48 protein-coding genes (2 of these 48 cut by a window edge) are annotated in these 55,977 nt (G+C 71.8%); 17 read left to right on the plus strand and 31 right to left on the minus strand.

Annotation, left to right across the window (positions count from 1 at the left end):
- The 3 genes in view from zwf to pgl are tightly spaced (each overlapping or abutting the next) and all read left to right on the plus strand, a layout consistent with a single transcriptional unit that may run on beyond the window.
- On the plus strand, positions 1–389 hold the 3' portion of the coding sequence (gene zwf, locus ACZ4VI_RS20045) for a glucose-6-phosphate dehydrogenase (protein ID WP_385150739.1). The gene continues 1,144 nt to the left of window position 1, outside the view; only the last 389 of its 1,533 coding nucleotides appear in the window; its start codon lies off the left edge, out of view; the stop codon is at positions 387–389.
- Positions 386–1,435 (plus strand): glucose-6-phosphate dehydrogenase assembly protein OpcA, encoded by a 1,050-nt coding sequence (gene opcA, locus ACZ4VI_RS20050; protein ID WP_468000855.1) that lies wholly within the window; start codon positions 386–388, stop codon positions 1,433–1,435. Before zwf ends, opcA begins: the two co-directional genes overlap by 4 nt.
- The gene (gene pgl / locus ACZ4VI_RS20055; protein ID WP_468000856.1) at positions 1,432–2,214 is read left to right on the plus strand and encodes a 6-phosphogluconolactonase; all 783 of its coding nucleotides are present in this window, start codon (positions 1,432–1,434) and stop codon (positions 2,212–2,214) included. The genes opcA and pgl overlap by 4 nt, the downstream gene beginning before the upstream one ends.
- 55 nt (positions 2,215–2,269) lie before the next feature.
- Here pgl and ACZ4VI_RS20060 read toward each other — a convergent pair whose 3' ends face one another.
- The 15 genes from ACZ4VI_RS20060 to ACZ4VI_RS20130 form a co-directional block, all read right to left on the minus strand.
- On the minus strand, positions 2,270–3,796 hold the full coding sequence (locus ACZ4VI_RS20060; RefSeq protein WP_468000858.1) for a PH domain-containing protein: 1,527 nt from the start codon (positions 3,794–3,796) through the stop codon (positions 2,270–2,272).
- The gene (locus ACZ4VI_RS20065; RefSeq protein WP_468000860.1) at positions 3,793–4,305 is read right to left on the minus strand and encodes a PH domain-containing protein; all 513 of its coding nucleotides are present in this window, start codon (positions 4,303–4,305) and stop codon (positions 3,793–3,795) included. The genes ACZ4VI_RS20060 and ACZ4VI_RS20065 overlap by 4 nt, the downstream gene beginning before the upstream one ends.
- Before the next feature lie 5 nt (positions 4,306–4,310).
- Complete coding sequence (gene pgi, locus ACZ4VI_RS20070) at positions 4,311–5,972, minus strand: glucose-6-phosphate isomerase (protein ID WP_468000862.1); 1,662 nt, start codon at positions 5,970–5,972, stop codon at positions 4,311–4,313.
- A gap of 143 nt (positions 5,973–6,115) precedes the next feature.
- Positions 6,116–6,451 carry an RNA polymerase-binding protein RbpA gene (locus ACZ4VI_RS20075; protein WP_003976875.1) on the minus strand — a complete coding sequence of 112 codons (336 nt, stop codon included), beginning with the start codon at positions 6,449–6,451 and terminating at the stop codon, positions 6,116–6,118.
- Positions 6,452–6,528: 77 nt separating this feature from the next.
- Positions 6,529–6,759 carry a preprotein translocase subunit SecG gene (gene secG, locus ACZ4VI_RS20080; protein WP_137990086.1) on the minus strand — a complete coding sequence of 77 codons (231 nt, stop codon included), beginning with the start codon at positions 6,757–6,759 and terminating at the stop codon, positions 6,529–6,531.
- 112 nt (positions 6,760–6,871) lie between these two features.
- On the minus strand, positions 6,872–7,648 hold the full coding sequence (tpiA, locus tag ACZ4VI_RS20085) for a triose-phosphate isomerase (RefSeq protein ID WP_468000864.1): 777 nt from the start codon (positions 7,646–7,648) through the stop codon (positions 6,872–6,874).
- A gap of 5 nt (positions 7,649–7,653) precedes the next feature.
- On the minus strand, positions 7,654–8,865 hold the full coding sequence (locus tag ACZ4VI_RS20090; protein ID WP_468000866.1) for a phosphoglycerate kinase: 1,212 nt from the start codon (positions 8,863–8,865) through the stop codon (positions 7,654–7,656).
- Between the two features lie 109 nt (positions 8,866–8,974).
- Positions 8,975–9,985 (minus strand): type I glyceraldehyde-3-phosphate dehydrogenase, encoded by a 1,011-nt coding sequence (gene gap, locus ACZ4VI_RS20095; protein ID WP_468000868.1) that lies wholly within the window; start codon positions 9,983–9,985, stop codon positions 8,975–8,977.
- A 226-nt stretch (positions 9,986–10,211) separates the two neighbouring features.
- Positions 10,212–13,163 (minus strand): M14 family metallopeptidase, encoded by a 2,952-nt coding sequence (locus ACZ4VI_RS20100; protein WP_468000870.1) that lies wholly within the window; start codon positions 13,161–13,163, stop codon positions 10,212–10,214.
- Positions 13,164–13,312: 149 nt separating this feature from the next.
- Positions 13,313–14,302: a DNA-binding protein WhiA gene (whiA, locus tag ACZ4VI_RS20105; protein WP_030205188.1), complete on the minus strand. Its 990-nt coding sequence runs from the start codon at positions 14,300–14,302 to the stop codon at positions 13,313–13,315.
- A complete protein-coding gene (locus tag ACZ4VI_RS20110; protein ID WP_468000872.1) occupies positions 14,293–15,324 on the minus strand; it encodes a gluconeogenesis factor YvcK family protein in 1,032 nt (343 codons plus the stop codon). The genes whiA and ACZ4VI_RS20110 overlap by 10 nt, the downstream gene beginning before the upstream one ends.
- Positions 15,321–16,295, minus strand: coding sequence for an RNase adapter RapZ (gene rapZ, locus ACZ4VI_RS20115; protein ID WP_468000874.1), 975 nt, complete (start codon positions 16,293–16,295; stop codon positions 15,321–15,323). Before rapZ ends, ACZ4VI_RS20110 begins: the two co-directional genes overlap by 4 nt.
- Complete coding sequence (uvrC, locus tag ACZ4VI_RS20120; RefSeq protein ID WP_468000876.1) at positions 16,292–18,328, minus strand: excinuclease ABC subunit UvrC; 2,037 nt, start codon at positions 18,326–18,328, stop codon at positions 16,292–16,294. The genes rapZ and uvrC overlap by 4 nt, the downstream gene beginning before the upstream one ends.
- Positions 18,329–18,521: 193 nt before the next feature.
- Positions 18,522–19,292: a hypothetical protein gene (locus tag ACZ4VI_RS20125; protein WP_468000878.1), complete on the minus strand. Its 771-nt coding sequence runs from the start codon at positions 19,290–19,292 to the stop codon at positions 18,522–18,524.
- Positions 19,293–19,297: 5 nt separating this feature from the next.
- Positions 19,298–19,879, minus strand: a complete 582-nt coding sequence (locus ACZ4VI_RS20130) for a papain-like cysteine protease family protein (RefSeq protein ID WP_468000879.1) — start codon at positions 19,877–19,879, stop codon at positions 19,298–19,300.
- A gap of 244 nt (positions 19,880–20,123) precedes the next feature.
- Between ACZ4VI_RS20130 and ACZ4VI_RS20135 the strand changes: the two genes are divergently transcribed.
- Positions 20,124–21,053, plus strand: coding sequence for a hypothetical protein (locus ACZ4VI_RS20135; protein ID WP_468000881.1), 930 nt, complete (start codon positions 20,124–20,126; stop codon positions 21,051–21,053).
- A gap of 111 nt (positions 21,054–21,164) precedes the next feature.
- On the opposite strand, the gene ACZ4VI_RS20140 is transcribed toward ACZ4VI_RS20135, so the two are convergent.
- Complete coding sequence (locus ACZ4VI_RS20140) at positions 21,165–21,590, minus strand: Rieske (2Fe-2S) protein (RefSeq protein WP_468000882.1); 426 nt, start codon at positions 21,588–21,590, stop codon at positions 21,165–21,167.
- Positions 21,591–21,706: 116 nt separating this feature from the next.
- Between ACZ4VI_RS20140 and ACZ4VI_RS20145 the strand changes: the two genes are divergently transcribed.
- Positions 21,707–22,597, plus strand: a complete 891-nt coding sequence (locus tag ACZ4VI_RS20145; protein WP_468000883.1) for a carbohydrate kinase family protein — start codon at positions 21,707–21,709, stop codon at positions 22,595–22,597.
- Positions 22,598–22,967: 370 nt separating this feature from the next.
- Here ACZ4VI_RS20145 and uvrA read toward each other — a convergent pair whose 3' ends face one another.
- Positions 22,968–25,931 (minus strand): excinuclease ABC subunit UvrA, encoded by a 2,964-nt coding sequence (uvrA, locus tag ACZ4VI_RS20150; RefSeq protein ID WP_468000885.1) that lies wholly within the window; start codon positions 25,929–25,931, stop codon positions 22,968–22,970.
- Between the two features lie 198 nt (positions 25,932–26,129).
- Between uvrA and ACZ4VI_RS20155 the strand changes: the two genes are divergently transcribed.
- From ACZ4VI_RS20155 to ACZ4VI_RS20165, 3 genes are all read left to right on the plus strand, one after another.
- Complete coding sequence (locus ACZ4VI_RS20155; protein ID WP_468000886.1) at positions 26,130–26,855, plus strand: maleylpyruvate isomerase family mycothiol-dependent enzyme; 726 nt, start codon at positions 26,130–26,132, stop codon at positions 26,853–26,855.
- Positions 26,856–26,905: 50 nt separating this feature from the next.
- On the plus strand, positions 26,906–27,562 hold the full coding sequence (locus tag ACZ4VI_RS20160) for an MBL fold metallo-hydrolase (protein WP_468000888.1): 657 nt from the start codon (positions 26,906–26,908) through the stop codon (positions 27,560–27,562).
- A gap of 143 nt (positions 27,563–27,705) precedes the next feature.
- On the plus strand, positions 27,706–28,983 hold the full coding sequence (locus tag ACZ4VI_RS20165; RefSeq protein WP_468001152.1) for an MFS transporter: 1,278 nt from the start codon (positions 27,706–27,708) through the stop codon (positions 28,981–28,983).
- 74 nt (positions 28,984–29,057) lie between these two features.
- Here the strand turns inward: ACZ4VI_RS20165 and ACZ4VI_RS20170 are convergent, their stop codons facing one another.
- From ACZ4VI_RS20170 to ACZ4VI_RS20190, 5 genes are all read right to left on the minus strand, one after another.
- Positions 29,058–30,077: a TerC family protein gene (locus ACZ4VI_RS20170; RefSeq protein ID WP_468000890.1), complete on the minus strand. Its 1,020-nt coding sequence runs from the start codon at positions 30,075–30,077 to the stop codon at positions 29,058–29,060.
- A 232-nt stretch (positions 30,078–30,309) separates the two neighbouring features.
- Complete coding sequence (locus ACZ4VI_RS20175) at positions 30,310–32,250, minus strand: TerD family protein (protein WP_468000891.1); 1,941 nt, start codon at positions 32,248–32,250, stop codon at positions 30,310–30,312.
- A gap of 91 nt (positions 32,251–32,341) precedes the next feature.
- On the minus strand, positions 32,342–32,920 hold the full coding sequence (locus tag ACZ4VI_RS20180) for a TerD family protein (RefSeq protein WP_468000893.1): 579 nt from the start codon (positions 32,918–32,920) through the stop codon (positions 32,342–32,344).
- Positions 32,921–33,082: 162 nt separating this feature from the next.
- A complete protein-coding gene (gene uvrB / locus ACZ4VI_RS20185; RefSeq protein ID WP_468000895.1) occupies positions 33,083–35,233 on the minus strand; it encodes an excinuclease ABC subunit UvrB in 2,151 nt (716 codons plus the stop codon).
- A 76-nt stretch (positions 35,234–35,309) separates the two neighbouring features.
- Positions 35,310–36,215: an MHYT domain-containing protein gene (locus ACZ4VI_RS20190; protein ID WP_468000897.1), complete on the minus strand. Its 906-nt coding sequence runs from the start codon at positions 36,213–36,215 to the stop codon at positions 35,310–35,312.
- Between the two features lie 193 nt (positions 36,216–36,408).
- Between ACZ4VI_RS20190 and ACZ4VI_RS20195 the strand changes: the two genes are divergently transcribed.
- Both ACZ4VI_RS20195 and ACZ4VI_RS20200 read left to right on the plus strand, forming a co-directional pair.
- A complete protein-coding gene (locus ACZ4VI_RS20195; RefSeq protein ID WP_468000899.1) occupies positions 36,409–36,942 on the plus strand; it encodes a methylated-DNA--[protein]-cysteine S-methyltransferase in 534 nt (177 codons plus the stop codon).
- A 30-nt stretch (positions 36,943–36,972) separates the two neighbouring features.
- A complete protein-coding gene (locus ACZ4VI_RS20200; RefSeq protein WP_468000901.1) occupies positions 36,973–38,268 on the plus strand; it encodes an MFS transporter in 1,296 nt (431 codons plus the stop codon).
- A 100-nt stretch (positions 38,269–38,368) separates the two neighbouring features.
- Here ACZ4VI_RS20200 and ACZ4VI_RS20205 read toward each other — a convergent pair whose 3' ends face one another.
- The 4 genes from ACZ4VI_RS20205 to ACZ4VI_RS20220 form a co-directional block, all read right to left on the minus strand.
- The gene (locus ACZ4VI_RS20205) at positions 38,369–39,334 is read right to left on the minus strand and encodes a TolB family protein (protein ID WP_468000903.1); all 966 of its coding nucleotides are present in this window, start codon (positions 39,332–39,334) and stop codon (positions 38,369–38,371) included.
- A complete protein-coding gene (locus tag ACZ4VI_RS20210; RefSeq protein WP_468000905.1) occupies positions 39,331–40,605 on the minus strand; it encodes an MFS transporter in 1,275 nt (424 codons plus the stop codon). The genes ACZ4VI_RS20205 and ACZ4VI_RS20210 overlap by 4 nt, the downstream gene beginning before the upstream one ends.
- A complete protein-coding gene (locus tag ACZ4VI_RS20215) occupies positions 40,605–41,936 on the minus strand; it encodes a discoidin domain-containing protein (RefSeq protein ID WP_468000907.1) in 1,332 nt (443 codons plus the stop codon). Before ACZ4VI_RS20215 ends, ACZ4VI_RS20210 begins: the two co-directional genes overlap by 1 nt.
- A gap of 212 nt (positions 41,937–42,148) precedes the next feature.
- A complete protein-coding gene (locus tag ACZ4VI_RS20220) occupies positions 42,149–42,505 on the minus strand; it encodes a cupin domain-containing protein (protein WP_468000909.1) in 357 nt (118 codons plus the stop codon).
- A 382-nt stretch (positions 42,506–42,887) separates the two neighbouring features.
- Here ACZ4VI_RS20220 and ACZ4VI_RS20225 point away from each other — a divergent pair, with 382 nt between their 5' ends.
- The 4 genes from ACZ4VI_RS20225 (at position 42,888) to ACZ4VI_RS20240 (ending at position 46,803) form a co-directional block, all read left to right on the plus strand.
- Positions 42,888–43,754 (plus strand): hypothetical protein, encoded by an 867-nt coding sequence (locus ACZ4VI_RS20225; protein WP_468000911.1) that lies wholly within the window; start codon positions 42,888–42,890, stop codon positions 43,752–43,754.
- Positions 43,755–43,881: 127 nt separating this feature from the next.
- A complete protein-coding gene (locus tag ACZ4VI_RS20230; protein ID WP_468000912.1) occupies positions 43,882–44,952 on the plus strand; it encodes a hypothetical protein in 1,071 nt (356 codons plus the stop codon).
- A gap of 49 nt (positions 44,953–45,001) precedes the next feature.
- The gene (locus ACZ4VI_RS20235) at positions 45,002–45,916 is read left to right on the plus strand and encodes a pseudouridine-5'-phosphate glycosidase (RefSeq protein WP_468000914.1); all 915 of its coding nucleotides are present in this window, start codon (positions 45,002–45,004) and stop codon (positions 45,914–45,916) included.
- On the plus strand, positions 45,913–46,803 hold the full coding sequence (locus ACZ4VI_RS20240) for a carbohydrate kinase family protein (RefSeq protein WP_468000916.1): 891 nt from the start codon (positions 45,913–45,915) through the stop codon (positions 46,801–46,803). The genes ACZ4VI_RS20235 and ACZ4VI_RS20240 overlap by 4 nt, the downstream gene beginning before the upstream one ends.
- A gap of 80 nt (positions 46,804–46,883) precedes the next feature.
- Here the strand turns inward: ACZ4VI_RS20240 and ACZ4VI_RS20245 are convergent, their stop codons facing one another.
- A complete protein-coding gene (locus ACZ4VI_RS20245; protein WP_468000917.1) occupies positions 46,884–47,519 on the minus strand; it encodes a nucleoside/nucleotide kinase family protein in 636 nt (211 codons plus the stop codon).
- Positions 47,520–47,610: 91 nt separating this feature from the next.
- Positions 47,611–48,225 (minus strand): winged helix-turn-helix transcriptional regulator, encoded by a 615-nt coding sequence (locus ACZ4VI_RS20250; protein ID WP_468000918.1) that lies wholly within the window; start codon positions 48,223–48,225, stop codon positions 47,611–47,613.
- Positions 48,226–48,309: 84 nt separating this feature from the next.
- Here ACZ4VI_RS20250 and ACZ4VI_RS20255 point away from each other — a divergent pair, with 84 nt between their 5' ends.
- Positions 48,310–49,521, plus strand: a complete 1,212-nt coding sequence (locus ACZ4VI_RS20255; RefSeq protein ID WP_468000920.1) for a pyridoxal phosphate-dependent aminotransferase — start codon at positions 48,310–48,312, stop codon at positions 49,519–49,521.
- Positions 49,522–49,887: 366 nt separating this feature from the next.
- Here ACZ4VI_RS20255 and ACZ4VI_RS20260 read toward each other — a convergent pair whose 3' ends face one another.
- A complete protein-coding gene (locus tag ACZ4VI_RS20260) occupies positions 49,888–50,622 on the minus strand; it encodes a DUF7873 family protein (RefSeq protein ID WP_468000922.1) in 735 nt (244 codons plus the stop codon).
- 97 nt (positions 50,623–50,719) lie between these two features.
- Here ACZ4VI_RS20260 and ACZ4VI_RS20265 point away from each other — a divergent pair, with 97 nt between their 5' ends.
- On the plus strand, positions 50,720–51,379 hold the full coding sequence (locus ACZ4VI_RS20265) for a DUF2293 domain-containing protein (protein ID WP_468000924.1): 660 nt from the start codon (positions 50,720–50,722) through the stop codon (positions 51,377–51,379).
- Positions 51,380–51,406: 27 nt separating this feature from the next.
- Here ACZ4VI_RS20265 and ACZ4VI_RS20270 read toward each other — a convergent pair whose 3' ends face one another.
- Positions 51,407–52,273, minus strand: coding sequence for a chaplin (locus tag ACZ4VI_RS20270; protein ID WP_468000925.1), 867 nt, complete (start codon positions 52,271–52,273; stop codon positions 51,407–51,409).
- Positions 52,274–52,510: 237 nt separating this feature from the next.
- Here ACZ4VI_RS20270 and ACZ4VI_RS20275 point away from each other — a divergent pair, with 237 nt between their 5' ends.
- On the plus strand, positions 52,511–54,220 hold the full coding sequence (locus ACZ4VI_RS20275) for a translation initiation factor 2 (RefSeq protein WP_468000927.1): 1,710 nt from the start codon (positions 52,511–52,513) through the stop codon (positions 54,218–54,220).
- An 11-nt stretch (positions 54,221–54,231) separates the two neighbouring features.
- Here the strand turns inward: ACZ4VI_RS20275 and ACZ4VI_RS20280 are convergent, their stop codons facing one another.
- A protein-coding gene (locus ACZ4VI_RS20280) for a hypothetical protein (RefSeq protein WP_468000929.1) crosses the window boundary here: on the minus strand, positions 54,232–55,977 show its 3' portion. It continues 312 nt past the right edge of the window; only the last 1,746 of its 2,058 coding nucleotides appear in the window; the start codon falls outside the window, past its right edge; it ends in the stop codon at positions 54,232–54,234.

Here is a 55,977-nt window from a genome sequence, read left to right on the forward strand (position 1 = left end):
CCTTCGACAAGACGGCGACGGAGGAGCTGGGCCAGAACGCCCTGGTCATCCGCGTCCAGCCGGACGAGGGCGTGACCATGCGGTTCGGCTCCAAGGTGCCGGGCACCTCGATGGAGGTCCGGGACGTGTCGATGGACTTCGCCTACGGCGAGTCCTTCACGGAGTCCAGCCCCGAGGCGTACGAGCGGCTCATCCTCGATGTGCTGCTCGGCGACTCGAACCTCTTCCCGCGCGTCGAGGAGGTCGAGCTCTCCTGGAAGATCCTCGACCCGATCGAGCAGTACTGGGACAAGCACGGCAAGCCGGCGCAGTACCAGTCCGGGACCTGGGGTCCGGTCGAGGCGGACGAGATGCTCGCACGAGACGGACGGAGCTGGCGCCGGCCATGAAGACCGACCTGACGGACACCACGTCCAGCAAGATCAACAAGGCGCTGGTGCTCGGGCGGCGTGCCATCGGCACGCCCGCCGTCGGCATGGTGCTCACCCTCGTCATCGTCACCGACGAGGAGAACGCCTACGACGCGCTCAAGGCGGCCAACGACGCGTCCCGCGAACACCCTTCGCGGACGCTGGTGGTCATCAAGCGCGCCTCGCGTTCGCCGCGCGACCGCGCGAAGGCGCGGCTCGACGCCGAGGTCCGCCTCGGCGCCGACGCCAGCACAGGCGAAACGGTTGTCCTCCGGCTGTACGGCGAGGTCGCCGACCACGCCCAGTCGGTGGTCCTTCCGCTGCTCCTGCCGGACGCGCCCACCGTCGTCTGGTGGCCGGTCAACGCCCCGGCCGACCCGGCGAACGACCCGCTGGGCGCGCTCGCCCAGCGCCGGGTGACCGACACGTACGCCTCCGAGCAGCCGATCCACGAGCTGACCGGGCGCGCGGACACCTACACCCCGGGCGACACGGATCTGGCCTGGACCCGGATCACCCCGTGGCGTTCGATGCTGGCCGCCGCGCTCGACCAGGTCGTGTGCGAGGTCACCTCCGCCGAGGTGGAGGGCGAGGAGTTCAACCCGAGCGTCGAGCTGCTCGCCATGTGGCTGGCGGACCGGCTGAAGGTGCCGGTACGCCGGTCCACCTCACCGGGCCCCGGGCTCACCTCCGTACGGATGGAGTCCACCTGCGGGCCGATCGTGCTCGACCGGCCGGACGGCTCGCTGGCGACGCTCTCCATCCAGGGGCAGCCGGACCGTGGCGTGGCGCTCAAGCGCCGCGAGACGGCCGAGCTGATCGCGGAGGAGCTGCGGCGGCTCGACCCGGACGACACGTACGCCTCGGCGCTGCGGTTCGGGCTCGACCGGCTGGACGAGGCGGCGGCGGTGACCGCCCCCGAACCCGCCGAGGAGGCGCCGGCCGCCGAGGAGGCGCCGGCCGCCGAGGTCAAGGCTCCGCCCGCCGCGAAGAAGGCACCGGCCAGGAAGGCGGCGGCCAAGTGAGCACCCCGCAGCTCGTCGTCCACCGCGACAAGGAGCTGATGGCCCAGGCCGCGGCGGCCCGGCTGATCACCCGGATCGTGGACGCCCAGGCCACCCGCGGCTCGGCGTCCGTGGTACTCACGGGCGGCCGCAACGGCAACGGGGTGCTCGCGGCGCTCGGTTCGGCCCCCGCGCGGGACGCGATCGACTGGTCGCGGCTCGATCTGTGGTGGGGCGACGAGCGGTTCCTGCCCGAGGGCGATCCGGAGCGCAATGTCACCCAGGCCCGTGCGGCGCTGCTCGACAGCGTTCCGCTGGACCCGGCGCGGGTGCACGCGATGCCGGCCTCGGACGGGCCGTACGGCAATGACGTCGAGGCCGCCGCCGAGGCGTACGCGGCCGAACTGGCCGCGGCCGCCGGTCCCGAGGACCTTGGATCGGTGCCGGGCTTCGACGTGCTGATGCTGGGTGTCGGGCCCGACACGCATGTGGCCTCGCTCTTCCCGGAGCTTCCGGCGGTGCGCGAGACCGAGCGCACGGTGGTGGGCGTGCACGGCGCGCCGAAGCCGCCGCCGACCCGGATCTCGCTGACGCTGCCGGCGATCCGCGCCGCGCGTGAGGTCTGGCTGCTCGCGGCCGGCGAGGACAAGGCGAAGGCCGCGGCCATCGCGCTGTCCGGGGCGGGCGAGATCCAGGCCCCGGCGGCGGGCGCCTACGGCCGCTCGCGCACGCTCTGGCTGCTCGACGCGGCGGCCGCCTCGGAGCTGCCGCGCGCGCTGTATCCACCGGCTTCGCCCTGACGTCCTTCGGTCCGGCGTCCGGCTTCGGCCTGACGGAAGCTCAGGGAGGCCCGGTTCACCGCGCGGTGGGCCGGGCCTCCGGCATTTCCCGTACGTGTTCCAGGAAGGGGCCGAGAAGGTCGGGCACCGCCTCGGCGGCGAAGGTGAGGCCCTCGCCCTGCCCGGCGTCGTAGATGTCGTACGCGCCCGTGCCCGCCGCGGTCGTCGCGGTGAGCGTGAGCAGGCCCGCGCGGCGCTGGAAGTACGACTGCTTGACGGTCCATCCGATGACACCGCCGCGCTGGAGGGCGACCGTGGTCCGGCGGATCGTGCCGGACCGGGCCACCAGATAGTCGCCGCTGACGCCGTGCCCGAGGTTGCGGTAGGCGTCGCGGGCGAACACCACGGCGAGCGTGCCGAGAACGAGGGCGCAGCCGACGGCGACGTAGACCAGGTCGGGGGTGAGCAGCGCCCCGAGGACGCCGAGGACCACGACCGGCCCGAACGCGCTCCACAGGGCCCAGCGCAGCCGCCGGGTGCGGGCGGCGCGTGGATGGACGATGAGCGGCGCGCTCGTCGGGGGCTCGGACTCGCGCAGCACCTGTGCGGCGACCCGGTCGGCGACCGCGCGGGGCGCCGCGGGCAGCAGGGTCTTGTTCTCGGCGTGCCTGTCCTCCTCGTCCTCGGCGAGTCCGGTGGCGACGGCGTCGACGCGGGCGGCCCGGCACATCCGTACGCCCAGCGGCTCGACCAGTTCGACGCCGCGCAGGCGTCGTTCCTCGATGGAGATCGAGCGGGCGGTGAACAGTCCGCGGCGGACCCGCAGGGTGCCGCCGGGCTCGCGCTCCAGGCGGTAGTTCCACCACATCTCGACCCAGAGGCCGAGGGCGCCGACGGTGCCGGCGAGGACGGCAAGGGCGACGAGGACGAGGATCATCGAGAGGACCGAGGTGTCCTGGAAGCGGTCCCCTATCCACTCGACGACCTCGTCCTGGGCGCCGAACCACTCGCTGACCTGCATCACGGCACCGGCCGCCGCGCCGCCGAACAGCACGGCGACGAAGGAGACCGGGGCGTAGCGGATCCAGCGCGGGTCGAGCGCGGCGAGGGCGCCGTCGTGGCGGGTGTCCTCGGTGCCGGTGAGCGTCCGCGCGAGCAGCTCGCGGCGGAGCCGCTCGCCCTCGGCCCGGGTGACCGGGTCGAGTTCGAGCGTGGACTCGCCGCCGCCGTTGTGCTCGCCGGTGCCGATGCGGACCTTGACCAGGCCGAGGACACGCAGCAGCGGGTTGGCGGTCAGGTCGACGCTGCGGATGCGTTCGCGGGCCAGCGAGCGGCGTTTGACCAGCAATAGTCCGGTGTGGAGTTCGGCTCGTTCGGCGCCGATGCGGTAGCGGGTGCGCCGCCAGCGGACGTAGTCGGCCGCCGACCCGCCGCCGATGAGGAGCACCGCCCCGGCGGCGATCCAGCCGATGGCCCGCGCGGCGGACATGCCGTTGGTCAGGCCGAAGAACGTGGGCAGGGCGGCACCGCCGGCGACGCCCGCGAGAACGGCGGCGGTGACCAGGACCGTACGGGGGTCGAGGCGGCGCCACTCCTCGCTCATGTGGCGTCTCCGGGGGTGGCCTGCGTGATGCGGGTGAGCTTCTCGGCGAGATCCGCGGCGAGTTCGTGGTCGAGGCCCTCGATGCGGATCGCGCCCTTGGAGGAGGCGGTGGTCACGGTGACCGTGGCGAGCCGGAAGAGCTGCTCCAGCGGTCCCCTGACCGTGTCGACGGTCTGGATCCGGGACATGGGCGCGATCCGCCACTCCTGCCAGAAGGCCCCCGTGCGGACGTAGACGGCGTCCTCGGTGACCTCCCAGCGGTGGACCCGGAACCACCAGGAGGGGAAGAACGCGGTGCAGGCGAGGCCGAGGGCCGCCAGGAGCGCGGCGGGCAGCCACAGCCAGAACCGGGCCGGCTCGATGAGCGCCCCGAGGACGGCGAGGACCGCCACGGGCATGGCGGTGGTCAGCAGCCACTGGGTGCGCCACCAGCCGACGGCCCGCTGGCTCAGCGTGTTGTTCGGCGGCCTCAGCCGCACCTCGCCCGGCACCACGTTCTCCCCCCTCATCGTCTCTACCGTCCGCGCAGCGTCCGGTAGGTGTCGACCAGCCCGGCCGTGGAGCCGTCGAGCTCCTCGCCGCCGCTGCCCTCGGTGAGCACGGGCTCGATCCGCTTGGCGAGGACCTTGCCGAGCTCGACGCCCCACTGGTCGAAGGAGTCGATGTTCCAGATCGCGCCCTGGACGAACACCTTGTGCTCGTAGAGCGCGATGAGCTGGCCGAGGACGGAGGGGGTGAGTTCCTTGGCCAGGATCGTGGTGGTGGGGTGGTTGCCCTGGAAGGTCTTGTGCGGGACGAGCTCCTCGGCGACGCCCTCGGCCCGTACCTCGTCGGCGGTCTTGCCGAAGGCCAGCGCCTGGGTCTGGGCGAAGAAGTTGGCCATCAGCAGGTCGTGCTGGGCGAAGAGGCCGGGGAGCAGGTCGGCGACGGGCTCGGCGAAGCCGATGAAGTCGGCCGGGATGACCTTGGTGCCCTGGTGGATCAACTGGAAGTACGCGTGCTGCCCGTTGGTGCCGGGCGTGCCCCAGACGACGGGTCCGGTCTGCCAGTCGACGGGCCGGCCGTCGCGGTCGACGGACTTGCCGTTGGACTCCATGTCGAGCTGCTGGAGGTAGGCGGTGAACTTGGACAGGTAGTGCGAGTACGGCAGGACGGCGTGCGACTGGGCGTCGAAGAACCCGCCGTACCAGACGCCGAGGAGGCCGAGGAGCAGGGGCGCGTTCTCCTCAGCGGGGGCGGTGCGGAAGTGCTCGTCGACGAGGCGGAAGCCGTCGAGCATCTCGCGGAACTGCTCCGGGCCGATGGCGATCATCAGGGAGAGGCCGATGGCGGAGTCGTAGGAGTAGCGTCCGCCGACCCAGTCCCAGAACTCGAACATGTTGGCCGTGTCGATGCCGAATTCCTTCACCTTCTCGGCGTTGGTCGACAGGGCCACGAAGTGCTTGGCCACCGCCTCCTGGCCGGCCCCGAGGCCGGTGAGGAGCCAGTGGCGGGCGGAGGTGGCGTTGGTGACCGTCTCGATGGTGGTGAAGGTCTTCGAGGCGACGATGAAGAGCGTCTCGGCCGGGTCGAGGTCGCGGACGGCCTCGTGGAGGTCGGCGCCGTCGACGTTGGAGACGAAGCGGAACGTCAGGTCCCGCTGGGTGGAGGAGCGCAGGGCCTCGTAGGCCATGGCGGGGCCGAGGTCGGAGCCGCCGATGCCGATGTTCACGATGTTCCTGACCGGCTTGCCGGTGTGGCCGGTCCATTCGCCCGCGCGGACCTTGTCCGCGAAGGCGGCCATCGTGTCGAGGACGGCGTGCACGGCCGGGACGACGTTCTCGCCGTCGACCTCGATGACGGCGTCGCGCGGGGCGCGCAGCGCGGTGTGCAGGACCGCGCGGTCCTCGGTGGTGTTGATCTTCTCCCCGCGGAACATGGCATCGCGCAGCTCGGCCACGCCGGTCGCGGCGGCCAGCTCGCGCAGCAGCGCCAGCGTCTCGTCGGTCACGAGGTTCTTGGAGTAGTCCAGGTACAGGTCGCCGACGCGCAGCGTGTACGCGGTACCGCGCCCCGCATCGGCGGCGAACAGCTCGCGCAGGTGCGTCTCGCCCAGCTGCTCACGGTGCTTCCCGAGGGCGGCCCACTCGGGCAGCTGGTTGAGCCTCGTACGGGCTTCGGTCTTCATCTCGGACATCGCCTACTTCTTCTCTTCCTGCCTGCTTGCCCCGCTGCCCCTCCAACCTAATTGATCTGCGGTCCGGACCGCGCAACGCGAACGGGCCCTGCCCGCGAATCACTTCGCGGGCAGGGCCCGTTCGTCACACTGTCACACCACGCTCAGATCTCGCCGCGCAGCTTGGCGAGCGCCTCCGCGAGGATCGCCTCGCCGTCCGCGTCGCTGCGCCGCTCCCGTACGTACGCGAGGTGCGTCTTGTACGGCTCGGTGCGCGGCGGGTCCGGCGGGTTGTCCCGGTCCTGACCGGCCGGGAAGCCGCAGCGCGGGCAGTCCCACGTCTCCGGAACCTGTGCGTCACTGGCGAAGCTCGGCTGCGTCTCGTGCCCGTTCGAGCACCAGAAGGAGATGCGGAGGCGCGGCGCCGACTCGCCCCGCTCGGCCTCCCCCATCGGCCCCGCTCCGACCCGGCTTCCCCGGATCGCGTTGCCACTTGCCACGGTCGTAACTCCCTGCGTGATGGTGCTCGAAGATGCCCCAGTCTACGTAAGGCCCAACGCGCGTCCAGTGATTGGAGTTACACGTCCAACTTCATCAGAAGAGCAAGTACGACAATGCACGCGAACCAGAGCAGACCGACCACGACGGTGATGCGGTCCAGGTTGCGCTCGGCGACCGAGGAGCCACCGACGGACGACTGCATGCCACCGCCGAACATGTCGGAGAGGCCGCCGCCCTTCCCCTTGTGCATCAGCACGAGCAGCATCAGCAGCGCGCTGAAGACGATCAGGGCGATCGAGAACCCCATAACCACGGCTGGACCAACTTCCTCGGACTTATACGGACGGGGGCCGGGCATCTCCTGCCCGACCCCCGCAAGGGTACGACGGATCGTCGCTACCGCCTACTCACCGATCAGGTCACTGGTCACGGAAGCGGACGATCTTGACGAACTCCTCGGCGTCCAGCGCCGCGCCGCCCACCAGGGCACCGTCCACGTCGGGCTGCGCCATGATCGCGGCCACGTTGCTTGCCTTGACCGAGCCGCCGTACTGGATGCGGACCTTGTCGGCCAGCTCCTGCGAGTACAGCTCCGCGAGACGCCCGCGGATCGCCCCGCAGACCTCCTGCGCGTCCTCGGGGGTGGCGACCTCGCCGGTGCCGATGGCCCACACCGGCTCGTAGGCGATCACGATGGACTCGGCCTGCTCGGCCGGGATGCTCTTCAGAGCGCCGTCGAGCTGCGCGAGGGTGTAGTCGACCTGGTCGCCCGCCCTGCGGACGTCCAGGCCCTCACCGACGCAGAGGATCGGGGTCAGGCCGTGCTTGTAGGCGGCCTTCACCTTCTCGTTGCAGAGCGTGTCGGTCTCCTCGTGGTACTGCCGGCGCTCGGAGTGGCCCACGGCGACGTAGGTGCACTTCAGCTTGGCCAGCATGGCGCCCGAGATCTCACCGGTGTAGGCACCGGAGTCGTGCGCCGAGATGTCCTGGGCGCCGTACTTGATCTTGAGCTTGTCGCCGTCGACCAGGGTCTGGACGGACCGCAGGTCGGTGAAGGGCGGCAGGACCGCGACCTCGACGGCGTCGTAGTCCTTGTCGTTCAGCGCGAAGGCGAGCTTCTGGACGTGCGCGATGGCCTCGAGGTGGTTGAGGTTCATCTTCCAGTTGCCCGCCATCAGCGGGGTGCGCGTGCTCATTAAGGTCAGTCCTCCAGTGCGGCGAGGCCGGGGAGCGTCTTGCCCTCGAGGTATTCGAGGGAGGCACCGCCGCCGGTCGAGATGTGGCCGAAGGCATTCTCGTCGAAGCCGAGCGTGCGCACGGCCGCGGCCGAGTCGCCACCGCCGACGACGGTGAAGGCGCTGCTGTCGAGGAGGGCCTGCGCGATGGCGCTGGTGCCGCCGGCGTAGTCGGGGTGCTCGAAGACGCCCACCGGGCCGTTCCAGAACACGGTCTGGGCGTCGGCGATCTTCGAGGCGTACAGCTCACGGGTCTTCGGGCCGATGTCGAGGCCCTCCTTGTCGGAGGGGATCGCGTCGGCGTCGACCGTGATGAACTCGGCCGGCGTCTTGCCCTTGAGGTCGGGGAAGTCGGCCGAGGCGCGGATGTCGACGGGGAGCACGAGCTCGACACCGGTCTCCTCGGCGCGCTTCATGTACTCGGTCACCGTCGGGATCTGGTCCTCCTGGAGGAGGGAGATGCCGACCTCGTAGCCCTTGGCCTTGAGGAAGGTGTAGGCCATGCCGCCGCCGATGAGGAGGCGGTCGGCCTTGCCGAGCAGCTCGTCGATGACGGCGAGCTTGTCGGAGACCTTGGCGCCGCCGAGCACGACCACGTAGGGGCGCTGGACGTCGGTGGTCAGCTTCTTCAGGACGCTGACCTCCTTGGCGATGAGGTAGCCGGCGGCGTGCGGCAGCCGGGCCGGGAGGTCGAAGACCGAGGCGTGCTTGCGGTGCACGGCGCCGAAGCCGTCGCCGACGTACAGGTCGGCGAGCTCGGCGAGCCGGTCGGCGAAGGCGCCGCGCTCGGCGTCGTCCTTGGCGGTCTCGCCGGCGTTGAAGCGCAGGTTCTCGATGACGGCGACCTGGCCGTCGGCGAGGCCCGCGACGGTCGTCCGGGCGGACTCGCCGACCGTGTCGGTCGCGAACGCCACGTCGGTGCCGAGGAGTTCACCCAGGCGCGCGGCGGCCGGCGCGAGGGAGAACGCCGCGTCCGGGGCACCCTTGGGGCGGCCCAGGTGCGAGGCGACCACGACCCGGGCGCCGGCCAGGGCGAGCGCCTTGACGGTGGGGAGGACGGCGCGGATCCGGCCGTCGTCGGTGATGGTGGTGCCGTCCAGCGGCACGTTGAGATCGGCGCGGACGAATACCCGCTTGCCGGCGACGCCTTCGGCGAGAAGCTCGTCGATGGTCTTCATCTTCTACTGACTCCTTGGTACGCGGTGAAGCACACGAGACAGGGCTCGCACAGCGCATCATCGCGCTGTCCGAGCCCTGTGCTCACATCGAGGTGCCTGTCCGAAAGGCTCAGAGCTGGTTGCCGACGAAGACCGTGAGGTCGACGAGGCGGTTCGAGTAGCCCCACTCGTTGTCGTACCAGCCGAGGATCTTCACCGACTTGCCCTCCTGGACCATGGTCAGGGAGGAGTCGAAGGTGCAGGACGCCGCGTCGCCGACGATGTCCGAGGAGACGATCGGGTCCTCGGTGTAGTAGAGGACGCCCTTCAGGTCGCCGTCGTCGGCGGCCTTCTTGAACGCGGCGTTGACCTCGTCCTTGGTGACCTCGCGCTGGAGCTCCACGACCAGGTCGGTGGCCGAACCGGTCGGGACCGGGACGCGCATGGCGATGCCGTCCAGCTTGCCCTTGAGCTGCGGGAGGACCAGGGCGGTGGCCTTGGCGGCACCGGTCGTGGTCGGGATGATGTTCTCCGCGGCGGCGCGGGCGCGGCGCAGGTCGGAGTGCGGGAAGTCCAGGATGCGCTGGTCGTTGGTGTACGCGTGGACCGTCGTCATCAGACCCTTGACGATGCCGAAGTTCTCGTCGAGGACCTTCGCCATCGGCGCCACGCAGTTGGTGGTGCAGGAGGCGTTGGAGATGACGTGGTGGTTCGCGGGCTCGTACTTGTCCTGGTTGACACCCATGACGATCGTGATGTCCTCGTCCTTGGCCGGAGCCGAGATGAGGACCTTCTTCGCGCCACCGGCGATGTGCTTCTCGGCGTCGGCCTTCTTCGTGAAGATGCCGGTCGACTCGATGACGATGTCGACGCCCAGCTCGCCCCAGGGGATGTCGGCCGGGTTGCGCTCGGAGAGCACCTTGATGGTGTGACCGTCGACGGTGATGGTGTCAGCCGTGTGGGTGACCTCGGCCTTGAGGCGTCCCAGGATCGTGTCGTACTTCAGCAGGTGTGCGGTGGTCGCGGTGTCACCCAGGTCGTTGACAGCCACGATCTCGATGTCGGCACCCTGCTCAAGGAGCGCGCGGAAGTAGTTGCGACCGATGCGGCCAAAGCCGTTGATGCCTACGCGGATCGTCACGAACCGATCTCCTCGTGAGAGTACGCCGGGTTTCGACGCCGGCGAGATTCTTTTTTAGGGATGTCCCCGACCGCTTACGACCCTACCTCTCTCATCGGCTGAGAGTGACATCGTGTGCGGTCATAAGTCCTGGGAATGCACTGCGGCCCGTTATTACCAACGGGTTCGGGCCACGGTGCCACTTTCGTCCCGATCACTGACTGTGATCAAAGGTGCGGGTGGCCGCTCAGCCGTGCACCGCGCCGAGCGCCTTCCGGATCAGTGCGGCGCGCTCACCTGCGTGACGGACGTGTTCCAGGCCGAAGCCGAGCAGCACGGTGTCACGGGTGGTGACGGCGGCCTGCGAGTGGAACAGGCCGGCGGAGCGGGTCCAGTCGCTGCCGTTCCCGGGGCTGCCGGCCGGCGGCCCTGGTACGGACCACGCGCCGAGCGCGGTCTCGAAGCCCTCGCTCTGGCCCGGAGTTCCGCCGACGACGAGCGCGGTGTCGTCGACGAAGGCGCCCATCTCGCCGCTCCCGGGGTCCGAGATGTACGAGATCGACAGCTCGACCTGCTTGCCCGCGTAGGCGCTCAGGTCGACGGAGGCCTGCCGCCAGCCGTTGGAGGGACCGGTGAAGGCGTTCCAGGAGCCGGTGGTGCCGGTGGTGGTGCAGCCGTCCTCGCCGACGGTCAAGTAACGGGCGAGGAAGGGGTGGCCCCGGACGTAGTAGCCCTCGCCGCAGTCGGCCGGGGCGGCGGTGGAGGTGCCGCCGTTGGCGTCGGGCAGCGTGGTCCAGTCGTCCTGGCCGGCCGTGTGGGCCTCGACGACGAGGTTGTCGTAGCCGGGCTCGGTGTCGTAACTGACCTGGAACCGCAGGCTGGGCCTGGCGGCCGCGTCGACGCCGGTGAGGTCGACGGTGCGGCTGAGTCGCGTCCAGGTGTTGTCGGCGTGGCGGACGGCGCCGAAGTACGCACCCTCGTAGGGCTCGAAGGGGGTGCGGACGTCCGGGTAGTCACCGGCGGACCTGCTGCTGCCGAACTGGGGGAACTGTCGCGGCTTCAGGGTGTCCGAGGTGACGGTGTACGCGCCGGCGTTGTCCAGCGGGTTGTCGGGGGTGGAACCGAGGGTGCCGGTGGCGCCGCCGAAGAGGCCCGATCCGGCGAACGCGGGCGGGCCGTTCAGCCCGGCCCGGTGGTAGGCGCCGAGGAAGTACTGGGCGAAGTCGTTGGACGTCGCCCGGCCGATGTCGACGAGGCCGCCGGACTTCTCACCGGCGTTGATGAGCTTGCCGCCCTCGTTCAGGTAGTCCCGCACGGCCAGCATGACCGGCCCGGAGGGCTGCTCGGCGCCGGTGTACCAGACGACCGTACGGAAGTGGCTCAGCACGCCGAGCGCGTCCGGGACCCCCTGCGTGGCGACGTCCCAGACGGCGGCCCTGCGGCCGCTGTCGGCGAGCGCCTTTACATAGGCGGCGGTGTGCTGCGCGGCGGCGGGGCCGCCCTCCTCGGCGAGGACGAGCACGTCTCCGCGTGGCCGTTCGGCCACGGTGTACGTGAACGGGGTGGACGAGGTCCGCTTGCCCTCACGGGTGCGGGCGGTGAACCAGACCTCGACGGTGTCGCCCGGTCCGGCGTCCTCGATCTCGGCGCGGTACTGGTCGAAGTAGAGGTTGTCCTCGCCGCCGTAGGTCTCGCCGCCCTGCCAGGCCTCGAGCCGTTCGGTGTGCGTACGGCCGCCGTTGACGCGGTACTTGAGCTCCTTGGAGCGCAGGGACTTGCGGGCGGTCACGGACACCTCCTGGTCGCCGCCGCGGGCGTAGGAGGTGGTGAAGGTGTGCGGGGTGAAGTCGGGGGCGTCGAGGCCGGGGACGGAGACGGGCCGGTCCGGGTGGGCGGCGGTCTCGGCCACGGCGAGCGCGAACGGGACGTTCTTGGCGAACTCCGCCTGAATCAGCTTCTCGTCGTCCGGGAAGGTGAAGACGGAGGCGCAGTCGGAGGGCTGCCAGGCGTCGTTCGGGTCGACGCGGGAGGCGGTGGCGCAGGTCGACATCTCCGGGGTGAACATCTGCATCCCGTTGACGTTGGCCGCGTGTCCGTCGGCCTCGCCGTTGGTGGTGTAGAGCTCGGAGGAGACCTGGGGCCGGTAGCCGGGCACGGCGGACTTCTGCGGGGTGCCGGCCAGCGACTTCAGCGCCACGTCGTCGGGGGTGTCGGTGGCGACCTGCCAGCCGACGCCGTAGAGCAGCAGCTGGGCGGCGGAGTGGTAGTTGATGCCGTACCGGAAGCCGATGCGCTTCTGGAAGGCGTCGAGCGCCCTGGTCTCGGGCTCGGACATCGGGCCGGTGCCGCGGTAGGTCTCGTCGGCCGGGTCGGGGGACGAACCCTCGTTGTCGTAGCCCCACTTGTAGGCGAAGTTACGGTTGAGGTCGACACCGTCGCCGGGCGCGATGCGGCCGTCGCCGTTGTTGTCGCGGAGGTTCTTGCGCCACTGGCGGTTGGCGGGGTCGGCGTGGGTGAAGTCGTAGCCGTCCGGGTTTGCGGAGAGCACGAACCAGAGCTCGGTGGAGTCTACGATCTTCGTGATCCGCTGGTCGGTGCCGTAGCCGTCGAGGTAGTGGTGCATCAGCCGCCGGGTCATCTCGGGGGTGATCCACTCACGGGCGTGCTGGTTGGACAGGTACAGCGTGGCGGGCCGGGTGCCGTCCTTGGCCTGCTTGGCGCCCTTGCTGATCTTGAGGGCGAGGATGTCCTGGCCCTTGAGGGTCTTGCCGATGGAGACGACCTTGGTGAGGTCCGGGTGGGCCTGTGCGGTGGCCAGGATCTCCCGCTTGAGGCCGTTCTCGCCGCCGTACGGCCGGAAGACGCCGTCCCCGGCGCCGGCGACTCGCTTCTCGGCCTGGCTGGACAAGGTGTGCTCGCTGAGTTCGACGCCCTTGCCGCGCAGCTGCCCGGCCTGCTTGCCGGTGAGGTAGAGCTCCAGGGTGGCGGAGCCCTTCTCGGGCACCTGCTCCGTCAGCTCATGGCCGTCGGTGCCGGCTTCGAGGAGCAGCGGCACCTGTTCCTTGCTGACCGTGGCCCGCCATACGGAGAGGGCGTCGCCGCCCTCCGTTCCGTCCGGTTCGGCTCCGGCGACGGGCGCCGCCAGTCCGGCGATCAGCAGTGAAGCCGCCGCGAGGATCGCTCCCGCTCTGCGTCTCATAAGCCCCCCTTGCTGTTGTCTGCCACGAAAGTGAACAGACGCCAGGCTTCTGACGGCGCATGATCATGTCAAGGGTGCCTCGCAGGCCGAACGGGTGCTGCCGGTGCCTCAGAAAGGCACCGGCAGCGGTGAGTTGAGAGATCGGACGGTCAGCCGACGAGGCTGTCGTCCAGCTCCTCCGTCAGATTGGACTCGGTCCCGGGGATGCCCAGGTCCTGCGCCCGCTTGTCGGCCATGGCAAGGAGGCGGCGGATCCGGCCCGCGACCGCGTCCTTGGTCAGCGGCGGATCGGCGAGCGCGCCCAGCTCCTCCAGGGAGGCCTGCTTGTGCTCCATGCGCAGCCGGCCCGCGGCGGCGAGGTGCTCGGGCACCTCCTCGCCGAGGATCTCCAGGGCGCGCTGGACACGGGCCCCGGCGGCGACCGCCGCGCGCGCCGAGCGGCGCAGATTGGCGTCGTCGAAGTTGGCCAGCCGGTTCGCGGTGGCCCGGACCTCGCGGCGCATCCGCCGCTCCTCCCAGGCGAGCACCGACTCGTGCGCGCCGAGCCGGGTCAGCAGGGCGCCGATCGCGTCCCCGTCCCGGACGACCACCCGGTCCACGCCCCGTACCTCACGGGCCTTCGCCGCGATGCTCAGCCGCCGGGCCGCACCCACCAGGGCGAGCGCGGCCTCCGGGCCGGGGCAGGTCACCTCCAGGGAGGAGGAGCGCCCGGGCTCGGTGAGCGAGCCGTGCGCCAGGAACGCGCCGCGCCAGGCCGCCTCGGCATCGCAGGTGGCTCCCGAGACGACCTGCGGGGGCAGCCCGCGGATCGGGCGGCCCCGGCCGTCGACCAGACCGGTCTGGCGGGCCAGCTGGTCGCCGCCCGCCACCACCCGTACGACGAAGCGGGAGCCGCGCCGCAGGCCACCGGGGGCCATCACGATCAGCTCCGAGCTGTGCCCGAAGATCTCCAGAATGTCCCGCTTGAGCCGGCGCGCCGCCATCGCGGTGTCCAGCTCCGCCTCGATCACGATCCGCCCGCTCACCAGGTGCAGGCCGCCGGCGAACCGCAGGATCGACGAGACCTCTGCCTTCCTGCAGCAGGTCCGGGTGACGGGGAGCCGGGAGATCTCGTCCTTCACCGCTGCCGTCATCGCCATGGGCCGATCCTTCCATGCATCCGAAAAATACGGTCGTACGCGGCGGCCAACAGCTCCGGATCATGCTTCGGAGCGCCGTCGGCCCTGGCCACCGGTGCCAGCTCGAGCGCGGCGCCGAGCCGCTTGGCGGCGTCGACGAGGGGCTCCCGGGCGGACACGTCGGGCACGGCGGCCTCGTCGGCCAGCACCACGTCCAGGGCGAGTTTAGGGGCGTGTCGTCCCAAAACCTCCAAATGACGCTGCGGAGAGAACCCCTCGGTTTCTCCCGGCTGCGGTGCGAGGTTGAGGGAGAGCACCTTGCGAGCCTTGGTCTCGGTGAGCGCGTCGAGCAGCTCGGGCACCAGCAGGTGCGGGATCACCGAGGAGAACCAGGAGCCCGGGCCGAGCACCACCCAGTCCGCGTCCCGGACCGCGGCGACGGCCTCGGGCACGGCGGGCGGGTCGTTCGGGACCAGGTGCACCGACTGCACCTCGCCGGGCGTGAGCGCCACCGTGGCCTGGCCACGGACGGTGTCCACGTCGTTCGGGCGCTCCGCATCGTGCCCCCTGACCAGGGCCTGGAGCTCCAGCGGCACGGCGGACATCGGCAGCACCCGACCGTGCGCGCCGAGCAGCTTGCCGACCAGGTCCAGGGCCAGGACATGGTCGCCCAGCTGCTCCCAGAGCGCGACGATCAGCAGATTGCCGACCGCGTGCTCGTGCAGATCGCCCTGGGACTGGAAGCGGTGCTGGATGACCCGGGCCCAGGTCTGCCCCCAGTCGTCGTCCCCGCACAGCGCGGCGAGCGCCTTGCGCAGGTCGCCCGGCGGCAGTACGCCCAGCTCCTCCCGGAGCCGGCCGCTGGAGCCGCCGTCGTCGGCGACGGTGACCACGGCGGTCAGGTCGCCCGTGATCCGGCGCAGGGCGGCGAGGGAGGCCGACAGGCCCATGCCCCCGCCCAGCGCGACGACCTTGGGCTGGGCGCCGCGCCTGCGGAGCGTACGTACCGAGAGGGTGGACGTACGCCGACGGTACGGCTTCACTCGCGCCCCATGTCCCGGTGGACGACGACGGTCTCGACCCCTTCCGCGGCGAGGCGTGCGGCGAGCTTCTCGGACGTGGCGACGGAGCGGTGCTTGCCGCCCGTGCAGCCGACGGCGATGGTCACGTACCGCTTGCCCTCGCGGCGGTAGCCCGCGGCGATCAGCTGGAGCAGCTCGGTGTAGCGGTCGAGGAACTCCTTGGCACCCGGCTGGTTGAAGACATAGGCCGAGACCTCCTCGTTGAGGCCGGTGAAGGGCCGCAGCTCGGGGACCCAGTGCGGGTTGGGCAGGAAGCGCATGTCGACGACGAGGTCGGCGTCGACGGGCAGCCCGTACTTGAATCCGAAGGACATGACGGTGGCCCGCAGCTCCGGCTCCTCGTCGCCGGCGAACTGGGCGTCCATCTTGGCGCGCAGCTCGTGGACGTTGAGGCTGGAGGTGTCGATCACCAGGTCGGCGTCGCCGCGCAGCTCGCGCAGGAGGTCGCGCTCGGCGGCGATGCCGTCGGTGATGCGGCCGTCGCCCTGGAGCGGGTGCGGCCTGCGGACCGACTCGAACCGCCTGACCAGGGCCTCGTCGGAGGACTCAAGGAAGACGATCCGCCGGGTGACCTGCTGGGCGTCGAGGGCGGCGAGGGACTCCCGCAGGGCGTCGAAGAACTGCCGGCCGCGGACGTCGACGACGACGGCGATCCGGGCCACGTTGCCCTGGGAACGGGCGCCGAGCTCCACCATGGTGGGGATCAGCGCGGGCGGCAGATTGTCGACGACGAACCAGCCGAGGTCCTCCAGGCACTTCGCCGCGGTGGACCGGCCGGCGCCGGACATGCCGGAGATGATCACCAGCTCGGGGATGGCCGCCGCGTCGGCGGCCTCGCCGGCCTCCTTCGTGCCCGTACTCACGTGTCCTGCTCCGTCTTCTCGGTGCTCTTCGTGCTCTTCGTGCGCTTCGTGCTTTTCGTGCTCGGTCATTCCGTGGTGCCCCCGTCGTCTTCCATGATCTCTCCTGTGGCCGTGTTCACGGCGGGTGCGGCCGGGGCCGCCTGGGCGAGAGCCACGGCAACGGCTTCGGCCGTCTTCCTGCCCATGCCGGGCACCTCGCAGATCTGCTCGATTGTCGCCTGCCGGAGCCGCTTCACCGAGCCGAAATGCTTGATCAACGCCTGTTTGCGGGTATCCCCGAGGCCGGGGACCGCGTCGAGGGGGCTGCTCCTGACCCGCTTGTTCCGCTTCGAGCGCTGGTAGCGGATGGCGAAGTCGTGAGCCGTGTCACGCACGCGCTGAAGGAGGTACAGGCCCTCGCTGGAGCGGGGCAGCACGACGGGATCGGCGTCGCCGGGCAGCCAGACCTCCTCCAGCCGCTTGGCGAGGCCGCAGACGGCGATGTCGTCGATACCCAGCTCGTCGAGGGCCCGCCGGGCGGCGGCCACCTGCGGCTGCCCGCCGTCGACGACGACGAGCTGGGGCGGGTACGCGAACCGCTTGGGGCGCCCGTCGTCCACGGGGACCTCGCCGGAGGCGGGGCCCGAACCGTCCGGCAGGGCGTCCACCGGGTCGCCTGCGGCGTCCACGGCCACGCCCTCCTGCCCCCACTCCCCCGTCTTCTCCTTCTCGACCAGATAGCGCTTGAAGCGGCGGCTGATCACCTCGTGCATCGAGCGGACGTCGTCCTGCCCCTCGAAGCCCTTGATCTGGAAGCGGCGGTACTCGCTCTTCCGTGGCAGCCCGTCCTCGAAGACGACCATGGACGCCACGACGTCCTGCCCCTGGAGGTGCGAGATGTCGAAGCACTCGATCCGCAGCGGGGCGGAGTCCAGGTCCAGGGCCTCGGCGATCTCCTCCAGGGCCCGGGAGCGGGTGGTCAGATCGCTGGCGCGCTTGGTCTTGTGCAGCACGAGCGCCTGCTGGGCGTTGCGCGCGACCGTCTCCATCAGGTCCTTCTTGTCGCCGCGCTGCGGGACGCGGAGGGAGACCTGGGAGCCCCGGCGGCCGCTCAGCCACTGGGTGACGGCGTCGGCGTCCTCGGGCACGGCCGGGACGAGGACCTCCTTGGGGACCGCGTCGCCGCTCTCCTCGCCGTAGAGCTGCTGGAGCGCGTGCTCGACGAGACCGGCCGTGGAGACGGCCTCGACCTTGTCCGTGACCCAGCCGCGCTGGCCGCGCACCCGCCCGCCGCGGACGTGGAAGATCTGGACGGCGGCCTCCAGCTCGTCCTCGGCGAGCGCGATGAGGTCGGCGTCGGTGGCGTCGGCGAGGACGACGGCGTTCTTCTCCATGGCGCGCCGCAGCGCCCCTATGTCGTCGCGGAGCCTGGCCGCCTTCTCGTACTCCAGCTCCTCGGCCGCCGCCGTCATCTGCTGCTCCAGGCGGCGGATGTACGTGCCGGTGCGGCCGGCCATGAAGTCGCAGAACTCCTCGGCCAGTTCGCGGTGCTCGTCGGGGGTGACGCGGCCCACGCAGGGGGCGGAGCACTTGCCGATGTAGCCGAGGAGGCAGGGCCGTCCGGCGGAGGCGGCGTTACGGAACACCCCGGCGGAGCAGGTCCGTACGGGGAAGACGCGGAGCATCAGGTCGACGGTCTCGCGGATGGCCCACGCGTGGGCGTACGGCCCGAAGTAGCGCACGCCCTTCTTCTTGTGGCCGCGCATGACCTGGACGCGCGGGAACTCCTCGTTCAGGGTCACCGCGAGGTAGGGGTAGCTCTTGTCGTCCCGGTACTTGACGTTGAACCGGGGGTCGAACTCCTTGATCCAGGAGTACTCCAGCTGGAGCGCCTCGACCTCGGTCGAGACGACGGTCCACTCGACGGAGGCAGCGGTGGTGACCATCGTGGCCGTGCGCGGGTGCAGGCTCGCGAGCGGCTGGAAGTAGTTCGCCAGCCGCTGGCGCAGGGACTTCGCCTTCCCGACGTAGATCACCCGGCGGTGCTCGTCGCGGAATTTGTAGACCCCCGGCGAGTCGGGGATCTGCCCCGGCTCGGGGCGGTAGCTGGAGGGGTCGGCCATGCTCCCCACCCTACTGGCGGGGGCCGACACTCCGACCGCGTGCGCTCGTTGGCCGGCCATGACGACGGCCGCGTCCAGAGGCCGGGCCGAGCGGGCCACGGGTTCCCGGCTCGCTGCTCGGTGAGGGCGCCCGGGCCGGTACCGGGGGGGGGTGGGCCCGGGTACCGGCTTTCGGGGGGCGCGCCGGCCGCCGTCAGGCGGTGGGCTGACCGGGCGTAGCGCGGCGGCGGTGCCAGGCCCGGGTGCCGATGAGGGTCAGGGCCAGTGCCGCGCCCGCGCCCGCGGCCGCCATGGCGGAGGGGGCGTCGTGGCTCGCGACGGGGGTGTCGTAGCCGCCCGCCGTGCCCTTCCGGGCGTAGGCCGAGCCGGGCAGCTTGTCCCCGTAGGCCCGGACGACCCGGTCCCGGTACGCGGTCAGGCTCGTCCCGTTCCTCCCCACCGCCCGTACCGCGTCCTCGTCCAGCGGCAGCACCTTCGCGCCCTTCTGGACGTACCACGCGTCGATCTGCGGCTCGCGGAACACGATCCCGCCCGGCAGGGCCTTCGCGCCCTCCCCCGCGTACCGGATCTCGTCGTCGCCGGTGGCGATGTTCACCACCTCCCAGCCACCGTCCGCCCGCCGCGCGGTCCACAGCGAGGCCGTCCGCCCGTCCGAGGCGACCGCCTTGCTCGCGTGGAACTCGACGCGGGCCACGGGCGCGCCCGCCTTCCCCGCCACGAAGTCCGGGGACAGGATCCGTACCGGCACCGAGGCCCCCTCGATGCGGGGCCGCGCCGCCGAGCTCGCGACGGCGCCGTCGCGGGCGAAGAACCGGGAGAGCGTGTCCAGGGTCTCGGGGGCCGACGCCGCGGTCTCCGGCGTGGGCGCGGCGGCTGCGGCCGTGGCCGGCGCCGCGCCGACCGTGCCGAGCACGACGAGCGCGGCGGCGGTCAGGAACCCGGCGCTGATGGCACGTACGTTCATCGCCGTCACGCCCCTATCCGGTAGAGCGAGTGCGTCCAGGAGAAGGAGCCGTTGTCCACGTACCAGGCGTGCGAGGCCCAGTTGTAGCGGTCGCTGGAGGGCCAGGGGTCGCCCCAGTACACCCAGCCGTTCGCGTCGTCGTACCCGTAGATCACGTGCATGTGCCCGCCGCCGCTCGACCACTGGATCCGCGTCTCGACCGGCCGGTCGGCGTTGATCTCGGTCTGCACGGTCGAGTAGCGCAGCCAGCCCGTCACGTACGAGCCGGGGTTGACGCCCGCCCAGCGCAGGCCGGTCTGCACATTGCCGAGCGTGGCCTGGTTGTTGGGGCAGTCGTAGCCCTGCTGCCGGTTGAAGGCGGCGTTGCAGAACTGGTTCTGGCTGTAGTTCCGGCCGAACCAGGTGGCGATGGTGTTGCCACCGGCCGCCCAGCACCAGTTGGTCTTCTGCTGCGCCTGCATGGTGATGTTCAGCCGCTTGGACCCGAGGGCGTCTTCGGTCGTCGGCGCGGCGGTCGCCGACGACATGGGGAGCAGGAAGAGGGCGGCAGCGGCGAGTGCCGCCAGGGACAGCTTTCTACTGCGCATCGCGTTCCTCCCGAGGTGGGGGGTGGGGGGTGGGGATGTGGGGAGTCGGAGGAGCGCGTCCGGACGCTGCTCTGGAGCATCGAACGTTGTCCGGAACGGGTCAACACGCTTCAATGCGGGGTGACGGCGGGCTGTGAACGGTGTGACCCGGCTGTGAACACGCACCTTCCCGTCACCTGCGGGCCCGCCCCCGGCGGCACGACGGTCCGCCCCCTTCGTCGTGAACGTTCACTGAGGAGTCCCCGTGGGGCACACCGAGGCCGATCTGGCGCAGTTGCTGCACACCGGACCGTTCCATCTGGCGCTGCGCACGGCCTTCGCGGTGCGCGGTCTTCCGCTCCAGCGGGTGCAGCACCATCTCGCCCACCGAGGGGTCAAGGTCGGGGTGACGAGCCTCAGTTACTGGCAGCAGGGCGCCCGCCGCCCGCAGCGGCCGGAGTCGATGAAGGCCGTCCGCGCCCTGGAGGAGGTCCTCCAGCTGCCGGGGAACTCGCTGATCCGGCTGCTGGCGGAGGACACGGCGACGCGCGGTGACGTGGAGCGGCCGGCGGCCCGCTCGTACCGTTCGCTCGTGGAGGCCTCGGGCGCGGTGGAGGCGCTGCTCGCCGAGATGGAGTCGCCGGTGGACGGCGGGCTGCACACGGTCGGCCATCACGAGCGGGTACGGATCGGGGCGGGGCGGGAGCTGGTGGGGCGCGACTCGCAGCATGTGGTGCGGGCGCACCGGGACGGGATCGACCGCTATCTGGCCATCCACCACGGCGATCCGGGCTGCGATCCCTCACGGGTGGTGGTGCGGGCGACGGAGAACTGTCGGACGGGGCGGGTGCGGTGGCACGCGGAGACGGGCGTGCTCGTCGCGGAGCTGCTGTTCGACGCGCGGCTGCGGGCGGGGGACACGTACCTCTTCGGCTACGGCTTCGAGGACGGGACGGGCGGTCCGAGCGGGGAGTACGTCCGGGGGTTCAGCTTCGCCGGCGGGCAGTACGTGCTCCAGGTGCGGTTCGACGAAGCGGCGCTGCCGGTACGGTGCCGGCGCTTTGCCCAGGCCTCGGCGGGCGCGCCGCGCGGCGGCCGCTCGGATCTGACGCTGAGCGGGCGGCACCGCGCGGTGCATCTGGTGGAGCAGGGGGTACGGCCCGGGATCCTGGGGATCGACTGGGACTGGGCGTAGGCGCGGATACGCTGCGGGGCCCTGCGCCTCCAGGGCCTACGACCACGGGCGCTGGGTCCTACGCATCGGGGGCCCCTCGGGGGCCCCTCGGGGGTCCCACGCCTTCGGGCGCTACGCCTCCGGGCCCGCGACGAGCTTTCCGCCCTCGATCCGCACCGGGACCTCGGGGAGCGGGACGGTCGCGGGGCCCTGGAGGGCCTTGCCGGTGGTCACGTCGAAGCGGCTGCCGTGGCATGGGCAGTTGCCCTCGTTGTTCTCGATCTTGTCCAGGACACAGCCCGCGTGGGTGCACTGGGCGCTGAACGCCTTGTACTGGCCCTTGGCCGGGCAGCTCACCAGGACCCGCTGCTCGCGGTAGAGCTTGGCCCCGCCGACGGGCACGTCCTCGGGGGCGCCGAGGGTGACCGGGGCGGTCGGGGTCGGGACCTGGGCATGCCCGAGCTTGGACTCCGTGGAGCAGGCGGCGACACCCAGCCCGGCGGCACCGGCGAGGGCGGCGCCTTTCAGTACGGTGCGGCGGGTGGACTGGCCGGACATGAGCGCTCCACGGTGGGATCGGGGCAAGAGGTGACCGAACCGACGATACCGGCGGGTCCGTACGGGCCTGCGCGGGGGCTGTCGTGGCCGGTGGGGCATGGGTTACGTTCGCCGACGTGATCGTCGTCGCTGGTGAGTCCCTGATCGATCTGGTCCCGGACGGGGGCGCCGGACCGCTGCCCGCGCTGGTTCCGCGCAAGGGCGGAGGCCCGTACAACACGGCCGTGGCCCTGGGCCGGCTGGGCGCCGGGGTCTCCTTCTGCTCGCGGGTCTCGACCGACGCGTTCGGCGAGGCGCTGATGGGAGGGCTGCGGGAGGCGGGGGTGGCGACGGGGCTCGTCCAGCGCGGCCCGGAGCCGACGACCCTTGCGGTCGCCTCGGTGGGCGCCGACGGCTCGGCGGAGTACGGCTTCTACGTCGAGGGCACGGCCGACCGGCTCTTCGCGCTGCCGGAACGGCTGCCCGAGGAGGTGCGGGCGGTGGCGTTCGGCACGTGTTCGCTGGCGCTCGAGCCGGGCGCGAGCGCGTACGAGGCGCTTTTGCGGCGGGAGGCGGAGCGCGGCGCACTGACGCTCCTCGACCCCAACATCCGCCCGGGACTGATCCCGGACGCGGCGGCCTACCGCGAGCGCTTCGCGTCCTGGCTGCCGTACGTCTCGCTCCTGAAGCTCTCGGCGGAGGACGCGGCCTGGCTGGGCGGCGCGCCGGCGCAGTGGCTGGAGAGGGGGCCGTCGGCGGTCGTCCTGACCCGCGGCGGGGCGGGCCTGACGGTCCACACCCGGTCCTTCGAGGTGTCGGTACCGCCCGTACGTGTCGAGGTCGCGGACACGATAGGCGCGGGCGACACGGTGAACGCGGCGCTGCTGCACGGCCTGGGCGACCGCGCGCCGCACTCCCTGGACGCCGCCGCCTGGTCCGCCCTTCTGTCCTACGCGGCCCGAGCGGCGGCCCTCACCTGCACCCGCCCGGGCGCGGAACCCCCGTACGCGAGCGAGCTGAAGGTCTGACCGAAGCCGAAACTCGCCCCAGGGCCGAACCCCGTACCCCCACGGCGCAGCCGACGGCACCGGGGCTCGGGGCCAGGAGCCCCACACCATGTACGGGCCACGCCCCTGACGGCCCCCAGGCCACCGGCCGGACCATGGCGCAGCCCGTGGCACGGGCTCGGGGCCGGGGCCGGAGCCCCGGTGCCGCGTACGAGCCGTCGGCCGTGGCGCGACCTACGGCACGTGGCTGCGGGCGGAGCCCCGGCCTGCGGGGTGCCGGGGCGGAGCCCCGGGCCTACGGGTACTGGGGGGAGCCTCGGCCCTACGGGGTACTGGCGCGGAGCCCCCGCTTCGGGGCTGGGGCCGCGACAGCCGCCCCAGCCCCCCGCCGTCACGCCTTGCGGGCCCGCGCCGCCGTCTTCTGGGCGGGGGCGGCCTTCTTCACGGCGGCCTTCTTGGCCGGGGCCCGCTTCGGGCTCCGCGCCGCCGGCACCGTCGCGTCGCTGATGCGGTCCGCGCCCAGGATCTCGCGGAGGAACTTGCCGGTGTGGCTCGCCGGAACCGACGCGACCTCCTCCGGCGTGCCCTCGGCGATCACCAGACCGCCGCCGCTGCCGCCCTCCGGGCCCATGTCGATGACCCAGTCCGCGGTCTTGACGACGTCGAGGTTGTGCTCGATGACGATCACCGTGTTGCCCTTGTCGACCAGACCCGACAGGACCTTGATCAGCTTCGAGATGTCGTCGAAGTGCAGACCCGTGGTCGGCTCGTCCAGGACGTAGACCGTGCTGCCCGTCGACCGCTTCTGGAGCTCGGAGGCGAGCTTCACGCGCTGCGCCTCACCACCCGAGAGCGTCGGCGCGGACTGGCCGAGCCGGACGTACCCGAGGCCGACCTCGTGGAGCGTGCGGAGATGGCGCGCGATCGTCGGGACCGCCTCGAAGAAGTCCAGGGCCTCCTCGATCGGCATGTCCAGGACCTCGGCGATGGACTTGCCCTTGTAGTGGACCTCCAGGGTCTCCCGGTTGTACCGGGCGCCGTGGCAGACCTCGCACGGGACGTAGACGTCCGGGAGGAAGTTCATCTCGATCTTGATCGTGCCGTCGCCGGAGCAGTTCTCGCAGCGGCCGCCCTTGACGTTGAAGGAGAACCGGCCCGGCAGATAGCCGCGGACCTTCGCCTCCATCGTCTCGGCGAAGAGCTTGCGGACGTGGTCGAAGACTCCGGTGTACGTCGCCGGGTTCGACCGCGGCGTGCGGCCGATCGGCGACTGGTCGACGTGCACGACCTTGTCCACGAGGTCGTCGCCGTCCACGCGCGTGTGCCGCCCGGGCACCGACTTGGCGCCGTTCAGCTCGCGCGCCAGGTGGGTGTAGAGGATGTCGTTGACCAGCGTCGACTTGCCGGAGCCGGAGACTCCGGTGACGGCCGTGAGGACGCCCAGCGGGAAGGAGACGTCGATGTCCCGCAGGTTGTTCTCGCGGGCACCGTGCACCGTGAGCCGGCGCGAGGGGTCGACGGGGCGTCGGATGTCCGGCATCCCGATGGCCTTGCGGCCCGACAGGTACTGCCCGGTCATCGACTCCTTGTTGGAGAGCAGCTCCTTCAAGGGGCCGGAGTGGACGACCTTGCCGCCGTGCTCTCCGGCGCCGGGGCCGATGTCCACGACCCAGTCGGCGACCTTGATGGTGTCCTCGTCGTGCTCGACCACGATGAGCGTGTTGCCCATGTCCCGCAGCCGGACCAGGGTCTCGATGAGCCGGTGGTTGTCGCGCTGGTGGAGGCCGATGGACGGCTCGTCCAGGACGTAGAGCACGCCGACCAGGCCGGAGCCGATCTGGGTGGCGAGCCGGATGCGCTGGGCCTCGCCGCCGGAGAGCGTGCCGGCCGCGCGGTTGAGGGAGAGGTAGTCGAGGCCGACGTCGACCAGGAACCGCAGCCGCTCGTTGACCTCCTTCAGGACCCGCTCGGCGATCTTCTTGTCCCGGGCATTGAGCTTCAGGCGGCCGAGGAAGTCGGCGCACTCGCTGATCGACATCGCCGAGACCTCGGCGATGGACCGCTCCATGACCGTGACGGCGAGGACGATCGGCTTGAGGCGGGAGCCCTCACAGGTCGGGCAGGGCACCTCGCGCATGTAGCCCTCGAAGCGCTCACGGCTGGAGTCGCTCTCGGCCTCGCTGTGCCGGCGCTTGACGAAGGAGACGGCGCCTTCGAAGGCCGGGGTGGTGTACGCCCGCTCGCGTCCGTACCGGTTGCGGTAGCGGACCTCGACCTGGGTCTTGTGGCCGTACATCAGGGCCTTCTTGGCCCGCGCCGGGAGTCCCGCGTACGGGATGTCCGTACGGAAGCCGAGTGCCTGGGCGAGGCCGCCGATGAGCCGGCCGAAGTACTCCTTGGTGTGGCCGTGCGACCAGGGGTGGATGGCGCCCGCGTCGAGCGTGCGGTCCTCGTCCGGGACGATCAGCTCGGGGTCGACCTCCATGCGCGTGCCGATGCCGGTGCAGTCCGGGCAGGCGCCGAAGGGCGAGTTGAAGGAGAAGGAGCGCGGCTCCAGCTCCTCGAAGGAGAGGTCGTCGTACGGGCAGTAGAGGTGCTCCGAGTACATCCGCTCGCGCTCGGGGTCGTCCTCGGCGAGGTCGACAAAGTCCAGGACGACCATGCCGCCGGAGAGCCCGAGGGCGGTCTCGACGGAGTCGGTGAGCCGGCGCTTGGCGCTGTCCTTCACGGTGAGACGGTCGACGACCACCTCGATCGTGTGCTTCTCCTGCTTCTTCAGCGTGGGCGGCTCGCTGAGCTGGATGGTCTGCCCGTCCACTCGCGCCCTGCTGTAGCCCTTGGTCTGGAGGTCGGCGAAGAGGTCGACGAACTCGCCCTTGCGCTCGCGCACGAGCGGCGAGAGGACCTGGAAGCGGCTGCCCTCGGGCAGCTCCAGGACCTTGTCAACGATGGCCTGCGGCGACTGGCGGGAGATCGGGCGGCGGCACTCGGGACAGTGCGGCTTGCCGATGCGCGCGAAGAGCAGGCGGAGGTAGTCGTAGACCTCGGTGATGGTGCCGACCGTCGAGCGCGGGTTGCGCGAGGTCGACTTCTGGTCGATGGAGACGGCGGGCGAGAGACCCTCGATGAAGTCGACGTCCGGCTTGTCCATCTGGCCGAGGAACTGCCGGGCGTACGACGAGAGCGACTCGACGTACCGGCGCTGTCCCTCCGCGAAGATCGTGTCGAACGCGAGGGAGGACTTCCCCGACCCGGACAGCCCGGTGAAGACGATGAGGGAGTCGCGGGGGAGGTCGAGCGAGACGTTCTTGAGGTTGTGCTCGCGAGCGCCACGAACGATGAGACGGTCGGCCACGCCGGTCCGCACCTTTCTTGAGAGAGCGGAGGCACAGGAGTGCGGGTCGCAGATATGCCTGGAAGTACCTGGATGTGCGTGAGTACCCAACAACCAAGGATGCCGGATGCTTCCACCGAGCCTATAGCACGCACATTCGAATTCCGGCCTCGCGTCGACCGCTTCACCCGAACGAGTGGCCGCGTTAGGGTCGGCCTCATGATCGACCCTGTGCGTGACCTGGCCTCTGTACGTGAAGCGACCGAGCGGCTCCTCGACGCAGCCGCCTCATGGGACAACGCGACGGTCGCCGAGCCGTCACGGCTTCCCGGCTGGACCCGCGGCCATGTCCTGGCCCATATCGCCCGCAACGCCGACGCTCTGGTGAACGTCCTCCAGGGCCGGCCCATGTACCCGGACGCCGCGACCCGCGACGCCGACATCGAGCGCGACGCCCCGCGCCCGCTCGACGTCCAGCTCGCCGACATCCGCGAGAGCGGCGAGCGCTTCCAGGCCGTGGGCGCCGAGCCCGCCGACTGGGAGCGGATCGTGGAGCTCCGCAACGGCGTCACGGACCGGGCGGCCCGCGTCCCCTTCCGCCGCTGGGTGGAGGTCGCCCTGCACCACGTCGACCTGGGGGCCGGCTACGAGCTGGAGGACCTGCCGGAGGAGTTCGTCCTGCGGGAGATCGACTTCCTGGCGGACCGTTTCAAGGGCCACAAGGAGGTGCCGGCGACCCAGATCCGCACCCAGGACGGCCGCGGCTGGACGCCTGACGGCGGCTTCCAGGACGACATGACCTGGACGACCGGCGGCGGCGCCGAGGGCGGCCCGGTGGCCGTCTCGGGGCCCGCCCCCGAGCTGCTCGGCTGGCTCGCGGGCCGCCGCGACGGCTCCGCCCTGAAGGTCGAGGGCGGCCCGCTTCCGACGCTCCCGCCCCTGTAGTCCCGGCCGTTGGGACCCCGCCTGTCGGTGCCCGGCGATAGGCTGAGCCCATGACGTACAGCGGAGCTGTGAAGGTCGGCGGGCCCGCCGATGTGCACGAGCTGACGGACCTGATGATCTCCAAGGTCGCCGTCGGCCCGATGGACAACAACGCGTATCTGCTGCGCTGCCGGGCCACCGGCGAGCAGCTGCTGATCGACGCGGCCAACGAGGCCGGCACGCTCCTGACGCTGATCGGTGACGACGGCATCGCGTCCGTCGTCACCACCCACCGGCACGCCGACCACTGGCAGGCGCTCGCCGAGGTGGTCGCGGCGACCGGGGCGCGGACGTACGCCGGTGCGTACGACGCCGAGGGCATCCCCGTCCCGACGGACGTCCTGGTCGAGGACGGCGACACGATCAAGGTCGGCCGGGTCGAGCTGACCGCCCGCCGGCTGGTCGGGCACACGCCCGGCTCGATCGCGCTGATCTACGACGACCCGCAGGGACATCCGCACGTCTTCACCGGCGACTGCCTGTTCCCCGGCGGCGTCGGCAACACCTGGAAGGACCCGAAGGCCTTCGCGAGCCTGATCCATGACGTGGAGACCAAGCTCTTCGAGGTCCTTCCGGACGAGAGCTGGGTGTACCCGGGCCACGGCAGGGACACCACGCTCGGTGACGAGCGGCCGCACCTGCCCGAGTGGCACGCGCGCGGCTGGTGACGCCTCCCGGACGGTCCTGACCGGCCCTGACCGGCACGGGCGCGCGGTCCGCGGCCGCGTGCTTCCGTACGCCCCCGTAACTCCGGCGGGCGCCGGGTAGTTGGCGCGACATGCGCCACAGTCACTCTCCGCGTCCACCGTCGATGGTGCGGCTCGCCGCCGCCTCCCTCGTCGGCACGGCCATCGAGTTCTTCGACTTCTTCGTCTACGGGACCGCCGCCGCGCTCGTCCTCGGACCGCTCTTCTTCCCGACCTTCTCCCCCGTCGCCGGGACGCTCGCGGCCTTCGGTACCTTCGCCGTCGGCTTCGTGGCCCGCCCGCTCGGTTCCGCCCTCTTCGGGCATGTCGGCGACCGCTACGGGCGCCGCCCTGTCATGTTCGCCTCGCTGATCCTGACCGGCTGCGCCACGGTCGCGGTCGGCTGTGTCCCCTCGTACGCGACTCTCGGCCTCACCGCCCCCGTCCTGCTGCTCGTGCTGCGCTTCCTGCAGGGTCTGGGGCTCGGTGGCGAGTGGGGCGGGGCGGTGCTGCTCACAGCCGAGCACGCGCCGGAGCGGCGGCGGGCGCTGTGGGCGAGCTTTCCGCAGATCGGTCCGCCGGTGGGCTTTCTGCTGGCCAACGGCGTGATGCTGGCGCTCTCCGCCGGGCTGACCGACGCACAGTTCCGCGAGTGGGGGTGGCGGGTGCCCTTCTGGGCCGCGGGTCTGCTCGCCGCGGGTGGGCTGCTGCTCCGCTCCTCGCTGGCGGAGACCCCGCAGTTCCAGGAGCTGGCGGAGACCGGGCAGCGGGCGAACGCGCCGCTGGCGGAGGTGGCTCGCGGGCACTGGCGTCTGGTGCTCCTGACGGCCGGTGCGCTGGCGGTCGGGTACGCCGTCTTCTACACGGTCTCCACCTGGGCGCTGGCGTACGGCACCGAGCGGCTCGGCGTGAGCCGTACGGTGATGCTGGTCTGTGTCATGGCTGCGGTCGCGATCAGCGGGGTGGTGACCCCCTTCGTGGCGATCCTGGGCGACCGCTTCGGTCGGCGGCCGCTCTGTCTGGCCGGGTGCGCAGCCTCGGCGGTCTGGATGTTCCCGATGATCGGGCTGCTGCACACCGCCCAGCCGATGCTGATGTTCCTCGGCTTCGCGGGCGCCCTGTTGGCCTTCATCACGATGTTCGCGGTGGTCGCCGCGTACCTCCCCGAGCTCTACGAGCCGAGGGTGCGGTGCACGGGCGCGGCCGTCGGCTACAACCTGGCGGGCGTCCTGGGCGGCGCCCTGACCCCGATCGTGGCCACGGCGGTGTCCGCGGGCTCGGGCCCGCCCTGGGGCGTGGCGGCGTATCTGACGGTGGTGGCGCTGGTGAGCCTGGGCTGCTTCGCCCTGCTGCCGGAGACGCTGCCGGCCCGCGAGGAAGCGCCCGAGAAGGTTCCCGCGTAGCACGCGAAGCGGCCGGTACGGGCGGTGGTGTGCCGCCCGCACCGGCCGCGGTGCGTTCCGTGCGCCGTACGCGGTCAGGCGCCGACGCTGTCCTTCTCGGTCTCGCCCGCCTCCACGACGGGGGCCGTCGGGGCCTCGGCGGCCTCGCGCTCCGCCTGCTTCCTGGAGGCGATCAGGCTGGTGATCGTGGTGACGATCAGGACGCCGCAGATCACCGCAAGCGAGAACGGGATGGAGATCTCGGGGACGTGGACCCCGGACTCGTGCAGGGCGTGCAGCACCAGCTTCACCCCGATGAAGCCGAGGATCACCGACAGGCCATAGCTGAGGTGGACCAGCTTCTTGAGCAGGCCGCCGATCAGGAAGTACAGCTGCCGCAGACCCATCAGCGCGAAGGCGTTGGCGGTGAAGACGATGTACGGGTCCTGGGTCAGGCCGAAGATCGCCGGGATCGAGTCGAGGGCGAAGAGGACGTCGGTCGTACCGATGGCGAGCATGACGACCATCAGCGGGGTCAGCACACGCTTGCCGTTGACCTTCAGGAAGAGCTTCGTGCCGTGGTACTTGTCGGCGACGCCGAACTTGTTCTCGATGGACTTGAGGAGACGGTTCTCCTCGAACTCGTCCTCCTCCTCGTCGGAGCGCGCCTCCTGGATGAGCTTCCAGGCGGTGAAGATCAGGAACGCGCCGAAGAGGTAGAAGACCCACGAGAAGTTGGCGATGACCGCGGCGCCGGCGGCGATGAAGATCGCGCGCAGGACCAGGGCGATCAGCACACCCACGAGCAGCACGCGCTGCTGGAGGTGGGAGGGCACCGAGAACTTCGCCATGATCAGGACGAAGACGAAGAGATTGTCGACGCTGAGCGACTTCTCGGTGATGAACCCGGCGAAGAACTCGCCGGACGCCTGGCTGGTGCCGAATATCAGCAGGCCGAGGCCGAAGAGCGCGGCCAGGACGATCCAGACGACCGTCCAGATTCCGGCTTCCTTGACCGACACGTCATGGGGCTTGCGCCCGATGAAGAAGTCGATCGCGATGAGGGCGCCCAGACCGAGAATGGTCAGCACCCAGAGAGTCGTCGAAACGTCCACTGCGCCTCCGGCGTCGTACGGCTACTTGATCAGCGTCGTCGCTGCCGGAGGTCTCTTCCACCCGGTCCGTACACGACGGGCCGGGCCGGCGCCCCGGGATCGACCCCGCTCGGGGTACGTCCGTATTGACGGGAACGCCGCACATGGGGAGTACTCCCCTCCGCGCCGAGAACAGTACCCGAAGAACCAAGAGAAGGTAAAGGTAAGGGCAAAGAGCCCTCAAAGGCGCAGGTCAGCGGCCCCAGTTGTGACGGGCTTCGGCGACCTGCGCAAGGACCTGGGGCAGCACGCGGCTGCCGGGCGGGAAGAGCGGCGGCTCGTACGTCCAGGCATGGCCGACCCACGGGTCGGCGAGGTGATCGTCCGGTACGGGAGTGATCCGCAGCAGCGAACGCCACAGCGGGTCGAGCACCGGGCCGTACGCGGAGGCGTCCTCGCGGTCCGCGACCATCAGGAGATGGACGCCGACCGCCGGGCCCTCGTCCGCGAGGTAACGGAGTTGAGTGACCGTCCGGTCGTCGAAACCGTGCGGGAAATCATGGACGATCAGCAGCTGCTCGGCGGTGTCCATGCCGGGCGGCAGCGCGTCGGGGGCGCCCGCCCGCAGCGCCATCTGGACCAGGTCCACACGCTCGGTGAGCTGGGCGAGGACGGCCTGGACCCCGGCCGCTCCGGCGGCCGGCGGACCGGCAAGGACACCCGCCTCGACGAGCGGGGCGAGCGCCGTCGCGCCCGAGCCCGCCGGGTCGAGGACATGGACCGTGAACTCTCCCGGCGGGTACACCGCAAGCAGCCGCGCCGCGTGCGCGACCGCGGTGTCCATCGCGAGCCGGCGCAGCTCGGCCTCGTCGAGCAGCCCCGCCGCCTCGGAGCGCCCTCTTCCGCTGTCCACCCAGAGCCCGCGCTCAAGAGGGAGCCGGACCAGCATGGGGATGCGCAGATCGGTCCGCTCGGGGAGGTGCAGATCGCCCAGGCGCACCGCCATCGGAGCCTCCATGGGGACCCGGTAGGCGTGCCAGACAGGGTTGTCCCAGCGGGCGTAGGCGGCGGGCAGCGCCGGTTCGACGACGTCGGACTCGGCGGCGAGCTGGGCCAGGTCACGGTCCAGCGCCTCCTGGGCGCGTGCGGTCAGCTCGTCGTGCTTGGCGCGGGCCGCCTCGCGGGCGGCGTCCCCGCCGCCGCCGATGCGGCTGCGCGGGTCGGAGAGCACGCTGTCGAGCTCCTTGTCGAGCCGTGACTCGGCGAAGTCGCAGGCGCTGCGGTACGCGGCGGTGGTGCGGGCCAGGTCCTCGAACATGCCCCACACCTGGTTGTAGAGCCGCTCGTCCATGGACCAGCCGCTGGCGTCCCCGGCGACGGGCACGGGCGGGGCCTGCTGCGGCTCGGGTGCGGCGGCCGCCTGCCGGCGGGGATGGGCGTAGCTGATGGGGCCGGTCGTTCCGCCCGCGCCGGTCGCCTGGGCGGGCGGCGCGGGCGGCGGGGTCACCGGCAGGGTGGGAGCCGGGTCCAGGGCGGACATCGGCTCCGGGGCGGACATCGGCTCCGCGGCCGTCGTCGGCGCCGAGTGGCGTACGCGCTCCGTCTCGGGCACGCGTGGAGGCGGGGCGGAGACCGAGCGGGCCAGGCCTCTGGCCACGGCCTCCAGGATCGAGGCGGCCAGGTCGGCGGGGCGCTGGAGACCCTGGTCGCCGAGCATCGCGGCCAGCCCGCCCTCGTACCCCTGGCCCATGGCGCGCACCTTCCAGGCACCCTGGCGGCGGTACAACTCCAGGGCGACGACGGCGGATTCGCGGTCCAGGCCGGTGATCGTGTAGGTGGCGATCTCGGTGCCGTCGAGGCCGGTGACGGCGACGAAGGGGGCCGCGACGGCGCCGAAGCGGGTCGGGCCGCCGACGCCGACGGGCAGCGCCAGCAGGACCGAGAGGCGGTGCACGACCGCGGGGACCGCTTCCAGGTCGACGGCGAGGCGGTGGTCGGCGGCGGCCTGCTGGGAGACGTCGACGCCGGGCAGCGAGGGCGAGCCGGGGTGGGCTATCCACTCGACGCCGGCGACCCGGCCCTGTTCGTCGCCGAGCGTGGCTCCGGCGACGACCGGATGACCGGCCGAGACCCGGATCTCCAGTCGGGTGTCGGGCAGGGGGTGGTTCTGCCCCCGGACCAGCTCGGCCGTCATCGACTCTGTCCCCTCGGATCCAATGGTGATGCGGGACAGCTCCCGGCGGCCTGCTGCCTCCGGGAGCTGTGGGTGCGCCTGCGGTGCCGTCCTAGAGGTGCGGCAGGATCGCGGGCATGAGGTCCTGGAACGTCCGGCCGTTGGCCGGGTTGCCCAGGGCGGTCATCTGCCAGCCGGAGCCCGCCCGGTGCACCTTCGCCATGATCTGCGCGGTGTACTGGCCGCCGCCGTCCAGGGTGTAGCGCGCGAGCTCCTGGCCGTTGGTCTCGTCGACGATCCGGCAGAACGCGTTCTGCACCTCCTGGAACGTCTGCCCGGTGAAGGAGTTCACCGTGAAGACGATCTGGTCGATGTGGACGGGGACGCGCTGGAGGTCGACCAGGATCGCCTCGTCGTCGCCGCCCTGGCCCACGCCGCCCACCAGGTTGTCGCCGGTGTGCCGGACCGAGCCGTCGTCACTGACCAGGTGCCGGAAGAAGACCACGTCCACCGGCTGCTTGTCGGCGAAGAGCACCGCGGAGGCGTCCAGGTCGATCTCGCGCGTACGCGAACCGAACAGGCCGCGGCGGGGTGCCGCCTGCCAGCCGAGCCCCATCCGTACGGACGACAGGCTGCCCCCGCCCTGCTTCTCCAGGCTGATGGCCTGACCCTTGGTCATGTTGACCGTCACGCGCTGTCCCCTCTCTAGCGATCCCCGCCGCCGCCTCCGCTGTGCGTGCGGTTGCCCAGCACCCTACGCAGGGGCAGTGACAACGCAGCAGCCGCGGTCGCGTTTTGTATCGGTCTTGCAACACACCGGGCGCGCGCCGGAGCGTCCGGAGCGCCCGGAACGTCAGGCGAGTCCCGCCTCCTTCATCTGGCGCAACTCCTTCTTCAGCTCCCCCACTTCGTCGCGCAGCCGGGCGGCCACCTCGAACTGGAGCTCCGCCGCTGCGGCGCGCATCCGGTCGGTCATCTCCTCGATGATCGCGGCCAGTTCGGTGGCCGGGCGGTCGCCGAGCTCGACCGTGGTGCCCGCCTTGCCGCCCTTGGCCTTGGCCTTGGCCTTGGCCTTGGTGGAGTGCACGGCGAGGGAGGGGACGGCCGCCTTGGCGCCCTTGCCGTCCTTGCTCTGGCCGATGCCGGTGGCGAGCAGGTCCCTGGTGTCGACCTCCTCGCGGGCGATGGTGGCGACGATGTCGTTGATCTTCTTGCGCAGCGGCTGCGGGTCGATGCCGTTGGCGGTGTTGTACGCGATCTGCTTCTCGCGGCGCCGGTTGGTCTCGTCGATGGCCTTCTCCATCGCCGGCGTGACGGTGTCCGCGTACATGTGGACCTGTCCCGAGACGTTGCGCGCCGCGCGGCCGATGGTCTGGATCAGCGAGGTGCCGGAGCGCAGGAAGCCCTGCTTGTCGGCGTCGAGGATGGCGACGAGCGAGACCTCGGGCAGGTCGAGACCCTCACGGAGCAGGTTGATGCCGACCAGGACGTCGTACTCGCCGGAACGCAGCTCGCGGAGCAGCTCGATACGGCGCAGGGTGTCGACATCGCTGTGCAGATAGCGGACCTGGATGCCGAGCTCCAGGAAGTAGTCGGTGAGGTCCTCGGCCATCTTCTTGGTGAGCGTGGTGACGAGGACCCGCTCGTCCTTCTCGGTGCGCAGCCGGATCTCGTGGACCAGGTCGTCGATCTGGCCCTCGGTGGGCTTGACGACGACCTCGGGGTCGACCAGGCCGGTGGGGCGGATGATCTGCTCGACGAAGCCGTCGGAGCGCGACAGCTCGTACGTGCCGGGGGTGGCCGAGAGGTAGACCGTCTGGCCGATCCGCTTCTGGAACTCCTCCCACTTCAGCGGGCGGTTGTCGAGCGCGGACGGCAGGCGGAAGCCGTGCTCGACGAGGGTGCGCTTGCGTGAGGCGTCGCCCTCGTACATCGCGCCGATCTGCGGCACGGTGACATGCGACTCGTCGATGACGAGGAGGAAGTCCTCGGGGAAGTAGTCGATGAGGGTGTTGGGCGCGGAGCCCGGCTCGCGGCCGTCCAGGTGCAGCGAGTAGTTCTCGATGCCGGAGCAGGAGCCGATCTGCTGCATCATCTCCAGGTCGTACGTGGTGCGCATGCGCAGCCGCTGGGCCTCCAGCAGCTTGCCCTGCTTCTCCAGCTCGGCCAGCCGCTCGGCGAGTTCGGTCTCGATGCCGCGGATGGCGTTCTGCATCCGCTCCGGGCCGGCGATGTAGTGGCTGGCGGGGAAGATGTACAGCTCGTGGTCGTCGCTGATCACCTCGCCGGTGAGCGGGTGCAGCGTGGACAGGGCCTCGATCTCGTCGCCGAACATCTCGATGCGGACGGCGAGCTCCTCGTAGACCGGGAAGATCTCGATGGTGTCGCCGCGGACCCGGAAGGTGCCCCTGGTGAACGCCAGGTCGTTGCGCGTGTACTGGATGTCGACGAAGCGGCGCAGCAGCTGGTCCCGGTCGATCTCCTCGCCGACCTTGAGCGGGACCATCCGGTCCACGTACTCCTGGGGCGTACCGAGGCCGTAGATGCAGGAGACGGAGGCGACCACGACCACGTCACGGCGGGTGAGCAGCGAGTTCGTCGCGGAGTGGCGGAGCCGCTCGACCTCCTCGTTGATCGAGGAGTCCTTCTCGATGTAGGTGTCCGACTGCGGGACGTACGCCTCGGGCTGGTAGTAGTCGTAGTACGAGACGAAGTACTCGACCGCGTTGTTCGGCAGGAGCTCGCGGAACTCGTTCGCCAGCTGGGCGGCCAGCGTCTTGTTCGGCGCCATCACCAGCGTGGGGCGCTGCAGCCTCTCGATCATCCACGCGGTGGTGGCGGACTTGCCGGTGCCGGTCGCGCCGAGGAGGACGACGTCCTTCTCGCCCGCGCGGATGCGCCGCTCGAGGTCGGCGATGGCCGTCGGCTGGTCGCCGCTGGGCTGGTAGGGGCTGACGACCTCGAAAGGCGCCACCGTACGTTCGATCTGGGAAACGGGCCGCATGTGACCACCGTACGACCCCCCACTGACAGTCGGGGCTGACAGCCGGGACTGACAGTCGGATGACGAAGCCGGTTCCTCACCAGTCCTGCGAGTCGTGGGCGCCCCGGCCGACGCGCTTGCGGCCGCCGCGGCCTGCCGGCCGGCGGGCGGCCGACCAGTTCGCGGGCTCGCCGTAGGCCGGTGCGCGGCGCGGCGCGGGCACTCCGGGGCGGTACCCGCCCTGGGCCGCCGGCCGCTGCCAGTCCGGGACGCCCATGACGAGCAGCGGGTCGAACATGACGACGACCGCGGCAAGGAGCAGGAAGACGGCGGGGCCGATCAGCATCGGGAGGAGTAGCGAGGTGGCGGAGTCGCCGCTGCCCATGGCGTCGCCCGGGCCGTGCACATGGACGTTGACGGCCGCCATGGCGGTGTAGTGCATACCACTGACGGCGAGTCCCATCACCAGGCTGGCGCCGAGGCTGGCCGGAAAGCCATGGACCGAGACGGCCGCCCAGAGGGCGGTGGTGGCCGCGACGACGGCGATCACGACGGAGAGGGCGACGGTGAGGGTGTCGTAGTCGATGGTGCCCTGGAGTCGCATCCCCGCCATGCCGAGGTAGTGCATGGTGGCGATGCCCAGGCCGGTGATGGTGCCGCCGGTGACGAGGGTGAGCGCGGTGGCGCCGCGGTAGCCGACGATGAAGATGCCGATGCCCACCATCAGGATGGCGACGCCCAGGCTGGCGAAGGTGAGGGGGCGGTCATAGCTGATGGGCGCCTGTCGGACGGAGAAGCCCATCATCGCGATGAAGTGCATCGTCCAGATGCCGGTCCCTATCGAGGTCGCCCCGAGGGCGAGCCAGCCGGCCTTGAAGGTGTCGCGGTGGCGCAGCGACCTCGTGGTGCAGCGCAGACCCAGGGCACCGCCGAGGCAGGCCATGAGGTAGGCGGCGACCGGAGTGACGAGTCCGTAGCTGAATCCGTCGACCGTGCCCTGCATGAGCGTGAGTCCTCCACCCGTGGTGCAACGTCGTCCGAAAACAGTCGGTACCGCTGAGTAGTCCTGCCGTGGCGAGATTATGGCGCGCGGATGGCCGGACGACCACGAGGTCCGGGAATTGCCGTCGGTGAGACCTTGCCGAGACCGGTCCGTGACGGCCGCGATGTCAGTGGCGGGTCGTACCGTGATCGTCATGGACACCACGGTGGAATGGGCGGTCGTGCCGAGCGACATCGGCCCGCTGATGCTCGCGGCGACCGATCGCGGTCTGGTGAGCGTGGTCTTCCACGCCGACGAGGCCGTGCGGGACGCGGCGCTCGACCGGCTGGCGGGACAGCTCGGCGCGGAGCCGGTGCACAGCGCCTCGGGCCGGCTCGCCGAGCCGATACGGCAGCTCGCGGAGTACTTCGAGGGCGGGCGGCGCACGTTCGACCTGCCCCTCGACTGGACGCTGACGGCCGGCTTCAACCGCCAAGTGCTGCGGGAGCTGGCGGACGGGGTGCCGTTCGGGACCGTCGTGGGGTACGGGGATCTGGCGAAGCGGGTCGGGCAGCCGGGCGCCGCCCAGGCCGTCGGGGCGGCGATGGGCGCCAACCCGCTGCCGGTCGTCGTGCCGTGCCACCGGGTGGTGGAGAGCGACGGCGGGATCGGCGGCTTCGGCGGCGGCCTGGAGACCAAGCGCACGCTGCTGGCCCTGGAGGGCGTTCTGCCGCAACCGCTCTTCTGAGGGGCGGGGACGGCTGGCACACTCACGTAAGTGACCAACACCCCCGACGCTCGTGACGCCGCGCTTCCGGCGGAGATATCCAAGTCCGTCACGGCCGCCTCGCTCCCGTCCCTCCGGCGACGGATCCAGGCCGTGCTGATCGCCGGACAGATCCTCGGCGGGCTCGGTATCGCCACCGGCATCGCCCTCGCCGCCGTCCTGGCCAAGGAGGTCAGCGGCACCGAGGCCCTGTCGGGCCTCGCCTCGACGGCCTCGGTGGCCGGTCCCGCGCTGCTCGCGATGCCGCTGGCCGCCCTGATGGGCTCGCGCGGGCGGCGTCCCGGACTCGTGCTGGCCTATCTCATCGGGGCGCTGGGCGCCGGAGTCGTCGTCCTCGGGGCGGTCATCGACAGTTTCCCGCTGCTCCTCGTCGGCCTGGTCGGGTTCGGTGCCGCGTCCTCGGGGAACCTGGCGGCCAGGTTCGCTGCGGCCGACCTGGCCGAACCGGACCGCCGGGCGCGGGCCATCTCCACCGTCGTCTGGGCCACGACCATCGGCGCCGTCCTCGGCCCCAACATCGCCGCGCCCGCCGGGGAGAGCGTGGAGGGCCTCGGCATCCCGGCGGCCGCCGGGCCCTTCGTCTGGGCGGCCGGCGTCTTCCTGGTCGCCGCGCTCATGGTGACGCTGCTGCTGCGCCCCGACCCGCTGCTGACGGCCCGCGCCCTGGCCGGTCCGGAGGAGAACCAGGAGGCCGACGCCCGCTCGCTGCGGGCGGGGATGCGGGCCGTACGGAAGTCCTCGAAAGCCCGTCTCGCGCTGGTGACGGTGGCCGTCTCGCAGACCGCGATGGTCTCGATCATGTCGATGACCCCGGTGGCACTGAGCCATCACGGGGCCGGGATCCAGCTGATCGGCCTCGTGATCAGCGGGCACATCGCCGGCATGTACGCCTTCTCCCCCGTCATGGGTTGGCTGTCGGACCGTCTCGGCCGGATCTCCGTCATCGGGCTCGCGGTCGGGCTCCTCTCCCTGGCGGCGCTGCTCGCGGGCACGGCGGGTCCGAACCACGGGCAGACCGCGGCGGGCCTCTTCGTCCTCGGCCTGGGCTGGTCGGCGGGCCTGGTGTCGGGCTCAGCACTGCTCACGGACTCCGTTCCGCAGGCAGCCAGGGCCGCGGCGCAGGGCCTTTCGGACTTCATCATGAACACGGCGGCCGGCCTCGGCGGCCTGATGGCAGGGCTGATCGTGGCCCGTGCGGGCTACGGCTGGCTGAACGCGGTGGGAGCGTGTCTGCTGCTGCCGATGGCGGCGCTGGCGGTACGGAGTGTGCTGCGGCGGGCTGCCTGACCGGATCCGTACGGGAATCGGATATGGGATATCGGATCTTGGATCTTGGATCTTGGATCTTGGATCTTGGATCCGATATCCAAGATCCTGGATCCGGTCTTCAGCGCAGGACCGTTGGAGATGTCGCACCGGACGCCAGTCGGTGTGGCGCGCCTGTCCCATCGGCGGGAACGGTCCACACGGCGCCCTCGTGGGCGTACGCGAGGGTGCCGTCGTCCGTCCAGAGCGCCTGGTCGTCGATGCTGCGGTGTTCGGCGAGCGGGTGCTCGCGCAGGGTGCGGAGGTCGAGGACGTACAGCCGCCAGGGCGCGTTCGGATCGTCGGAGACCTTCTTCTTGAAGGCGATCCGGGTGCCGTCCGGTGATAGTGACGGGCACTCGACGTTCTCGCGCAGGGCGCGGGCCGACCATTTCCGCATGTCCCCCTCGACGAGGTAGGTGCGGCCCCTCGTCGCCACGGTGGCGTAGAAGCGGTTGTCGTCGCGGGCGAAGGTGACGCCCCAGTAGTTGACGTCGGGCGCGTGGTGGCGACGGCCGTGGAGGGTGAGCGGGATCTGCTCCATGTTCTTCACGAGATAGCCCGTGTGCAGATCGAGGATCGACGTCCGGGTCGAGAACGCGGAGGCGGCGTAGGAGTCGCCGGTCGCGAACATGGTCCAGGCGAGCATCCGGCCCGAGGCGGAGACCCGGGCCCGGTTGGGGATGCCGGGGAGCGCGATCCGGCGCAGTTCGCGCAGCCGCCGGTCGAGGACGATCGCATACGAGCGGGCCGGCACGCCCGGGCGTCGCTGGAGGCAGAGCGCGGTGGGCCCGGCGGCGTGGAAGCGGTCGCACCGGGGCCCGCCGGCCGTGCGGTACTCCGGCGGGGCGCTCGGTTCCAGGCGGCTGATGCGGCCGCTCGCCGTGTCCCGGACGAAGAGGCGTCCTTCGGCGCCGTCGAGCGTGAAGGCGGGGTCGCCGCCTTGTACGGCGGGGCGCTCCGCGGCCCGGAGGGTGTAGGCCGTCGCCCCGCCGCCCAGCAGGAGCACGGCGAGGACAAGCACCCAGAAGCGGGCGGTGGCGGTCATGTGGGAGACCCTTCCGCAGACGAAGCCGAGGACCAAAGTGGGGCGTCGGGCAGCAGGCGCCAGGCACAGACAAGAGCCGCCGCGAGACCGGCGAGCGCCAGGACGACCGCGGTCGACGGGCCCCAGACCGTCCAGGCGGCCCCGAAGCCGGTGGCGGCGGCCAGCCGGGCCAGGGCCTGGGCGGTCTGGACGAGGGCCAGTCCGCCGGCGCGCCGACCCGCCGGCAGCAGCGGCCCGGTCAGCGCCATCAGGACCCCGTCGGTGGCCGCGTAGAAGACCCCGAGCAGCCCGAGGACGAGACCGGTCAGGAGCGGTCCGGGGCCGGGGACGAGCAGCAGTCCGTACGCGAGGAGCAGGGCCCCGTGCCCGTACAGGAACGGGCGGCGCCGTCCCACGCGGTCGGCGAGGCGGCCGGCCGGGACGGCGAGCAGCAGATAGCAGGCCGCCGCGCCCAGGGGCAGGAACGGGAACCAGGTGACGGCCAGGTCGAAGCGCCGCTGGAGCAGCAGATAGACGAACGCGTCCCCGACGGTGGCGGCGCCGAGCAGGGCGGTGGCGCCGAGGATCCGCCGGTACGCAGGGGAGCGCAGCGGGGCGAACAGCGAGCCCGGCCGTGGACGCGGGCCACCGCCTCCACCGAGACCCGCCCGGCTTCCCGGCACCAGCACCACGAGGAGCAGCACGCCGAGTGCTCCGACGCAGAAGCTCACGACGAACACCGCGTCGTACGCGTCCGCTGTCGCCCACAGCAGGGCGAACGCGGCGAGCGGGCCGAGCAGGGCGCCGGTGGTGTCCATGGCGCGGTGGACGCCGAAGGCGCGGCCCAGGTCCTCGGGCGGCGCGCTGAGGGTGATGAGTGCGTCGCGCGGGGCGGTACGGATGCCCTTGCCGAGCCGGTCGCCCGCGAGCGCCGCCGCGATCAGGCCCGGCGCGCCAGCCGCGAGGAGGAGGCCGAGGCGGGAGCAGGCGGAGAGGGCGTAGCCGAGTCCGGCGACGCGTTTGTGGCGGCCGCCGCGGTCGGCCGCGGCGCCGCCGAGGAGCCGTACGAGGGCGGTGGCGCCGGTGAACAGGCCGTCCAGGAAGCCGAACTGGAGCGGGGTGAGACCGAGTCCGAGGACGAGGTAGAGGGGCAGGACGGCCGTCACCATCTCCGAGGAGACGTCGGTGACCAGGCTGACCGTGCCGAGCGCGAGGACGGTGCCGGAGACGCGCCGCCGGGCCCCGGTGCGGGGCGGCGGCGCGTCCGGGCGACCTGTGGTCGCGAGGTACATCAGTGGCAGGTGTAGGTCGGGCCGGAGTCCTTGACCTGGCCGTCGGTGCCGACGTACTGCCAGGTGTACGTCGTGTCGGTGAAGTCCAGTTTCAGTACGCCGTAGGGCCCGCTGATCCGCTTCTGGGAGTGGGGCTGGACGGTCTCGATCGGATAGGGCTCGGCGCCGCCCATGCCGCCGACGATCTCGACGATGCCGTCGGCCGTGGCCCGTCCGTACGGGTCCTGCGGGGCGAAGCGCTCGTAGTGGTGGTCGTGCCCGTTGAGGACGAGGTCGGCCTTCGCGCCGTAGAGGATCTGCCAGACGGGCCTGGAGACGGGGTCGTTGCCGTGACCGCCGGAGGAGTACAGCGGGTGGTGGAAGTAGGCGGCGACGCAGCCCTTGGTGTTCCGGGCGAGGTCGTCCTTGAGCCACTGGATCTGGGTGGGGTCGTCGAAGGAGTTGGAGTCGAGGGCGATGAAGTGCCAGTTGCCTTCGTCGTAGCTGTAGTACGGCTTGCCCTGCGGGTACGCGATGGCGCCGAAGTAGGCCTTGTAGCCGGCGAGCGGTCCTGCCGGGTCGTACGTCTCGTGGTTGCCGGGCACGGGACGGGTCTTGTCCTTGAAGGCGCCCCAGGTCTTGTCGTAGTAGGCGCGGAAGTCGGAGAGCAGGGCGTCGTCGTACTGGTTGTCGCCCATCGTCAGATAGAACGTCGGATTGATCCGCCGGGCCTGGGCCGCGGTCTTGGGATGGGCACAGGAGCTGCTGGAGGCGGTGCACTGGGCGGCGATGTCGCCGGCCGCGACGACGGTGAAGGCACGGGAGGGCGGGGGCCCGCCGTCGAGGATGCCGTAGACCTCTACTTCGTAGAGGGAGTAGCCGTACGAGGTGCCGCGTACGGTCCCGTACACGCGGAGGAAGCGGCCCTTGCCGCCGAGGCCGGTCCAGTCGTCGGTGCCGCCGTTGCCGGCGGTCTCGGTGGCGAGCCGGGTCCAGGTGGCGCCGTCGGCGGAGATCTCCACGCGGTACGCCTTGGCATGGGCGGCCTCCCAGGAGAGGCGTACGCGCGAGACGGCGGCGGCGGAACCGAGGTCGACCTTGATCCACTGCGGGTCGGCGCCCTCGGCACTGGCCCAGCGGGTGGCTGGGTCGCCGTCGAAGGCCTTGGCCGGGCCGAGGGTGGAGTCCTCGACGGAGGAGGAAGTGGCGGCCCTGCCACGGGAGATCAGCGGGTCGGCGGCGGCGCCGGCCCACCCGGGGTGGGCGAGGAGGAGGCCGCCGATCAGCAGCAGGACGGCGGTGAGGAGAAGGGTCGTGGTGCGACGGGGTGGGGCGGAGGCGTACAGGCGCATACCTGGGCTCCCTGGCCTGAGGGGTCGGCGAGAGCTGGACACCGGTGCAGAGCACCCGCCGGGGCAGGCGGTTGCTACGCGGCCGGGTCAGAGCTCTCGCTGAGCGCGTCACGCCCATGGGAATCGGGCGCCGCGCCAAGCCGCTGCCCGGGATGGTAGCCGACAGGAAACCTTCCTACCAGACCTTCGACTCCCTCTTGGCGCCCGGGAGTTCAGATGCTGATGTGGTACGCCTTGCGCAGCGTCTCGTGGACCGTCCAGGTGGTCCGGTCCCCCTCGCGCAGCACGCACGCGTCACCGGGCCCGATCTCCAGCGTGGCACCGCCCTCGACGGCGACGGTGGCGCGCCCGCTGACGACGACGAAGAGCTCATTTGCCTCGGTGTCGGTCACGACTCCGGGGGTGATCTGCCAGATGCCGCGTACCTGCTTGCCGTCGGCGGACTCCCAGAGGACCTTGCCGGTCACCTCGGGCCTGCCGGAGACGATCTGGTCGGGGTCGAGCGGCTCGGGCTCCAGCTCCGCGTCGGGGATGTGGACGGCGAAGGAGGCCTGGTCATGTGTCGTCATGGGCGGTGACTGTAGCGGGGGCCGAGGGCCGCCCCACGGCCAGGACCGGCTGGAAGAGTCGACTCGCCGAGGCCCCCACTCGGCGTACGTCAGGTCGTGGCCGACCGCGAGGCCGTCGTAGAAGTGGCAGATGGACACCTCGGCCCCCTCGGGGGCGGAACCGCTCATAGGCATACGTCGCCGAGGCAGGCGCAACAGCCTCCTACGGCCGAAAACCGGGCCGGCGGAGCAGGTTACGGACCGATGTCCCCGCTGGTCACGGGAGGCGCCTTTGGTGCACCCAATGTTGGTCGGGGGGATTCCGCCGAGCCCCCTGTCGAGCCTGGCGTGTGCGCGTCAAACTCCCCCTGAACTCCTCCCCCACCTCAGACAGGAGAGTGCGATGCCCGCGTCCGCCTGCCCCCCTCACAAAGCCCGCCGCAAAGCCCGCCGCAAAGCCGTACTGCTGGCGGCCGTCGCCGCCGCCCTCGCGGCCGCCCCCGCGGCCCAGGCCGCAGCTGGACCGGGTGCCCCCGAGCCGATGGCCCCGGGCGCCTCGTACAAGGCCGCGCACGACACCCTCGGCCCGCAGCGCCTCACCCCGGAGCAGCGGAGACTGAGCGACGCCAAGCACGCGGAGGCGACCAGAGCGTACGAGAGCCTCCGCACCCGGGCGGCGCTCGCCGGCTACAAGCTCTCCGGGGGCCTCCACCAGTCGCAGAAGACCTCGTACTGGTGCGGCCCGGCCACCCTCGTGATCACCCAGTCCGCCAGTGACGAGGTAGCCGGCCGCTCGCAGCAGGACGCCGCGACCCTCCTCAGGACGAACTCCAGCGGCACCGCCTGGTACGGCATCAACATCAACGTCCCCAGCCCTACGGGCTACCCGATGGCCGACGCCCTGAACTACCGTCTGCCCGGCGCCGGTTACGTGCCGCGAGCGCTGCCGTACACCCCGACCGCCACAGACAAGGCCACCTTCAGGCAGCACATCACCCACGACACCGACAACGACTACGCGATAGCGGGCAACGCCTGGGAGGTGCCGGGCGGGCCCCACCTCGTCGGCCACCCCAACATCGAGATATTCCACTGGGTCGCGATAGACGGCTACAACACGGACACCGCCGCCGGACAGGTCAACTACCTCGACCCGGTGGGCGGGGTGAGCACGAGCGTCATCTCGTGGGCGGGTTCCGTCCCCAAGTCGGCGCACATCTCGTCCGACACCATCACCACCATCATGGGCGGCCGTGGTTACGTCTGGTAGGCCCTCCTCCTCCCGCGTCGGGTCCTCCCCGGGCCGGTCCTCCCCCGGCCGGGCCCGGACCCTCGCCCTGCTGCTGACGGGTGTCCTTCTCTCGGGATGCTCGTCGGCGCGGTCCGGCCCGGATCCGATGCCGGACAGGGCCTCCACCCCGGCGCAGCCGCGACCGAGCGCGCTCGCCGCCGCGTGCGAGGTGGAGCTGCCCGCCGCCTGGCGCTCCGCGCTCGACGCGGGCGAGCTGCGGACCCCGGCCGGTGAGCGGGCGGCCCTCACCGACACCGGACCCGGCTGGACGGCCGTCCAGCTCACCGGCGGCGACCGGCGGCGCGCCGCGCTCGTACGCGCAGGCGGCGCGCCCCGCGCCCTGCTCGCCCTCGCCGATCCCGTCGAGCACCAGATGCTCTCGGCCGACTTCGACGGCCGCCGGTGGGCCGCGTTCGCCGTCCTGGAAGGACGGACACTGGACAGCCCCTGGAGTCTCTACGTGTGGGACGCCGAGACGGGCTCGTCCCGGCGGCTCGCCCGTTCCACCGCGCCAGGACCGCTCCCCCAGCCCGTCGTCCGCGACGGCACGGTCCACTGGGCGCAGGGCGTCGGTGGCGGCAAGGCGACGGTGTACGCGGCGCCTGCCTCGGGCGGCGCACACCGCGCGCTGCACACGGGCGTGCTGGACGCCCCGTTCGCGGCGGGCGGGCTGCTGGTGTGGCGCGAGTCCGCGGGCTCCGGCACCCGGCTGGCCGCGGTCTCCCTCGTGGACGGGCGGCCCGCCGCGCTGCCCGGCCCGCTCGCCGCGCTCCGGGACATCCGCTCCGTCGTCTCCGACGGCGGGGCAGGCGGGAAGGGCGGAAGAGGCGGGACCTGGGCGTGGGTGGAGGGCGAGACCGCGCCCCGGCTGATGGTGTGGCGGACGGGAGACGCGCGGCCGACGGCGGTCGTGACGACCTCCCCGGCCGTCGACGGCATGGACCAGCTGCGGATCAGCGGCCGCCTGGTCACCTGGCGCACCCCGGAGACCTCCTACGCCCTGGACCTCGGCTCGGGCTCGTACGCACGGATCACTCCGGCGTACGGCTACGCGCAGGCCAGAGGCGGCGCGCTGGCCGTCTCGTACAGCGTGGGCAACGCCAAGGCCCCCGGGTCCCGGCCGGTGATCCAGGTGGTCGACGCGGGGCGGCTGCCCGGACTGCCCCGCTGTGGCTGAAGCTCGCCACCGAGGTTTGAGTGGTCCGTGGTCGCGCCAGAAATGGGACATGTCCACACACGTGTCCGAAGAGGTGCGGGAGGCGCTCCACGAGGGCCGGCCCGTCGTCGCGCTGGAGTCCACGATCATCGCTCACGGCCTGCCGCGCCCGCGCAATCTGGCGGTGGCCCGCGAGCTGGAGGCGCTGGTACGGAACGGGGGCGCCGTGCCCGCGACGATCGCGGTGATCGACGGCGTGGCCCATGTCGGGCTCGACGAGGACGGGTTGACCCGGATCGCGGAGGACCCAGCGGTACGGAAGCTGGGCCACCGCGACCTGGCTCCGGCGCTCGCGACCGGGGCGACGGGGGCGACGACGGTCTCCGCGACGGCGTGGCTGGCGGACGCGGCCGGCATCCGGGTCTTCGCGACCGGCGGGCTCGGCGGGGTGCACCGGGAGTGGGCCGAGACGCAGGACGAGTCGGCGGATCTGCGGCTGCTCTCCCGGGTCGGGGTCACGGTGGTGTGCGCGGGGGTCAAGTCGATCCTCGACGTCCCGGCGACGCTGCAGCGTCTGGAGACGCTGGGTGTGACGGTGGTGGGGTACAGAACGGAGTACTTCCCCGGGTTCTATCTGGCCTCCTCCGGCGAGCCGGTCGACTGGACGCTGCGGACGCCCGAGGAGGTGGCGGGCGTGATACGGGCCCGGGACGAGCTGGGCGAGCCGTATTCCGGGATGATCGTCGCCAACCCGGTACCGGTGGCCGAGCAGTTGGATCCCCAACTGCACGACCGGGTCCTCGCGCAGGGCCTCGCGGCGGCGAAGGAGAAGGGGATCAGCGGGCAGGCCGTGACGCCGTTCCTGCTCGAGTATCTGACGGTGCACACCGACGGGGCGTCCCTGGAGGCGAACCTGGCGGCGGTGCGCGGCAATGTGCGGCTCGCGGCGCGGATCGCCTCGGCGTACGCGGAAGACGGCATATGAGCGGTCTTCTGGTCGTCGGCGACGTGGTCACCGACATCGTCGCCCGGCACCGGACACCCCTGGAGCCGGCGACCGACACGGCCGCCGAGATCCGGCGGTTGCCGGGCGGGGCAGGGGCCAACGTCGCCTGCTGGGCGGCGCGTTCAGGCTGCCGGCCGGTGGGGCTGCTCGGCCGGGTCGGCACGGACGAGGCGGCGTGGCACGACCGGGCGCTCCGCCGGGCGGGCGTGCGACCGATGCTGATCCAGGACGGGCAGGTCGGCACGGCGACGGTGATCTCCCTGGTCGACGCGGACGCCGAGCGCACGTTCCTGACCGACAGCGGCGCGGCACTGCGGATCTCCCCCGCCGAATGGGCCGACACGTTCCTCGACGGGATGGCGTGCCTCCATCTCTCCGGGTACCTCTTCTTCGCCGAGTCGAGCCGTGCCACTGCCCTGAGGGCGCTGCGGGGCGCGCGGGAGGCGGGGGTTCCGGTGAGCGTGGACCCGGCGTCCGCGGGGTTCCTGAAGCAGCTCGGGCCGGACCGGTTCCTGGCGGCCGCGCGGGGCGTGGACGCGCTGTTCCCGAACGCCGACGAGGCCCGGCTGCTCACGGGTTGCGCCGAGCCGGCGGAGGCGGCGGTGACGCTGAGCCGTACGTTCCCGCTCGTGGCGGTCACCCTGGGCGCCGGGGGCGCGCTGGTCGCCGAGGCGGGCGCGGTGACGGGCCGTGTCGCGGCTCAGGACGTACGGCCGGTGGACTCGACGGGCGCGGGCGACGCGTTCACGGGGGCGTTCCTCGCGGCCCGGCTCGCGGGCGCGGAAGCGCTGGAGGCGGCCGAGGCCGGCTGCCGGGCCGGCGCGGAGGCGGTCACCGTGGTGGGCGGTCGGCCGCCGTCGGCCTAGCCGGGAAGGCCGGGTGGTGGCGGTCGGCCGCCGTCGGCCTAGCCGGGAAGGCCGGGTGGTGGCGGTCGGCCGCCGTCGGCCTAGCCGGGAAGGCCTGTCCACGCCGGGTGGCGCGGGTCGTCGGCGCGGACGACCACGTCGGCGGCCTCGGACGGGCCGACCTCGTTCTCGTACCGCTCGAAGGCGGGCAGGATCCACGGGTCCTCGCTGCGGCGCGCGAGAGCGCCGGGCGAGAGCCGTAGATGCACGGTCAGGTCGAAGGGGAACCAGTGCCCGAGGAGGAACGGGCCGTGCACCACGAGGACTCCGCCCGGCGGCAGTTCCACGTAGGGGCTGCGGGTGGCGCGGTCGGTGACGGGATCCCACAGGTCCGGCAGCACACGCCCGCTGCCGCCCGCCTCCACGGGCCCGAACACCTCGCGCCACAGAGCCCCGGTGTCGACCCAGCCGCTGTAGTACGCGTCGGGGTCCCGCTTCCCGTACTCGTAGCGGAGCGACGCGGGCCGCAGGAACCCCCCGGTACCGACGACGAGCACGGACCGCCCGAGCAGCCGCAGCGCCTCGGCGACCCGCTCGGCGGTCTCCTCGGTCGGCGCCGCGGGCGCCCCGTCGATCCCGACCTTGAGCCAGGCACCTCCGTCGCCGGGGCTCGCCCCGTGCACATGCGCGGCCAGGCGCTCGGAGAGCCGCTCCCAGGTGATCGCTTCGAATCGCACGGGCTCGAGTTTAGGAACAGCACCACGGAGAAACGGGATCGACCAGTGAGCCGGTAGCCGGTAGGTAGTCCGGTCTCGGCTGGTCTGCCGGTCAGCCCGTCGCGCCGACCGACTCGTCGAGTCGTGCCCGCCCCGCCGCGCACGCCTCCGTGAGCGTCAGCTCCCCGCTCGCCAGGGCCCGGCAGGTCGCCGTGTCCGTCCACAGGTGCGCGTCGGGGGCCTCCGCCGGTCCGTCGGCGTACGAGGCGGCCCCGTCGCCCCCGACCCGTACATGGAACGCACCCTCGTCCAGGGTCACTTGCACCACTCCCGTCACGACGCCCTCCAGGGCGCGCAGCAGCGGGATCGCGAACCAGTGGGCGCGCACGGCGTCGGTCGGCCGGGGCTCGTCCAGGGCGGGCGCGCCCCATTCGGCCAGGGCCCGCAGGACGGGCAGCAGTTCGCGCCCGCGCGGCGTGAGCTCGTACACGTACGCCGAGACGGGTGGCGGCAGGCGGCGGCGCGTGACGAGTTCGGCGCCCTCCATGTCCTTGAGGCGGCCGGCCAGCATGTCCGTGCTGACGCCCGGGAGATCGGCGTGCAGATCCGTGTAGCGGCGGGGCCCGGCGAGGAGTTCGCGGACGATCAGCAGCGTCCAGCGGTCGCCGACGACGTCGAGGGCACGGGCAGCGGCGCAGTACTGGTCATAGCTTCGGCGACGTGGCATGCGACGCAGTCTAGACAAGTTGTTGGACTTTCCAAGCTCGAACTTGGTAAAACCAAGCATCAATCCTTCTGGGGAGGTCGTCGCATGGAGTTCCGGCAGTCGAGCAAGCTGAGCGAGGTCTGCTACGAGATCCGCGGCCCGGTCATCGAGCACGCCAACGCCCTGGAGGAGGCCGGCCACAGCGTCCTGCGCCTCAACACCGGCAACCCGGCGCTCTTCGGCTTCGAGGCGCCCGAGGAGATCGTCCAGGACATGATCCGGATGCTCCCGAAGGCCCATGGCTACACGGACTCCCGCGGCATCCTCTCCGCCCGGCGCGCCGTCGCCCAGCGCTACCAGGCCATGGGCCTGCCGGAGGTCGGCGTCGACGACGTCTTTCTCGGCAACGGAGTCTCCGAGCTGGTCTCCATGGCCGTCCAGGCGCTCCTGGAGGACGGCGACGAGGTGCTGATCCCCGCCCCCGACTTCCCCCTGTGGACGGCGGTGACCACCCTCGCGGGCGGCAAGGCCGTGCACTACCTCTGCGACGAGTCGGCCGACTGGTACCCGGACCTCGACGACATGGCCGCGAAGATCACCGACCGCACCCGCGCGGTCGTCATCATCAACCCCAACAACCCCACGGGCGCGGTCTATCCGCGGGAGATCGTCGAGGGCATCCTCGACCTCGCCCGCCGCCACGGCCTGATGGTCTTCGCCGACGAGATCTACGACCAGATCGTCTACGACGAGGCCGTGCACTACCCGGCCGCCTCCCTCGCCCCGGATCTCGTCGTCCTCACCTTCGGCGGGCTCTCCAAGACGTACCGGGTGGCGGGATTCCGCTCCGGCTGGCTGGTCGTCAGCGGCCCGCAGCAGCACGCGAAGAGCTATCTGGAGGGCCTGACGATGCTGGCCTCCATGCGGCTGTGCCCCAACGCCCCTGCCCAGTACGCCATTCAGGCCGCGCTCGGCGGCCGGCAGTCGATCCACGAGCTCACCGCCCCGGGCGGCAGGCTCCACGAGCAGCGCGACAAGGCCTGGGAGAAGCTCAACGAGATCCCCGGCGTCTCCTGCGTGAAGCCGAAGGGCGCGCTCTACGCCTTCCCGCGCCTCGACCCGAAGGTGCACAGGATCCACGACGACGAGAAGTTCGTCCTCGACCTGCTGTTGCGCGAGAAGATCCAGGTCGTGCAGGGCACCGGCTTCAACTGGCCGCGTCCGGACCACTTCCGCATCCTGACGCTGCCGTACGCCGACGATCTCGACGCCGCGATCAGCCGCATCGGCCGCTTCCTGAGCGGCTACCGGCAGTAGACAGCCGCGGGGAAAAGGAGCGGGTCCGAGGGCGTAGCCTGCCCCCGGACCCTGTCGATGCCACTCACATCACACGCCGGCACACTTGAGAGCCCGGGTCAGTCGTCATTGCGTCGCGTCCTGCCATTGGACCACCGCCGATCGAGCTCGGCGGACCAGATTCGAACTGGCATTTCGACGCACCAGGGCCCGGGCCCGGTCGATCCGGCGATGAGCGGCGAATGCTGAATCTGGAGCAATAGTCTGAGTTTGAACGCGACCCTTGTCAGAAGGGCCGCGCATTCACGACACGTCTCAGCTTCAGCTTTGCGCTCCTCGCGCACCCCGACCGTGTTCTGTGGCCGGGGAGTTCATGGGTGTCTCCCGTTACCCGAAAAGGTAGCCGAAGACGGCGTCGCCGACCCGCTGGTCGGTGACCTCGGCGCTGTTCGCCTCCTCGCGGGCGAACTTCACCGCCTGCTGGAGCTTCTCCACCCGTTCCAGGAGCTCGTTCACCCGCCGGGCGGGCAGCGCGCCGGAGAACTTGACGGTGGTCCAGTAACCGACCGGCACGTCCTCGTAGTACACCTCGACCTGCGCCGGGTGCTTGTCCGTCGCCTCCGCCTTGACGTGGTTGCGCGGCACCTTCTTCGTCCGCACCGTGCGCACGACCTCGGTCTTCCACGCGTCCGTCGACGGGTCCTGCGTCCAGGACTCGGCCGCGTCGAGGACAGGCAGCTTGCGGACGAAGGTGTTGATGTCCGTCAGCTGCTTCTCCAGGAAGAGGAGGTACGCGACGGGCACCTGGCTCACCAGCACGCGCCCGTCGACGGTGACGTCGGCGCGCGCCTCGCAGTTGGCCCAGTCCTTGGTGGCGGTCACATCGAACAGCCGCGTCAACGCCCGTGCGGTGTCCCGCAGTACGTCCTCGGCCTTGACCTGCACCAGCGTGGACTCGGGCGGAAGCTGCTCGCCCTCCTCGTCCTTCGGCTGGTACGTACGGGAGATGCCGGCGAGCAGAGCCGGCTTCTGCAGCCCGTGATGCGCCGCGGTGAGGTCCTGCTGCGCCCTGGACTTGACGCCCTTCTCCACTGCGATGATCTGATTGAGTTTCGTTGCCACGCGACGGACCCTAGCCGGGCCGGGGCAGCGAATCGAACTGTTTTTCCTTGTCGGTTCATCGCCGCGGCAGCCCCCGGCGTGCGCTGAGGAGACCGCCATGGACCTGGTCGCGCCCGTCGTCGTCGAACCGCTCAAGCGCCGCCGCTGCTCGGAGTGCCTCCAGGGGCCCCTGGAGCGGATGATCGTCGAGTTCAACGCACCTGTCTGCCTGGACTGCGCCGACCTGGGCCATCTGGTGTTCCTGCGCCGCGGGGACACCGCCCTCACCCGCCGGGCGCGGGAGGGGAGCGCGCTGTGGGCGGTGGTCGTACGACACAAACGGCGCCGTACCCGGTACGAACGTCAGGGGCTGCTCGTCGAGGAGGCCGCGCTCGTCCGGGCGGAGGCGGCCTGCCTGGCGGACGCGGAGGCGCGGGCCCGGCGGCGGGCGCGGGACGCGGCGCGCAGGGCAGAGCGGGACGCCGAGGTCACGGCGGCGCTGGAGGCCGAGATCCTGCGGCTCTTTCCGCGCTGCCCCGTGGACCGGGCGGCGGAGATCGCGGCCCACGCCTCGCAGAAGGGCAGCGGCCGGGTGGGACGTACGGCGGCGGGGCGGGCGCTCGACCGGGGCGCGGTCACGGCCGCGGTGCGGGCCGCCGTACGGCATGTCGACACCGATTACGACTCACTGCTCATGCGCGGGGTTCCGCGGCACCAGGCCCGGACGAGAGTCGCACCCGCCATCGAGGCGGTGCTCCGGGCCTGGCGCCCTGGGTGAGAACCGGAAGGACCCGTGCGGGAGGGCTCAGACCTGGGCGCCCATGCGACGCGCCCGGCGGTACACGAGCGCGCCGCCCAGCAGCAGGGCTGCGCCGGCCGGGGCCGCGTAGCCGATCAGGTCCGAGCCCGTCTCGGCGAGCGCGACCGAGCTGGTCTGCGGGCCGGGCGCGGGGGCCGGCGCCTCGGTGTCGGTGTCGGTGTCCGTGCCGGTGCCGGTGTCCGTGCCGGTGCCGGTTCCGGTTCCGGTGTCGGTGACCGGGGAGGGCAGCGGCTTCGGCGGCACGTGCGGCTTCGGCTCCTCGCCGGGCTGCCCGGGCTTGGCGGGGCCGTTGAGGGCGGTGTTGCCGAAGACCGGGTTGCCGACGCCGACGACGTTGGCCGAGTTGCCGCTCACGTTGACCGGGAGGTCGATCGGCAGCTGGACGCCGTTGCCGGAGATCACGCCGGGCGAGCCCTGCGCGCGTCCCTCGGCGGTGGCGCCGCCGCCGTTGGAGGAGCCGCCATGCGATCCGCCGTGCGATCCGCCGTAGGAGCCGTCGCCGTGGGAGCCGCCCCCGCCGTTCTGCCCGCCGTTGTGCGGGGTGCCGGGCAGGTCCTTGTGGATCCGGCCGCCGCCGTCGGCGTCCGATCCGTACCCGTCGTCGGACGCGCTCGTGTTCTCACAGCGGTTGCCGAAGGCCGGGTTGAGCAGACCGACGACGTTGACGGTGTTCCCGCAGACATTGACCGGGGAGTGCACCGGCAGCTGAACGGCGTTGCCGGAGCCCACGCCCGGCGAACCGACGGCGGCGCCCTGCGCACCGGAGTCGGCGTGCGTGGCACCCGCCGACAGCGCGAGCGCGCCACCCGTGACCATCAGTGTGGCCAGACCACTTCGGCGAATCTGCCTCATGGCTTCCTGCCTTCCGGAGTATTCACGGGCAAGCGCCCGTACCGCACTTAACGCGATCCTGGCGAGGCCGGATCAGGCCGTTGGCGTGTTTCACTCCATCGAGTGGGAATGACGGCGAACGACCAGGGCAACCCCTGCCGTACGATCGCCCGCATGTCGCCGGAAGCCGTGGAACCGCCTTCGATTGCAAGGGCAATTGAGCCAAACGGCATATCTGGCATATCCGAACAACGTAGGATGAACACTTACCCAGCGGGCAGCGGGCAGCGGGCAGCGGGCAGCGGGCAGCGGGCAGCGGGCAGCGGGCAGCGGGCAGCGGGCAGCGGGCAGCGGAGGACCGTGCTCTTCGCGGCGCGGTCGGCCGCCGCGCTGCACCGGCTCCTCGATGTCGCCCCGGTCTTCCGCGGTGACGCCCGGATCAGCCGCCGCTTCGTGCTCGTCCCCGGGTCCGAGTTCGGCGTCGACGCCCTCGCCGCGATAGAACGGGCCGGCGCCAGAACCGTCCCCTGGAGCCAGGCGTGCGCGGGCGGACACCACCTCGTGCTCGCCGCCAGCCCCAAGGGCGAACTGTCCGCGCTCGGCGGGCCGCTCGTACTCCTCCCGCACGGCGCCGGATTCAACAAGTCCCTGCCCCAGGAGGGCACCGCCGACTCCGCCTCCGGCCTCGACGGGCTCTTCCTCCTCCACGAGGGACGGCCGCTCGCGGACGTACACGCGCTCGCCCACCCCCGCCAACTCGACCGGCTCGCCGCGGAGGCGCCCGCCGCCGCCGAGCGGGGCGTGGTCGTCGGGGATCCGACGCTCGACCGGATCCTCGAATCCGTCGGCCGCCGCGACCGGTACCGGACAGCCCTCGCGACCGGTGCACGGCGGCTGGTCGTGGTCGTCTCCACCTGGGGCCCGGAGTCCCTGGCGGCCCGGCGCCCCGGGCTCGTCCGCGAGCTCGCCGGACACCTCCCGTACGACGCCTGGCAGGTCGCGCTCGTCCTCCATCCCAACGTGCACAGCGAGCGCGGCGCGTACGACCTGCTGGAGAGCCTCGGCCCGGAGCTGGACGCGGGTCTGGTGCTGTCACGGCCGTACGAGGAGTGGGGCGCGCTGCTCGTCGCGGCCGACGCCGTCGTCACCGACCACGGTTCGACGGCGCTGTACGCCGCGGCCCTCGACCGGCCGGTCGTCGCCGCGTGCCAGGGCGGCGACGAACTGATCCCGGGCAGCCCGATGGCCGAACTCCTCGGCCGGGCCGGGGTCCTCGGCGGGGCGGCGGACCTCGACGCTCTCGTACGCGCGCATCGGCCCGGCGCGTCGCGGGCGACTGCCGGCGCCGCGTTCGCCCGGCCGGGCGAGGCGCTGGAGCTGCTGCGGACCGAGGTGTACCGGCTGCTCGGGCTCGATCCGCCGCCGTACCCCGCCGAACCGGCGCCGCTCCCGCTGCCGGAGAGCACCGCTCGCACCCCGTACGCCTTCGCGGTGCACGCTCGCCGGGAGGGGGAGGCTGTACGGATCAGCCGGCATCCCGCCTGGGCCGATGTCGAAGCCCACCATCTGGCCGCCGACGCGGAGTTCGCCGCCCGCCGTCAGCAGGAGAGCGCAGCCCTCCTCTTCCGCAGGTCGACGCCCGGCACGGGTGCGCCGGCGGGGGCGACGGCGGAGGAGTGGACGGCGGGGGTCCTGGAGCGGTACCCGGGGCGCCGTAGCGTCGCCGCGCCACTGGCCGCCGCCGGCCGGTGGCTGATCCGGCGTCCCGGCGCGTCCCTGTACGACGTCCGTCTCGGTTCGGAGGCCCCGGTGGACCCGACGGCGCTGCTCAGTGCGGTGCACGCCCACCTGTCCGCGGCCGACGACCCCGCGACCGGCCGTACCGTCCCCGCCGCCACCACCCTTGACGTCCTCGTGGGCGGCTCACGCCACACCGTACGCGTCACACCTCGCCTCGGGCCCTGCTGACCCCGGACCGGCTACGCGTCGCCCGACTCCTCGTCGAGCGCCGCGATCAACTCCAGGATCGCCGCCTCCTCGCGCGTCGCGCGCCGCTCCCGGGCGCTGTTCAGCGCCGCCTCGTAGAGCGGGGCGGCCTCCTCGCTGCGGCCGAGTGCGTGGAGGGCGCGGCCCAGCTCGAGCCCGGTCCGGGCCGTCATCCGGGCCCGCTTCAGTGCACGGGCGGCGGTGTGCGCCTCCTGGGCGTGGGCGAGGGCGGTGGCCGTCTCGCCCAGTTCGCGGTACGAGCGGGCGAGGAGATAGGTCTGGAGCATCGCCCCGTACGGGTTGGGGATCTCCTCGTGGATGCGGCGTGACGCGACGAAGTCGGGGATCGAGCCCGCCCAGTCCCCGCGCATCGTGGCGACCTTGCCCCGGAACTCCCGTGCGGACGCCTTGAGCTTGCGGTCGCGGTCCGAGCCGCCGAGCGCGTCGGCGGCCGCGACGGCCGCGTCCACCTCGGCCGCGGCCTCGTCCAGTTCGCCCTGTTCCCAGAGGGGGCGGGCGAGTTGGCACCGCATCCGGACGAGCGCGGCGGCGTGGCCGGCCCGGCGCGCCGCGTCCCGGCCCGCCGTGAACGCGTCGATGACGTCGGCGTAGTGCTGGTGGTCGAGGAAGTGGGTCCACAGCGGCTCGCAGAGTGCCCAGGTCTCGGCGTCCATCCCGTGCCGGTGGGCGTCCCGCACCGCGCCGAAGAGCGCGTGCCGCCGGGCTTCGAGCCAGCGCAGGGCGTCCGGCCCCGCGCTCTCGCCGACCCACTCCACGTCCGGTACGCCGGGCAGGGCCGGCGCCTCGTCCGCCACGGTCAGCCGCGCGCCGGCCCACAGCCGGTCGGCGCGCTGGGCCTGGCGCAGGTACCAGCGCACGATCCGGGTGCGGCCGGCCGCCGCCTCCGTGCCGTCGGGGTCGTCCCGCCGGGCCCGGCGGGCGGCGTGGTCACGCAGCAGGTCGTGCATGCGGTGGAGTCCGCCCCGGCCGGCGGCGGGCAGCAGACCGGACGCCGTCAGATCGTCGAGCGCGTCGTACGCCGACTCCTCGTCGTCGCCGTGGAGCGCGACGGCCGCGTCGGGGGCGACGTAGGGGCCGGGGTGGACGGCCAGCAGCCGGTAGAGGCGGGCGGCATCGGGGCTCAGGTCCTCGTACGCGGCGTTCCACACCGCCTCCACCTCCGGCACCCCGTTCTCCTTCCACTCCCTGGCCAGCCGGTCGGCGAGGCGGGCGAGCGGGCGGCTGCCGTGGCGCCGTACCCATTGCGCGGCGACTTCGAGGGCGGCGGGCAACCCCTGGCAGATCCGGGCGAGTTCGGCCGCGGCGTCGGTCTCCTCGGCGAACCGGGGGTCGTCGCGCACGATGGTCCGCAGCAGCTCGTGGGAGTGCTGCCCTGCGAGAGGCGTGAGGGGGAGTTCGAGGTCGGCGCCGCCCGGGATCTCGTACAGCGCACGGCGGCCGATGGCGAGGACGACGCTGCCACCGGACGCGGGGAGCAGCGCTTCGACCTCGGCTCCGGTACGGACGTTGTCGAGCACGAGGACCATGGGCCGGTGCTGGGTCAGGGCGCGGTACTGGCTCCGGCGGGCGGCGAGCCTGCGCTCCAGCTCGTCGGGGCGCAGGCCGAATCCGCGCAGCAGCTCGGCGTACGCCTCGGAGAGGTCCGCTCCCCCGTCCACCCGGTGGTCGTCCAGGTCGACATAGCGGACGTTGCCCTCGTACTCGGGGCGGTCCCGGCG

The organism is Streptomyces sp. NPDC029169 (genome assembly GCF_055563935.1).

What these genes read in the sequence shown, in the direction of transcription:
- opcA (WP_468000855.1), top strand. Translation starts at nt 386, where the DNA reads ATGAAGACCGACCTGACGGACACCACGTCCAGCAAGATCAACAAGGCG.
- ACZ4VI_RS20060 (WP_468000858.1), bottom strand. Translation starts at nt 3,796, where the DNA reads ATGAGCGAGGAGTGGCGCCGCCTCGACCCCCGTACGGTCCTGGTCACC.
- ACZ4VI_RS20065 (WP_468000860.1), bottom strand. Translation starts at nt 4,305, where the DNA reads ATGAGGGGGGAGAACGTGGTGCCGGGCGAGGTGCGGCTGAGGCCGCCG.
- pgi (WP_468000862.1), bottom strand. Translation starts at nt 5,972, where the DNA reads ATGTCCGAGATGAAGACCGAAGCCCGTACGAGGCTCAACCAGCTGCCC.
- secG (WP_137990086.1), bottom strand. Translation starts at nt 6,759, where the DNA reads ATGGGGTTCTCGATCGCCCTGATCGTCTTCAGCGCGCTGCTGATGCTG.
- tpiA (WP_468000864.1), bottom strand. Translation starts at nt 7,648, where the DNA reads ATGAGCACGCGCACCCCGCTGATGGCGGGCAACTGGAAGATGAACCTC.
- ACZ4VI_RS20090 (WP_468000866.1), bottom strand. Translation starts at nt 8,865, where the DNA reads ATGAAGACCATCGACGAGCTTCTCGCCGAAGGCGTCGCCGGCAAGCGG.
- ACZ4VI_RS20100 (WP_468000870.1), bottom strand. Translation starts at nt 13,163, where the DNA reads ATGAGACGCAGAGCGGGAGCGATCCTCGCGGCGGCTTCACTGCTGATC.
- whiA (WP_030205188.1), bottom strand. Translation starts at nt 14,302, where the DNA reads ATGGCGATGACGGCAGCGGTGAAGGACGAGATCTCCCGGCTCCCCGTC.
- rapZ (WP_468000874.1), bottom strand. Translation starts at nt 16,295, where the DNA reads ATGACCGAGCACGAAAAGCACGAAGCGCACGAAGAGCACGAAGAGCAC.
- uvrC (WP_468000876.1), bottom strand. Translation starts at nt 18,328, where the DNA reads ATGGCCGACCCCTCCAGCTACCGCCCCGAGCCGGGGCAGATCCCCGAC.
- ACZ4VI_RS20125 (WP_468000878.1), bottom strand. Translation starts at nt 19,292, where the DNA reads ATGAACGTACGTGCCATCAGCGCCGGGTTCCTGACCGCCGCCGCGCTC.
- ACZ4VI_RS20130 (WP_468000879.1), bottom strand. Translation starts at nt 19,879, where the DNA reads ATGCGCAGTAGAAAGCTGTCCCTGGCGGCACTCGCCGCTGCCGCCCTC.
- ACZ4VI_RS20140 (WP_468000882.1), bottom strand. Translation starts at nt 21,590, where the DNA reads ATGTCCGGCCAGTCCACCCGCCGCACCGTACTGAAAGGCGCCGCCCTC.
- ACZ4VI_RS20155 (WP_468000886.1), top strand. Translation starts at nt 26,130, where the DNA reads ATGATCGACCCTGTGCGTGACCTGGCCTCTGTACGTGAAGCGACCGAG.
- ACZ4VI_RS20160 (WP_468000888.1), top strand. Translation starts at nt 26,906, where the DNA reads ATGACGTACAGCGGAGCTGTGAAGGTCGGCGGGCCCGCCGATGTGCAC.
- ACZ4VI_RS20165 (WP_468001152.1), top strand. Translation starts at nt 27,706, where the DNA reads ATGGTGCGGCTCGCCGCCGCCTCCCTCGTCGGCACGGCCATCGAGTTC.
- ACZ4VI_RS20175 (WP_468000891.1), bottom strand. Translation starts at nt 32,250, where the DNA reads ATGACGGCCGAGCTGGTCCGGGGGCAGAACCACCCCCTGCCCGACACC.
- uvrB (WP_468000895.1), bottom strand. Translation starts at nt 35,233, where the DNA reads ATGCGGCCCGTTTCCCAGATCGAACGTACGGTGGCGCCTTTCGAGGTC.
- ACZ4VI_RS20190 (WP_468000897.1), bottom strand. Translation starts at nt 36,215, where the DNA reads ATGCAGGGCACGGTCGACGGATTCAGCTACGGACTCGTCACTCCGGTC.
- ACZ4VI_RS20195 (WP_468000899.1), top strand. Translation starts at nt 36,409, where the DNA reads ATGGACACCACGGTGGAATGGGCGGTCGTGCCGAGCGACATCGGCCCG.
- ACZ4VI_RS20205 (WP_468000903.1), bottom strand. Translation starts at nt 39,334, where the DNA reads ATGACCGCCACCGCCCGCTTCTGGGTGCTTGTCCTCGCCGTGCTCCTG.
- ACZ4VI_RS20210 (WP_468000905.1), bottom strand. Translation starts at nt 40,605, where the DNA reads ATGTACCTCGCGACCACAGGTCGCCCGGACGCGCCGCCGCCCCGCACC.
- ACZ4VI_RS20215 (WP_468000907.1), bottom strand. Translation starts at nt 41,936, where the DNA reads ATGCGCCTGTACGCCTCCGCCCCACCCCGTCGCACCACGACCCTTCTC.
- ACZ4VI_RS20220 (WP_468000909.1), bottom strand. Translation starts at nt 42,505, where the DNA reads ATGACGACACATGACCAGGCCTCCTTCGCCGTCCACATCCCCGACGCG.
- ACZ4VI_RS20225 (WP_468000911.1), top strand. Translation starts at nt 42,888, where the DNA reads ATGCCCGCGTCCGCCTGCCCCCCTCACAAAGCCCGCCGCAAAGCCCGC.
- ACZ4VI_RS20230 (WP_468000912.1), top strand. Translation starts at nt 43,882, where the DNA reads ATGCCGGACAGGGCCTCCACCCCGGCGCAGCCGCGACCGAGCGCGCTC.
- ACZ4VI_RS20235 (WP_468000914.1), top strand. Translation starts at nt 45,002, where the DNA reads ATGTCCACACACGTGTCCGAAGAGGTGCGGGAGGCGCTCCACGAGGGC.
- ACZ4VI_RS20240 (WP_468000916.1), top strand. Translation starts at nt 45,913, where the DNA reads ATGAGCGGTCTTCTGGTCGTCGGCGACGTGGTCACCGACATCGTCGCC.
- ACZ4VI_RS20250 (WP_468000918.1), bottom strand. Translation starts at nt 48,225, where the DNA reads ATGCCACGTCGCCGAAGCTATGACCAGTACTGCGCCGCTGCCCGTGCC.
- ACZ4VI_RS20255 (WP_468000920.1), top strand. Translation starts at nt 48,310, where the DNA reads ATGGAGTTCCGGCAGTCGAGCAAGCTGAGCGAGGTCTGCTACGAGATC.
- ACZ4VI_RS20265 (WP_468000924.1), top strand. Translation starts at nt 50,720, where the DNA reads ATGGACCTGGTCGCGCCCGTCGTCGTCGAACCGCTCAAGCGCCGCCGC.
- ACZ4VI_RS20270 (WP_468000925.1), bottom strand. Translation starts at nt 52,273, where the DNA reads ATGAGGCAGATTCGCCGAAGTGGTCTGGCCACACTGATGGTCACGGGT.
- ACZ4VI_RS20275 (WP_468000927.1), top strand. Translation starts at nt 52,511, where the DNA reads ATGAACACTTACCCAGCGGGCAGCGGGCAGCGGGCAGCGGGCAGCGGG.